The sequence below is a fragment of the Brucella oryzae genome (assembly GCF_041929965.1).
Classification (GTDB): Bacteria; Pseudomonadota; Alphaproteobacteria; order Rhizobiales; family Rhizobiaceae; genus Brucella; species Brucella oryzae.
This window is the reverse complement of the sequence record NZ_JBHEEO010000009.1, coordinates 115,343-173,013: the sequence shown is the minus strand read 5'-3', so window position 1 is coordinate 173,013 and position 57,671 is coordinate 115,343. Positions and strand designations below refer to the sequence as shown.

Here is a 57,671-nt window from a genome sequence, read left to right as displayed (position 1 = left end):
ATGGAATTATCAAAGCCTGTATCGGCCAGTCGGCCGAGGGCATAAGCGAGAATGCCCGCTTGCGGTAGCCAGAGAAGTGCGGCCAACGCCTGAAGATATGCCCCCCGCGTCAGCAAGGACGGAGCAGGACGACGTTGCCTGCGGCGCGAACTTTGTTGGCCGCCTGCCGCTTCGCCGTCTTCTGCCGTCAATCTTTCCGTTCGGGGGACAACGGATGTCACTCTCGCTTAGGCTCCTTTTTGGCCGATGTTCGCCCGCGTCCGAGCGCCACGATCCTGTCCGTGGTCTCTAGGAAGCGGGTCACCTTGGCGCCAAGCGCCAGAAGACTGGTCAAACGGTCGGTATCGAGGCGCTTGACGTCGTCGTACCAGTTGGTCAGCCGTTCGATCAGGCCGTACATGTCCTTCATGCGATCCTGCGCATAAAGATCGCTGTCGCCTTTCGGCTGCTCCATCAGGATTTCGCGCAAAACGGAGAGCGTCGGATCGATCTCGCGTTTCTTGCGCTCCTCAGCGAGCGTACGCAGAATCTGCCACACATCGTCGGGCGTCGTGAAGAAATCACGACGATCACCGGGAATGTGTTTCAGCAGCACCAGATTCCAGCCCTGCAATTCGCGGATGCCCATGGACACGTTCGAGCGTGACACACCAAGGGCATCGACAATCTGGTCAGCGCAAAGCGGCTCAGGCGATATGTAAAGCAGCGCGTATATCTGCCCCACGGTACGATTGATGCCCCAACGGCTGCCCATTTCTCCGAAGTGGAGCACGAACGACTGAACGATTGGCGACAATTCCAAAATTCTCTCTCCCGTAAATTCTGAATTTTCAGAAATTACTGAAATTCAGATAATTCAAATGGCCTCATCCTTCAATCCGCTTGTCCCCGGCAAAAGCCTGAACGGACAATTGGCCGCAGCCCCGGAGCACTCCTCCAAATGCCCGAAAACAAGATAGGCCGCTGCTTCCTTTCCGCAGTTGGTGGGCAGTCGGGCCTGGGATTCGGCAAATGGCAGATAATGTTTCCGGTCGGCAGGATAGCCGGTCTTGAAGCGAACTCCAAAACAGGTCTCCGGTTAACCCGGAAGCGACAGCCGCTGCTTCGATAGCCAAGCGGCAATTTTCCCCATTTGGTGCGACGGAAAACGCAAGTTTTCCGCCCTCTCCGCACCCTCAAGCATGATACCTACAGACCTATAGCGGGTCGGAAGATGAAGGCAGCTCCTTGCTGTCCTGCGTTCTGTCGCGATGGATCACGGCGCGGCTGAGCAGCATGAGCGTTACCGGCGTTGTGACGACCACAAAGACGGTAATAAGCACTTCATGCAGAATCGGCTTCGATTGCAAGATGGAGAAAAATATGATCGATGAGATCAAGATTCCACCGGCCCCGAATGAAGAGCCGAGTGTTGGAGCATGAACACGCTCGTAGAAGCTTTTAAAGCGAACCAGTCCAATGCATCCAACAAGTGTCAGCAAGGCACCGGCGACCAGAAAAAAAGAAATGACGATAGCGGCCCATACGGGAAGTTCGCCTGCGTTGATCATTCGATCACCTCTCCGCGCATAAGGAACTTCGATAGCGCCACGGTCGCGACGAAACCCAGAAGGGCGATGATCAGCGCCGCTTCGAAATAGATGAGGCTGCCCGTTCGTATACCGAACGTGATCAGGAGCAGAAGTGCATTGAGGTACAGCGCATCGGTCGCGAGAATGCGGTCCTGCGCGCGCGGACCGACCAGAAGCCTGTAAACCGCGCATCCCATGGCACCAAGAAGCATCAGCTGAGCAGCAAGCAGGGACCAGAAGATGATGACTGCGCTCATGCGGATTTCTCCTCTTCTACGATATCTGCCGCTCCGAATATCTTGATGAGCGGCTGCTCATATCTTCCCTTGATCGTGTCCCGCCACGCCTGTGCATCATCCAGATCAAGCACGTGGATGGTCAGTTCACGTCTGGCGGCATTATAATCCACCCAGGCCGTACCCGGCGTCGCAGTGATTATACAAGCGAGGACAGCAAGCGCCGTCCGGTTTTGCAGATCCAGCTGAATAACGACAAAGCCCGGACGTCGCTTACGCTTGCGTGACAGAATGATGCCTGCGACGGCGGTGTTCGACTGGAGTATGTCATAGCTTATGGTGCCCAACAGCCAGAGCATTGTCGGGATCGATCGAATATGATTCTTCTGCGGCTGCAAGGCTGTCATTATCAGACATGCAACAAGAGCAATAATTGCTCCAAGCAGAAGCTGTGCCCGCGTAAAACCGTTCAAAAGCAGCCAGAACAGGAGCAGCGAGACGAACAGAAGCGGGTAAGGCAGGATCTTCTTCACTGTGCCTCCTCCGTTCCAGTGCCTGCACGTGGCGCGTTGAGTACGCTGCTTATATAGGAAGCCGGATTGTGCAGCGAACGTGCTGTCTCATCCATGTAGCGCATTGCCGGGCCTGCTGCGATCGTAAGAGCCAGACAGATTGCCAGAAGCCCTGCAATCGGCACGACTTCCCGCACCAGAACGCGCGGCACATTGCCTTCGAGGGATGCCCAGAAAGTGCGAATGCCGGTACGTGTCATCGCGATCAGCGCTGAAAGGCCGGACAACAGAAGGAGCGCGACCAGTGCCCAGCTTGCCGGGCTGACAGGCATTGCGAGTTGCGGTGTCGGACTATCACCGTTGAAAACGGCTGCAAGGATCAGGAACTTGGCGATAAAGCCAGAGAACGGCGGCAGGCCGATCAGCAATATCGCACAAATGCCGAAGAATGTTCCCAGGACGGCAAGGGTCGCGGGCAGCACTGCCCCGATCTCGTCCTCGTCTTCTTCCTCCTCGTCGTCACCATAGGCTTCCATGGTAACGGCAAGAACGTTTGCAGCCGCATCCTGTCCGCGTTCGATCAATTCGATCAGCAGGAAAAACGCTGCAATGGTGAGCGTGGAACTCACCATATAGAACAGCGCTGCGCCGGTCATGGCCGTGTTTCCGCTGCCGATGGCAGCGAGCAGCGTGCCGGAGGAAACGAGGATGCTATAGCTGGCGAGCCTTCCCATCGCCTGCGATGCGACAACGCCGATCAGGCCGAAGGCAAGCGTGACCATTCCGCCGAAATAAAGCCAGTCATTGCCGAAACCGTAGGAGGAACCGGCACTGATGCCGAACATCAGCGGCGACAATCGCAGAAGGACATATATGCCAACCTTGCTCATGATGGCGAAGACCGCAGCCACTGGTGCCGCTGCTGCTGTATAGGTCGGCGCGAGCCAGAAATTGAGCGGCCACATGCCTGCCTTGACGAGAAATGCAACGCCCAGAACCGCGGCTCCTGCTTCCAGCAGCATACGATCTTCGGGCGCAACCTGCGAAATCTTCTGCGCGAGATCGGCCATGTTCAACGTGCCGGTCACGCCATAGATCAGGCTGACACCGATCAGGAACAGCGAGGAAGCAACAAGATTGACGGCGATATAGTGCATGCCAGCCTTCACGCGCGCCGGACCGGACCCGTGCAGTGCCAATCCGTAAGATGCCGCCAGCATGACTTCGAAGAAAACGAAGAGGTTGAACAGATCACCAGTCAGAAATGCACCGTTCAGCCCCATCAGCAAAAGCTGGAAGATCGTATGGAAATGCGGGCTGGCCTTGTGCCAATGCGCGAGCGCGAAGCTGAGAGAAGCCATGCCGAGCAGGCTGGTCAGCATAAGCATGAGAGCTGCGAGGCGATCCAGAACCAGCACGATGCCGAACGGTGCGGGCCAGTTACCAATCAGGTAAACCAGAGCGTCAGGCGCCTTGTCACTCGCCATGCCAGCAAGTGTGACAGCAATCGCGATCAACCCCAAAGTCGAGATGGAGTTGATGGCCATCTTGAGCTTGCGTTTGCGCTCATCGAAGAGCAGCAGGATAGCTGCCGTGACGAGCGGCAGGACGATTGGAGCAACGATGAGGTGAGTTTTCCAGTCCAACATCAGTTCTCCTTGCCGTCCACGTGGTCCGTACGTGTCAGCCCGCGCGAGGCGAGCAGCACGACAAGGAAAAGTGCGGTCATTGCGAAGCCGATGACGATGGCGGTGAGAACGAGCGCCTGTGGCACCGGATCGGTATATTGTGCGGCCTGAACGTCAACACCGCTGTCGAGCACCGGGGCAGCATTGGTGCGCAGACGCCCCATCGAGAAGATGAAGAGATTGACAGCGTAGGAAATCAACGACAGGCCGATAGCCACCTGAAAAGTACGCGGGCGAAGAATGAGCCATACACCGGATGCCATCAACACGCCGATTGCCAGAGCAAGAACAAGTTCCATCAGTTCTCCTCCTTCGTTGCGGCTAGCTTCTCGACACGATGTTTACGGAGCGATTGGTGCGCGAGAGCGATCAAAACGAGGACGGTGGCACCAACTACGAGGGTGAAGACGCCAAGATCGAACAGCAGAGCACTGGCTGTCGGCATTTTTCCGATATGCGGTATGTCTGTGTACTGGAAGAAGGTCGTGAGGAACGGATAGCCAAAGAACCACGATCCCGCACCCGTGGCCGCGGCGAATAGCAGGCCCAACCCGATCCAGCGCAACGGCAGGATGCGCAGGCGGTCCTCTACCACGCGCGCACCTGACGCCAGATATTGCAATAGGAATGCAATTGCGAGCGTGATACCGGCTGCAAAGCCGCCGCCCGGCAGATCGTGGCCGCGCAGGAACAGATGCACCGCCAGCACGATGATGACCGGAAACAGCCATTGCATGATGACGGACGGCACGGCCAGATAATCGGCCAGTGTCTCGCCTGCCTTGCGGTCGGGCGCTGCCTCGTCATACGCGTCCTGAATCTTCTGCTGCGCAGTCGATCCGGTCGTGTCGGGCGCGGGGCGGAAACGACGCAAGAGTGCAAAGACCGTAAGACCCACAATACCGAGGACGGCGATTTCGCCAAAAGTATCGAAAGCACGGAAGTCGACCAGAATGACATTCACGACATTCTTGCCACCGCCGCCAGAATAGGCGTTTTCGAGGAAATAATCACCAATGCTGCTGGGCGATATACGCGTCATTACAGCATAGGCGATGACGGCCACCCCCGCCCCGCTGCCGATAGCGATCAGCAAGTCGCGGTAGCGGCGGATACGTGGGCCGATTTGCACCGGAATCGGATCAGGATCTTCCCAACGCTTCGGCAGCCAGCGAAGCCCGAGAAGCAGCAGAACGGTTGTGACGATCTCGACCAGCAACTGTGTCACAGCAAGATCGGGTGCTGAGAGCCAGACGAAGGTGATACAGGTGATAAGCCCTGCCCCGCCGAGAAGGATCAGCGCTGCAAGCCTGTGATACTTGGCCTGATAAGCAGCACCTATGGCGCAGGCTCCACCGAGAATCCAAAGTCCGGCAAAGATCGGGTCTACAGGCTGAGCGCCGAGTGAACCTGTTTGTAAGCCGGAAGCGAAAATCGGCCAGGCAGCGGCGAGGACGGCAACCGCCACAACAATACGAAGCTGCGGTTGCAGACGGCGTGTGCTGAGGAAAGCTTCAGCCTTACGCGCCCAGTTCCACGACAAGGTCACCAGAACACGCTCGAAAATGCGCTGTCCCTGCAGATGCCGGAAGAATGGCGGGCCGTCTTCACTGGTCGCAAGATAGTTTTTCAGCATCCAGTGCAGAAGAATGCCGCCGATCATCGCAACGATACTCATCATCAGCGGCAGGTTGAAGCCGTGCCAGACCGAGAGGCTATATTCAGGCGTAGCCTTTCCAAGCACTGACAGAACAGCCGAATGCAGGAATGGTCCGATGGAGAGGCCCGGAATGATGCCGATCAACAGGCAAAGCAAAACCAGCATCTCGATAGGACGACGCATCCAGTGCGGCGGCTCGTGTGGTTCATGCGGCAAATCATGCGGTGGTGGCCCGAAGAACGTCGAATAGATGAAGCGCACCGAATAGGCGACCGTAAAGATACCGGCAATCGTGGCCACATAGGGCGTGATCGTATCGAGCCACGACGCCATGTGGGTTTCTACCGCTTCGGCAAAGAACATTTCCTTGGAAATGAAGCCATTAAGCAACGGCACACCCGCCATGGCCGCACTCGCCACCATGGCAAGCGTCGCGGTATAGGGCATGGGACGCAACAAGCCACTCAACTTGCGCATGTCACGTGTGCCGGTCTCGTGGTCGATGATACCGGCCGCCATAAACAGCGATGCCTTGAAAATCGCATGGTTGACCATGTGGAAGATCGCCGCGACGGCAGCCAGCGGACTGCCGAGACTGAGCAGAACGGTAATCAGACCAAGGTTGCTGATCGTCGAATAGGCAAGCAGACCTTTGAGGTCCTGCTGGAAAACCGCGAAGAAACTCGCAATCAGAAGCGTGATCAGACCGGCCGAACCGACGATCCAGAACCACTCTTCTGTTCCGCTAAGAACCGGCCACAGGCGCGCGAGCAGGAAAACGCCCGCCTTCACCATGGTTGCCGAATGGAGATAGGCCGATACAGGCGTCGGTGCCGCCATGGCATTGGGAAGCCAGAAGTGGAACGGAAACTGTGCACTTTTCGTGAAGGCGCCGAGCAGGATCAGAATAAGAGCCACGCTGTAAAGCGGATGTGTCCGAACGATGTTGCCCGCCGCCAGAACTTTGTCGAGATCGTAGCTTCCGACAATGTGGCCAAGGATCAGAACACCGGCCAACAAACAGAACCCACCGATACCCGTCACCGTCAGCGCCATGCGGGCACCGTCGCGGGCACTGGCATTATGATACCAATAACCGATCAGCAGGAACGAGAAGATGCTCGTCAGCTCCCAGAACACGGCAAGCAATATCAGATTGCCTGACAGAACCACGCCGAGCATTGATCCCATGAAGGACAAAAGGAACGAGAAGAACCTGGGGACAGGATCTTCGGGCGACATATAATAGCGCGCATAAATGACGACCAGCAGGCCGATGCCTGTGATGAGCATCGCAAAAAGCCAGGCAAAGCCGTCCATTCGAAAGGTGACATTGAGGCCATAAGCAGGGAGCCATTCCACCGTGCCATGAAGCACCTTGCCATCTGACACGATGGGATAAAGGCTGGCGGTGACGATAAAGGCGACAAGCGCAATCGCTGCCGTAAACCAGGCCGAACCGCTGCGATCCGCCCCCCTGAACAATCCGGTTATGGCGCTGCCGAGAAATGGTAGAAGGACAAGCAGGAAAAGCATTCTGCCGTCCATCGTCATGCGCCACAGGCCTCCTAGCCGAAATCAAGGTTGATCCGAAGCAGGCACCGCTCAAGAAAACAGCAACAGAATCGCTCCGGCAAGTTGTATAGAGGAATCATATATTCCGATGGCCTTATTATGACCGGCCACAGAACATTATGGCAATAGCTTTCAATGGCTTATCGCATAGATTTGAATCATTTTATCGCTCCTTGCGCCGAAAAATCTATAATTTATTGACTGCTGCGGACCGCGATATCTGTCTGTTGTTCATACTGACCTGAAAATCTTTCAGTCCGATGACACAAATCTGGTATTCTCGGGTGTCGCAAACGCGCTTCTAGCCTTCGAGCAGAATTGCCGACAACCGTTCGGCCTGAACGCGAATGTCTGGCACGGCCGTAACTTCCCAGAACGCGCCTTTGGTGATCGGCCCAATGGCGAAGAAAGGACCTGAAGGCTCTCCTCGTCGATTGAGCATCTGCAGATCGCGCGTGACATCAAAACCGAGATCGAGTGCATCCGGTCGAGCCAGCCCATGCTCCATGAGACCGATCAGTGCGGAATTGCGAGTTGTCGAGAAACGTGAATTGCCGCCACGGCAATCGATAACGGTCGATACGTGCAGTTTTTCGACCTGTCCGCTACGCCGTGGGCGATAGCGAACTTCAACCCTTTCGCCTTCGTCGCGCACCGAAATCAGATGACCAGCGAAGACTTTAAGCTGCCCACTGTTTGCGGCAGCTTCAATGCGATCGGCAACTGTGGGGGCCATGCGATGCCGATGCACATCCCACCATGGGCGCAGGTGACGGAGGAAACTACGCCGCTGCGACATCGGCAACCCTGCCCAGATATGTTGCGTATGCGGACGCAGACCATCCATCACGCCGCGCCAGCCGGTCCCGTTTTTTTCCGCTTCAACCGTCATGGCACGCACGCGCTGCATAAGCTTCGACAGGCCCAGTGAAATGGGCAGATCGTCAGCCTCTATTGAAAAGATTGGCGCAGGAGAATGACGTGCAGGGAGAAGGCCGCGCCGCGAAATCGCGTAGATTTCGGCACGGTGACCATTATCAAGCAGCGCCAATACGCTATCGATCATCGACAGACCGGTGCCGAATATTGCAACCGGAGCATCTGTCGGCACATCGAAATAGCCATTGCTCGACCAATATTCGGTAACGCGCTTGCCAGATTTTGCAATGGCTGCCTCGTTACCGGTCGCCACAATCACCGCATCGGCAGTGAACGTCTCTCCGGTCTCGGTAACGACGGTTGATCTGCCGTCCTTCAGCGCCACATCGATGATCCCGGTCTTTTCAACCGTCAAACGTGTATCGTCTTGGGAAAGATAAGGCGCGATCAAATGCTCCAGATATGAACGGTATAATTTACGTGGCGCAAAACTGTGCGGTTCCCACAAATGGTCGGGGGCGGCAATTGTGCTCGATCGCAGCCAGTTTACGAAATGATCCGGCTGGGCCGGAAATGCGCTCATATTACCGGCGCGGACATTGAGAAGATGGCTCGGGTTTTCCGTTACATAAGCAATCCCTGCCCCCAATTGGCCTGAACGCTCGAAAATTCGTACGATTGATTCTGATGAACGCCGAAGCAATTGTGCGGCCAGAATGATGCCGCTTGCACCGGCCCCAATGATGATAAATGACTTCAAACTATCGTGACCTCTTCCCGTTTCACGAAAACGATGCGAAAGCGCGTCGTTAAACTACCGATCCTAAATCCCACTGTTTTAGTTAGATTCCAATAAACAATTGCTCTTGTAAACCCCATAAAGTCGCGGAAGTTGCACTGTTTAGGTTCCTGCAGACCGCCAGTGGCCCATGGGCTCGACGGTCAAAATGTAAACAGTCAAACCCGGTTAACAACGGATCGTTGACAGTGTGTTTCAGAAACATGGGCTGGCTTCGGCAGCCAAAATAACAATATTTCCCTCAACATCATTCATGAGGTTGTCTTGAAAATCCCAAGCCAGACAGCCTGTTGGACCGCTGAAACACAGGACAGAGTAATGAACAATTCCCTGCTGAATTCCATCAAGAAGCGCCGCACGCAGTATGCTCTGGGCAAGTCTCTTCCACTGTCGAATGAAGACACCGCCGAGCTGATCCGTGAAGCGGTCAAGCACACGCCTTCCTCCTTCAACTCGCAGAGTTCGCGCGCTGTGATCCTGTTTGGTGACGAGAGCGACAAGCTTTGGGGCATCGTGAAGGAAACGCTGCGCCAGATCGTTCCTGCCGACGCCTTCGCACAGACCGAAGCTAAAATCGATAGCTTCGCTGCCGGTGCTGGTACAGTTCTGTTCTATGAAGATCAGAACGTTGTTAAGGGCCTCCAGGAAAACTTCCCGCTTTATGCCGACAATTTCCCCGTCTGGTCTGAACAGTCAGGCGGCATGGCGCAGCATTCGGTATGGAGCGCGCTTGCCAATGCAGGCATCGGCGCCAGCCTTCAGCACTACAATCCGCTGATCGATCAGGAAGTCGCCAAGGTCTGGGACGTTCCGGCTTCATGGAAACTCCGTGCCCAGATGCCGTTCGGCTCGAACGAACAGCCTTTCGCTGAAAAGACTTTCATGGATGATGCCGACCGCTTCAAAGTGTTCTTCTAATCGCTTGATTATATGGAAAGAACAAAGCCGGAGGAATTTTCCTCCGGCTTTTTCATAGGCAGGTTGCGCGATAACAAGTCTCGTTGAGTTTGGCTCATCGAGACTTGTTAAGCCCGTGCGGCGATTGAGTATTTTCAGGGCGTGATGCATTAGCATCTTAACGCCATGCTATAAGACGTTATTCTTCGTCGAAACTGAACGGCGGTAATTGCTCGAGCGCGGATTTCAGCGCTTCCGACCAGCTTTCCGACACAGTCAGATAATAAGGATCGGTGGCCTCAAACCGCTTGCGGGCACCCGTTTTGAAGCTGTCCGCTTCATAGATCTGCATATCGAGCGGCAATCCAACGGACAGATTGGCTTTCAGCGTGGAGTCGAATGAGACAAGCAACAGTTTCACCGCTTCCTCGAAACTCATCTGTTCCTGATACGCACGGACAAGAATGGGCTTGCCATATTTGTTTTCGCCAATCTGGAAGAAAGGCGTATCGGCTGAACTCTCGATGAAGTTGCCTTCTGGATAGATATAAAAAAGGCGTGGCTGTCCGCCCCTGATCTGTCCACCGAGAATAAACGACGCGCCGAAAGCATCGGCATTCTGCCCCCCAGTGGCGGAATTCTGGATCACTTCCTTAACGGTATCGCCGACGAGACGCGCAACCTGAAACATTGAAGGCGCATCGAAAACTGACGGATGTCTGTCAGCCGGAGCCTTCATGCGTTCTTCCAGAAGGCTTGCGACCGCCTGTGTCGTTGCGAGATTCCCCGCCGAGAGCAGGACGATCACGCGTTCGCCGGGCTCGGACCAGCACCGCATCTTCGAGAAGATGGAAATATTATCGAGACCTGCATTCGTCCGCGTATCGGACATGAATACAAGGCCCCGATCGATTTTCATTCCAACGCAATAGGTCATAGGCAATATCCGGCAGGCAATTCGCTATCGAAAAAGATCACTGCCCTACATTGATGTGAACCGCAAGGCTTTCCACCGTGCCACCCAGACGGACGCCGGAAATCGGTGCCGCATCGCGATAGTCGAGCCCGGTTGCAATCCGCACATAGCGATCATTCGGACAGACATTATTGGCTGCATCGAAACCGACCCATCCAAGACCATCGATATGGGCTTCGGCCCATGCGTGACTTGCGGTCTGTTCTTCGACGCCTTCCATCATCAGATAACCTGATACGTACCGCGCGGGAATACCGATCAACCGGGCAGTGGAAAGGAATATATGCGTTTGATCCTGACAAACGCCTTTCCCACTTTCCAGTGCGCTTTCGGCATCAGTGGAAACGCTCGTCGTTCCCGGCATATAGGCGACCGTCTTGTGGATGGTGCTCATCAGATCGTGCATCAAGGCAAGCCGTTCCTGCCCGGTCGCAAGATCTGCCGCCAGCGCCCTGATGCGTTCGCCCGGCGCTGTCAGCGGCGTCTCCCGCTCGAAGAGCCAGAGAGGCGCATAGCCATAGACAGGCCCCAATACGCCTACTCTGTCTTCCACATCGATACTGCCGCTGGCGGTTATGACGATCTCGCTGACATTGCGTGCATGCTGGACGAGATCGGTCTTGTTGCCGAAGCCGTCGACATAGGAAACCTCCGGCTCACCGCCTTCGATTTTCAACTCCCAGTGCTTGACCATCTGGCCCGGCACCGTTGGCGGGCGCAGCCGCAACCTCTGGACCGCATAGGGAACCGGATACTCATAGCGATAATGCGAAACGTGCCGGATATTGAGCAGCAAGCGAAGACCTCAATAGAAATTATAGGTTTCTGCGATCTCGTTACCGAGCCGGTTGTTACGAGTAATGAATTCGGTCAGGAATTCATGCAAGCCCATGTCGAAGATTGCAGATATGTCCTGATTTTGCAGGCTCGCATAGATTTTGTCCGCTGTCTCGTGGCAGGCAGCGCGATTGCCATAATCTTTCGACAGGTAATCCAGATGTTCGGCAATGCTGCGATAGCAGTAATGGAGCGAACGCGGCATACGACCGTTCAGGATCAGATAGTCCGCAACCTGCGCAGGACGGTAATCACCGTCATAAACCCAGCGGTAGGACCGGTGCGCAGAGACAGACCGCAAAATCGATTCCCATTGATAATTGTCCAGCGTCGTTCCGACATAAGATATGGCAGGCAGCAGAACATAGTATTTCACGTCGAGAATACGGGCTGTGTTGTCAGCACGCTCGATGAAAGTACCAAGGCTGGCAAAATCAAAGATTTCGTTGCGCAGCATCGTGCCGTGAAAAGAGCCGCGAATGAGCGCTGTCTCGCGCTTGATCTGATCGAGAAGCTGCGGGAGGTCGCTTTCCTTCAACGGCCTGCACAATGATTTTTTCAGCGACATCCATGCTTCATTGACGCTTTCCCACGCTTCGCGCGTCAGCGCTGTCCGCACCATACGGGCATTGGATCGCGCGGTTTCGAAACATGTCATCACGCTCGACGGGTTATCTGCGTCGCGCAGCAGGAAATCCGCGACATTGGCGGCGTTATAGACATCGTATTTTGCGGAAAAACCCTGATTTGCACCCGCTGAAACCGCCACGGAGGACCATTCCTCGGGCGCATCGGAGGTTTTCGTCAGTGCCATGCGAAGTCCCGCATCGACAAGGCGTGCCATGTTTTCGGCGCGCTCGATATAGCGGAACATCCAGTAAAGTCCGTTTGCCGTACGGCCAAGAAGCATAAATCATTCCCCTTTTCGCGCCTGATCTTGTCGCCAGTTGCAGCACGTTGATGCAGTTTCAGTCGTCGAGTACCCACGTATCCTTGGTTCCACCGCCCTGGCTGGAATTCACGACAAGCGATCCCTCCTTCAATGCCACACGCGTAAGCCCGCCAGGCGTTATGCGGATGCGATCCGAAACCAAAACGAAGGGGCGGAGATCGACGTGGCGCGGTGCCAGTCCGCTTTTTGTGAAGATGGGTGTCGTGGAAAGCGCAAGCGTGGGCTGCGCGATGTAATTGCGCGGCCTTGCCTTCAGTTTTTCGGCGAAAACATCGCGTTCGGCCTTTGTCGAAGCCGGCCCGACCAGCATTCCATAGCCGCCCGACCCGTGCACTTCCTTGACGACAAGCTCGGCGAGATTGTCCAGTACATAAGCAAGACTGTCCGGCTCGGAACAGCGCCAAGTCGGCACGTTTTCGAGAATTGCCTTGCGGCCGGTATAGAACTCCACGATTTCCGGCATGTAGGAATAGATCGCCTTGTCGTCGGCAATGCCAGTCCCCGGTGCATTGGCAATCGTGATATTGCCTGCCCGGTAGACATCCATGATGCCGGCAACGCCAAGCGTGGAATCCGGCCTGAATGTCAGTGGATCGAGAAACGCATCGTCCACGCGTCGGTAGAGCACATCGATAGCCCTGTATCCTTGCGTGGTCCGCATCGCCACACGTCCGTCGACGACGCGGAGATCGCTTCCCTCAACCAGTTCGATGCCCATCTGGTCGGCAAGGAATGCGTGTTCGAAATAGGCGGAATTGTAAATGCCGGGCGTCAGTACCGCTACAGTCGGCACATCCTGCGTACCGGGAGGCGCAACGCTTGCCAGCGACTGGCGCAACAATTGCGGGTAATTCTCGACCGGGCGAACCTTGACGTTCTGGAACAGCTCGGGAAAAAGCTGCATCATCGTCTCACGATTTTCCAGCATATAGGAAACGCCGGATGGCGTGCGGGCGTTATCCTCCAGCACATAGAACTGGTTTTCGGCAGTCCGTACGATATCGACACCAATAATATGGGTGTAGACGTTGCCCGGTGGACGAAAACCGATCATCTCCGGCAAGAAGGCTTCATTCTTGGAGATCAGCTCTTTGGGGATGCGCCCGGCCCGGACGATTTCCTGACGATGATAAATATCGTCAAGGAAAGCATTGAGCGCCATGACGCGTTGTTCGATGCCTTGCGACAGACGCCGCCATTCCTGCCCTGAAATGATGCGCGGGATGATATCGAAGGGGATGAGGCGCTCGCCTGCCGCCTGATCGCCATAGACGGCAAAGGTGATGCCTGTCTTGCGGAAGACACTTTCGGCATCGTCGCTTTTTTGCAGAAGTTTATGCGGATCCTGCTGGTCGAGCCACTGCTTGAGAAATTCGTAAGGCTGGCGAACATTCCCGCCATGGTTGAGCATCTCGTCAAATGGCTTCACTGAATTCCCCTTCTTTTCCCTAATATTCAGCCCGGACTCAGGGAAAAGCAAGCATGGAAATTATGCAAAAGCGCAAAGCTGAGTTGCGCAAGTTCGTCACGGCAGATGATCCCTGACGCGATCTACTACGCCCGCAAAGGCAGCTCTGGCGACATTTCAGCCGGGTCGATGGGCCTTCACGACTGCCGGATCGGTATCGATACGCCCTGCCCCAATCAGGTCAAGACAATATGGAACCGCCGGAAAAATCGCCTGCAAAGTCATGGCGATTGAAGCGGGTTTACCGGGAAGATTGAGAATGAAGCTTTTGCCGCGACTGCCTGCCGTCTGGCGGGACAGAATGGCGGTTGGGGTCTGTTCTAGGCTGACGCGGCGCATCAATTCGCCGAAACCGGGCAATTCCTTATGCAGGACAGCCCGCATGGCTTCCGGTGTTTCATCGCGCGGGCTCGGTCCCGTGCCACCCGTTGTCAGGATCAGATCGCAGGATTCGTTATCACAAAGATCGGTCAGCGTATCGCGTACCGATTCCATACCATCGGGGATAACGCGGCGGATCGTTTCATAAGGCGTGACGACGGCGCTTTTTATCCATGCTTCCATGGCCGGGCCGCTCAGATCTTCGTATTCCCCGCGGCTTGCGCGGTCGGAAACAGTCACGAAACCGATCTTTACCATCACATCCTCACAGTAAGTTTTTGGCTCTCAGCAAACGGCTGGCGATCTTATAGGCGCTCGCCGGTTTGATGTGAAGGTTTGCAGTTCCCAAATGAAAACGCCGCCCGAAGGCGGCGCCAGGCTGCTGCCAAACCTCCGGCAGGGTCAAAATGACCTCAGATTCAGGGAACGTCCCAGATTTAGAACGTGAACAAATCGGAATCAAAACCCCTCGTTTTTGACTGCTTCCAAAAATCGAGGGGTTTGTAATCAATCTGACGCCGCCCGAAGGCGGCGCTTTGCAGAATATGGAGATCGAAAATTACGGCGTAACGTCGAAGCCGAACCACTTTTCCGACAGGCGCTTGATCGTGCCGTCAGCCTTCGCACCTTCAATGGCTTCGTCGAACATCTTCTTCAGTTCGGCATCGTCCTTGCGCAGGCCAACCGCAACGCCGCGGCCCAGAATGCCGCCTTTGAAGAACGGTCCGGTCATGACGATGTCTTCATTGCCCGGCTTCTTGGCAGCGTCCGTGAGGTAGGCGAGCGAAGCCACGATGAGGTCGACACGGCCAGACTTCAGGTCGAGGTCATGCTGTTCCGTAGTCTTGTATTCACGGATGTCGATGCCATCCTTGAAGTACTTGTCGAGGAGAGTGAGGCCCAGCGAAGCCGTCTGGACGCCGACGGTGCGGCCCTTGATTTCAGCCGATACTTCGTCGATTGCCTTCTGGGCAGCCGCTTCATCCTTCGCGAGATAAAGGGTTTCGCCGGTGTGCGGCAGCTTGGCGAAAGGGCTGTCCTTCAGCGTTGCAAAGGTCTGCGGCGTCAGGCCGTAGGAAATCGAGAAGCTGATGGTTTCTTCGCGCTTTGGCGTAGCGGTAAGGCCAGCCATGATCGCATCGAATTTACCGGCATTGAGTGCCGGAATGATGCTATCGAATGGCTGCGCAACCATCGTGCACTCGACCTTCATGCGGGCGCAGAGGTCCTTGTAGAGTTCGACTTCATAGCCATCCAGCGAGCCATCGGGCTTGGTGAAGTTGTACGGGCGGAATGCGCCTTCCGTGGCGATGGTGATCTTCGTCCACTTCTTTTCCTCGGCATGGGCCGAGATGCTCGTCAGAGCAAGAGCGGAAATGAACACGGCTTTGAAAAGTCCGGTGGTCTTCATTGCAGTTATCCTGTTGCGGTTGTTTCTGTCCGGCTTTCGCCGGAACACAGAATTCTAAAAATCAGGCAGCGTTCTCGTGACTGATGAACTTACGGAAACGTTCCGACTTCGAGTTGCTGAACACATCTTCCGGCGCGCCGTCTTCTTCCACCAAACCCTGATGGAAAAATACGACGCGGTTGGAGACGTCACGTGCAAAGCCCATTTCATGGGTCACGACCAGCATGGTGCGGCCTTCTTCGGCCAGGCTGCGCATGACGCGCAGCACTTCGCCGACCAGTTCCGGATCGAGCGCCGACGTCGGCTCGTCAAAGAGCATGACCTTCGGCTTCATAGCCAGTCCGCGGGCAATCGCAGCGCGCTGCTGCTGTCCGCCCGAAAGATGAGCTGGATAGAAATCGCGCTTGTCGGCAATGCCGACCTTGGCCAGCAAAGCTTCTGCTTCCGCCACGCATTCCGCACGCGGGCGTCCCTGCACATAGATCGGCGCTTCTATGATGTTTTCCAGAATGGTCTTGTGCGACCACAGATTGAAGCTCTGGAACACCATGCCCAGTTCCGAACGTATGCGCGAAACCTGCTTCTTGTCGGTCGGGTAGGCTTCACCCTTCGAATTCTTCGCCATACGGATGGTTTCGCCCGAAACCGTCACAGTGCCTGACGTCGGTGTCTCCAGAAGGTTGATGCAGCGCAGGAAAGTCGACTTGCCGGAACCCGACGAACCGAGGATCGAAATGACCTCGCCTTCACGTGCTTCAAGCGAAATGCCTTTCAGCACTTCATTTGCGCCGAAGCTCTTGCGCAGGTTCTCGACTTTCAGCGCCACCGGTGCATTGGGGGAAACAATTTTGCTCACGATGTTTGTCCTTCGGAGGAAAGCTGTAGCATTTCCAGCAAAAGTGCGAAGCGGTTTTGCGTAGGATAATGCGTAAAAACAAAAAGATAGAGCGGTTCCATCGATTTCATTTTAATTGGAACCGCTTTTGACGACCGGCTGGCGCAGATAAGGGGTCAGCCTATATTCTGCGAACATCAGCGCACGTGTCAGAACGAAGTTGATGGCAAGATAGATCGCACCGGCGATCACGAAGATTTCTATGGCCCGGTAGCTCTCGGCAATCAGCTTTGCTGCGATACCAGTCACTTCCATGAGCGTGATGATCGATGCAAGCGAGGTTGCCTTGATCATCGATATCATCTCGTTGCCGTAGCCCGGCAGCGCCTGACGGATCGCAAGCGGCATGACAATGCGGCGGAAGCAGGTGAAGGACGACATACCACAGGCTTTTGCAGCTTCGATCTGGCCATGCGGCACCGACAGCAGGCCGCCGCGGATGATTTCGCTCGCATAGGCGGCGTTGTTCAACGTCAGCGCGATGATTGCACACCAGTAAGGCTCGCGCAAAACCGGCCACAAGAACGAATAGCGGATGGCAGGAAACTGGCTGAGACCGTAATAGATGATGAATATCTGCACCAGAAGCGGTGTTCCGCGGAACACAAAGACGTAAAGGCGGGCAATCCAGTCCAGCACCTTGACGCCCGACAGCCGCATCATGGCGAAAAGCAGGGCCAGAATCGCACCGAACACAATGGAAGTTGCCGCAAGCTTCAGTGTCAGTGGTACACCACTCAGCATCTGGAAAAATGCATCGGAATAGAATTCGAGATTCATTTTGCCCTCCGGACGCCGCGCGAGAAGTGGCGCTCGGCCATTTGCAGAAGCCCGCCGGAAACCGACGAAATCAGCAGGTAGAGCGCACCGGCAATAAGGAAGAAGTTGAAGGGCAGACCAGTCGAGCCAGCGCCAATCTGTGCCTGGCGCAGAAGCTCGACCACACCGGCAACAGACACCAGAGCGGATTCCTTCAGCGACACCTGCCAGACATTGCCAAGACCCGGCAATGCATGTCGCAGCGCGAGCGGCGCGATGATACGGCGGAATTTCAGCATCTGGCCCATGCCGCAAGCAGTAGCGGCTTCTAGTTCACCTTTGGAAACGGCCCGGAATGCACCACGAAACACTTCGGTGTGGTGCGCACCACAGGAAATGGCAATTGCCAGAACACCTGCCAGAAAACCCGGAAAGCCAATGAAACCTTCCGCACCGAAATATTTGCCGAGCGCCGTGACTGCCGCGCTGCCGCCGAAATAAAACAGGTAAATGACGAGAAGGTCCGGAATGCCGCGAATGACCGTGGTGTAGCCGTCGGCGACGGCGCGCAGCGTGCGCCCGCCGGAAATCTTCGCCCAGGCGGCGAACACGCCGATAGCAGCACCGAGAAGGAAGCCTAGAACAGCAAGCGCTACGCTCACCAGTGCACCCATCATCAGCACATAGCCCCAGCCGTCCGGCCCGAAGCTCAAAATATCGAGAAAGCCCATCTGCTTCATGATGCGTCGGGCCCTGTTGGAATTGGGGGATTGAATGTCATTTCTATTTTCAGAATCTGTCTGCTCGCCCGCATCATTTTGCGGTTACGGGCAGAGCGGGTTGAACGCTGTCTGGTATCGGATTGACGAACACGGTTCCGTCGAGCCGTTTTTCGTGGTCCTGCTTCGCTTTCTTGATCTGCTCCGGGTCACGGAACAATTCGATTGCCGTGCTGCCCATGATCTTTGCAGCATGGGCCATGCCCTTATGCGCCGCTGGCAGCTTGCCCTGTGCCACCATCTGCCACGAATGAAGCGGTGTACCGATTGCACAGGTCGCGCCGCGCATCTGCACGGTCGGGACGACCCAACTCACGCTGCCGACATCGGTCGAGCCGACGAGGGTGTTGTCACCTTTATAGGGCGTATAGATATCTTCGCAAAGCGCGAGGCCGTTCTTCGGCTCGACACCGAAGCGACGAAACGCATCGGAAATATCCTCTTTGGAAAGCGTCCTCTGGAAACGGCTTGCTGTTTCGCGGTCCTGCTCATCAAAATCCGGAGATCCAAGCCGCTCAAGCTGCAGCTGCATCAGCTGTTCCAGCGGCGTATTGCCGATCAGATCGGCATCGCCGCTGACGATCTCACTGCAAACCGTCGTTTCGGTCATCAGCGCAGCGCCTTCGGCGATCTTCCTGACACGCTCCACAAGGGACTGCATTTCCGGCAGGCTGCGAGCCCGCACGAGATAACGCACCGTAGCCTTGGCCTGAACGACATTCGGCGCAAACCCGCCGGTATCGGTCACGGCATAATGAATACGCGCCGTGGATGGCATATGCTCACGCATATAGTTCACGCCCACATTCATCAACTCGACAGCGTCCAGCGCGCTGCGCCCCAGATGCGGTGCCGACGAAGCATGGGCTGCGCGACCGCTGAAGTGGAAATTGATTTCGTTGCAGGCAAGCGAAACCGGATCGTTTACGCCTGCGAATGGCGCGGGATGCCAGCAGAAGGCAATATCCACATCATTGAACAGCCCTTCACGGACCATGAATCCCTTGGCCGAACCACCCTCTTCCGCCGGGCAACCATAATAACGCACGCGGCCCTTGATGCCATGCGCTGCGAGGTAATCCTTGACCGCAGCAGCAGCGAGCAGCGAGCCGGCACCGAGCAAATTGTGGCCGCAGCCATGGCCGTTGCCGCCTGCCTCGACAGGTTGTTCCTCAACCAATCCCGATATCTGACTTAGACCCGGCAAGGCATCGAACTCACCCAGAATTGCAATGACCGGTCCTTCGTCACCAGCCTCGCCCATCACAGCCGTTGGCAGGCCCGCAATGCCGCGCTCGACGCGAAACCCTTCGGCTTCCAGCATCGCGGCATGGGCATCGCTCGATTTGTATTCTTCGTAATTCGTTTCAGGATTGTCCCAAACCGTATCGCTCAGTTCGAAATATGCGGCGCTCTTGGCGTCGACGATATCCCAGATATCGTGATGGTTTTTCAACTTGGCTCCATCGCTTATTATACCACCGTCATACAGGATGAAGGCGGGCATCAGGACGTCCCGGCAACGAACCTGCCGAAACCTTCCTCAGACTGCAATTTTTGATGATGCTGATAGAACTCGGGCCCCGCTCCCGCAAGGGCAGATCGGAGAGTTGATGCAGAATTGCTTATTTTCAGGCAATTTTCTGCCCTCAATCCGCATTTAAATCCTGTTCTTCCGATTGAAGTTGGCTTCCGGCCTCCCACACGCCTCAATATTCCTCGCACCTGTACTGACCAGTACCGGAGACGAATGGCGGGGAGTAGCCGTGATATTGGTCAAAATTATCGGAAGTTTTCGCAATATGAGAAATTCCGCCTGACAAATTGCCAACAAGTTCGTGAAGCTGTGCGGTTACCACCTCCATTCCCCTTGAGCACCTCTGGGCTAAACGATAGTTCATTGAGTGAATTGAGTTTCTGGGACAAGGGTCATGGTACAGGCAGCAAAGCAGACAAATTTCATCATACGTTCACTCCAAAGAAGCGAACTGACTGACATCTGGCAGATCGATCGCAGCGAAATCATCGAGGAAATGTATCGTCTGGAAGGAGAAAAGCTTCTGCTGGAGCCACGTTTCTATGATGTGCAGGGCTGGCCGGACGGCGAAGCGGAAATCTACACGCCTATACTGCTCGACTGTTACGATCATGGCGGTGTGTTCCTCGGTGCCTATCTCGATGACACTCTGGTTGCCGTCGCCGTTACGGATGTGCGTCCTGTTGGCGCCTATCCAGAATTACACCAGCTCGGTTTCATGCATGTTGGCAATCCCGTCCGAGGATTGGGAGTTGCCGGCGAACTCTATCGGCGTAGCGTGGCGATAGCGAAGGAGGCCGGAACGGAAGGTTTCTATATTTCTGCGACGCCCACTCGGCGGACCATCGATTTTTATCTGAAGCAGGGTGCGAAAGTCACACCAATGCCCGATCCGCTGCTGTTCATGCGCGAGCCGGAAGATATTCACCTCATCCATCGGTTCAACGCCCAAGCTTCTTAACGCGGAACTAAAACCGTTATCATTGCCAGCCCTCGCGCCGAGTTCTCAACCGTCCAGAACGGCAGGGCGCACGAGGATAACGATTTCAACCAGCTTTCAACAAACTTACAGGAAGCATTCAAACCCAACGAATTGGGAACAAGAGATTATCGCTACGAAACAGAATTTCCAGAAATACCGCCATGATGCGTTTGATATCGCTGTCATAAAAGGATCAGTTGCTTTCCTCCTGAATTAGAGGTTCAATCAGTCAAACGGTGGAGGCAACCATGCCATTTCGCGGTAACAAGTATCAGGGAACATATGCACCAAACGATCTTCAGGTACTTCAGGCTGCCTATAATCGTTGCTGCGTGATGCTAGAACGTTGTGCAACCACACACGAAAGCAAAGACGCAGTCGCGCGCGCGGTCATAAGAGCATATGAAACCGGCGAACAAGACCCGGAAAAGATCGCCGAAATGGTTGCGAAGCTGGAGCTTGCTCGAGTCTAGACTATCTTCAGCAAGAGCATGAAGTGGTTTTGCGTTTGGTTAGAGCGGCTTCAATGGTTCAATTAAAACATGAGCCATCAAGGCAACTATATTGGCGAAAGGCAGTTCAACTACGCTGTCTGCTTCCGACGAAACCCTAGTAAAACCGATATGAAAGCCTCGTCCAATTTTACTGCAGACTGATTATTTTACATAAACTAAACAGTTCTCGGTTATAAGCTTTGCAATTAGCTGCCTTTTAGTATAGCGGATCGCACGAAATTACGGTTTTTCGGATGGAATGATCTATCCGTCAGCCATCTGCGGAATGCATAGAATGCCATTTTCGAGAGATTACTACTTCGGGCGCTTCAAACCCGCCGAGTTAGAAAAGCTGCAAGCGGCTTATGTGAAGTCATGCGAAGCATTGACTCGTTGCCCGATCACCTCTCCCCATAAAGACGAAATGGCGCGCGAAATTATTCAGATCTATGAATGCGGTGTCATTGATGCCGACAAGATTGCCGAACTCATGGTGCAGATTGAGGCGGTAAAACCGCGCCCTATGAGTGAACAGTTACTCGGCTTGACGACAATCGAGCCCAAAATCGCCTGAACAAAATCACTTCAAGAAGAATACCCGGATACGCACAGCATCCGGGTATATATCTATTCAGCGCTGAGCCACAGGACGCACAAGCGGGGTCACGCGACGAATAGTGACGCGACGATTTTCCTGCTCGGCGGCTTGCGTGCGAATTTTGAGGAAGCGTTCGCCATAGCCCTGCGTGACGAGATTTTCTGCTGGAATGTCATACACTTCCGTCAGAAGGCTCGCGACGGACTCAGCGCGTTTGTCGGATAGGACCAGGTTCGAGCGATCTGAACCGACAGCATCCGTATGCCCCTCGATAAAGAAAGTCTCACCGGGGTCCTTTGCCAGAACCTTCTGCATGGCGGTTGCAACCTTGCGCAGCGTCTTGGCCTGAGAAAGAGAAACCTCCGCACTTCCCGTCGCGAAGTGGATCGTATCCAGATCGATACGACGCACCTTGTCACGCAAACGGGCAGAATGACGAACCTCATCGATCGTATAGACACGCTCCACGCGCTCAACCGGCGGCATGGCAAGGAAGTCATAGAAATCACGATCCGGATCGTCCGCGACGTCGATGATATAATCCCTCACCGGAATGGTCAGGCGCATCGGTGGCAGTTCGTAGCCGACATCAATAATCGAAGCGCGGGGATTGTCGTCATATTCCGGTGCATAGATCATCAAATACTCGTTGCCGTCCCGGTCGATACGGGAACGCTGAAGAATGTCTCCATAACGATCATAAACCGTGACGATCTGGTTTCCGCCCGGGCGAACAATGGTTTCACGGGTGCGTCCGCGCGGCAATTTATCATAATAGGTTTCCTCCGCATCGCGGCGTAATCTCGGACGATCATCGCCACGTACGAAGATACGGTCACCCACGTCGAGAATGACCCGATTATCCACTTCCTCGATCACTTTGACGTTTGTGACATTATTGGCCACGTTATTGACCGTCGTATTGTTGATAACCGTATTGTTCACCACCGTGTTGTTGACGATGTTGGTGGTTTCCGGCACGGCAAAAACCGGCGCTTCCTTTATGCGAGTACCCTCTTCCTTGAGATTGGCTTCGATTTTCTGCGGCAGTGCGGCCTTCACTTCCTCCGGAATCGCAATCTGTGCCGCCGCATCATTTGCGGGTGGCAGTGCATTCTCCTCAGACGAACGTTGCTGCTCGCGCTGCTTGCGACGCTCTTCACGGGACTGGCTTCCACCGGAATTGTCGGCATCCTTATCGCTGTCGAGAATGGCCGCGCCATTTTCAACCGGCAACACGACTGTATCGTCCGTCTTGGCAGGGTCTTTCGCAATCTCCTGCTTTTCTTCGCTCGAGCGCTGATCGACTATCTCTGGTGCCGGCTCAGACGCTGGATTCGGCGCAGGCTGTTGCTGGCCTTCGGTAGATTGCGGCTGCTCAACCGGCTGCGCGGGCTGAGCGTCATTCTGCGGCTCCTCCGTTGTCTTCGGTTCTTGCGGTTGAGCTTCTTCGGGATGCTCAACAATCGATTCTTCCGCCGGTTCCTTCTGCGAAGGGGTTGCCTCTGCCGGTTGCTCGGCTGGCTTTTCCGCTTCCTGAGCTGGAGCCTCCTTGGCTGGCGTTTCGGCTGCAGGTTGCTCGGGCTTCGCTTCCGGCTCCTGTGCTGGAGCATCCTTCACAGGATTCTCGGCGGGCGCAGTTTGCTCTTGAGGCTCAGCGGCCTTGCGAGCTGTGTCCTCATCCGCTTTCTTCTGTTCTTCGGCTCGACGCTGGGCTTCTTCTTCAGCGGCCTTTTGCTGCTGTTCACTCTGGCGCCGTGCCTCTTCCTCGGCCTTTTTCTGCTCGGCAGCCTGTTTGGCTTGTTCTTCAGCCTGCTTCTGCGTTTCGCGCTCCGCTGCCTTCTGTTGCTCCTCAGCTTGCTTCTGTGCTTCGCGTTCGGCGGCCTTCTGCTGTTCTTCAGCCTGGCGCTGTGCCTCTGCTTCCGCAGCACGCTTCTGCTCTTCTTCCTGACGCTGGGCTTCCTCCTGAGCGGCCTTTTGCTGCTCTTCGGCTTGTCGACGGTTTTCTTCCTCGGCAGCGCGCTGCTGTTCTTCAGCTCGGCGTGCTTCTTCTTCCGCAGCTTTTTGCTGCTCTTCAACCTCGCGTTGTTGCTGCTGCAACTGCTCGTCGGAAGGCTGCTGGTCTCCGTTTTCCTGTGCCAGCTGGATTGGAGCCGTCAACGTATCCGCCAGTACGGGTTGCGCGAAAATGGAGGCCGAGAGAACCGGCACGGCAACCGTGGCTAGAAGCTTCGAACGAATAGACATAAATCCTTCTCCTTCTGGAAGGCAGAATTGATATGCGTCTCTCCCACAATTTCGCTGGAAAAGAGGCCGTAGAGCCGCTAGCGATATCCATCGAATTGGGAGAAATTCCGGCGACTTCACGAATCCGTTATCGCAATCCACATGAACGCAGGCTGAACCTAAACGTTCCGAAAACTACGAGATTTGCCGCAGTCGCCGGGCCAGAAGTTCGATACCTTCCGCGATACGATTGATTGGAATGGAAGAATAAGCGATGCGAAAATAGCGGCACGGCCGGTCATCGCCCCAGAAGAATGGCGATCCCGATTCGATCAGCACGCCGTCCTCGCGCAGATCGCGGGCGAGTTTGTCGGCATCCATACCTTCCGGCCCTTCGATCCAGAATGCAGTGCCACCAAAGGCCGACTTGCCAGCGATTTTCAATCCTTCGCGATTAAGGGCGTCGATCATGACGATATGACGCTTGTGATATTCAATCCGCATACGATGAATGACCGCGTCGTAATGACCAAGTGCCAGAAAGTATGCTGCTGTTCGCTGCAGATGACCGGGCGGATGGCGCAACATAAGTGCACGCAGTGCCCTCGCCTCGCGGATGACAGGCGCTGGCGCAACCAGATAGCCAAGCCGAAGTCCCGGAAACAGTGATTTGGAAAAGCTGCCCACATAGAGAACACGGCCATATTGATCGAGCGACTTCAGCGCTGGTGTCGGTGGCTGGAGGAAGCTCATTTCGAATTCGTAATCGTCCTCCACGATTAAGAAATCGCGTTCTGCGGCAGCTTCCAGAAGTGCGATTCGTCTTGCGCGCGGCATAGTAGCGGCTGTGGGAGACTGGTGGCTCGGTGTAACGAAGACCGCATCGATCCCATCAGGCAACAGTTCCGGCGGCAAGCCGCCTTCATCAACGTCGAGCGCCGTTACATGGGCTCCTGTCAGATGGAGCGTGGCGCTGATATCAGGATGCCCCGGATTTTCGCATACAACGTGCGAGCGCCGTGTCAAAAGCAGATGACTAATGATCCAAAGCGCATTCTGTGCACCAACCGTAACCAATATCTCATCCGGCTCGGCACGTATTCCCCGGCTTGGCAGCGTACGTGAACGGATATAATTGACGAGTTCCACATCGTCAGCAGCGGCGAAATCGCCTGCCATGAGGATAAAGTCTTCTCGTGACAGCGCGCGCCGGGCGCAATCGCGCCATGCGGCGAGATCGAACAAGGTCTGATCCATCTGGCCATAAAGAAACGGGTAGCGATACCGTCGCCAATCGAGCGGCTTACGAATGGTCTTGGCAATATTGAAGCCGGGCCGCATCTTGGAAGACCAATCGACGGCAGTGTCAGGTGTCTGTAAGAAGTCCCTGTCGGGCCGGCTGATGGGAGGTGTTGTCGCCACATGATAAGCACTACGCGAACGCACTTCCAGATAACCTTGAGATACGAGTTCCTGATAAGCCAGCGTTACAGTTAGCCTGGATATTTTCAGATAATCAGCCAGCCGCCGTGTCGAGGGCATGCGCGCACCCGGTAAAACACCGCCAGAGAGAATGGCCGATACAGTGGTTTCACGTATCTGCGACTGCAGCCCGGTATTTCGGCTACCATCTATGAAGAAGATTGTCGGAGAGACGGCATCCAAGGCTTTACTCCATCAGTATATCTGTAATTCAGCCCAACTTCGCGGCAGTTTTTCCGCTTCATGCCCTACTTAGCAATAGTGTTTCTTCTTTCTGTTTCTGCACGTGGAATAATTTCGACGCTAAGGGAGCGTGCATACCGATTATCGGGTGGCACCATCTCGATCACCAAACTGGACTTATTGACTATTCCAACTGGATATAAGGCAAACTCAATGAGATGGCTATCGTTTGTAACTGGAACTGCAGATTGGCGAAAAACGCCAACAGTCATGACGAAGTCAGGCATGGTTCTTAAATGGAAGGGGAACTCCATGAACTATTTCAATAGTATAAAACGGGTGGTGTTATTTTCGGCCGTAGCAGCGCTTTCTACATCTGCGGCTTATGCCGAAACTACGGTCGTGGTCGGTTATCAGCAGATCGTCGGACCGTTTCTGACCGCGATTGCCGATGGAAAGTTCGACGCGGCAGCCAAGGAAGCGGGATACAAGATCGACTGGCGCCAGTTTGCATCGGGTGGCGATATTTCGACAGCACTTGCTTCCGGCAACGTGCCGATTGGCGTGATTGGATCAACAGGCATCGCCGCAGCCGCCACACGCGGCGTCGACCTTCAACTCTTCTGGATCCTTGATAATATCGGCAAATCGGAAGCACTGGTAGCGCGCGAAGGCTCGGGCATCGAGAAGCCCGAAGACCTCAAGGGCAAGAAAATCGGCGTGCCGTTCGTGTCGACCTCTCACTTCCACCTTCTGGTCGGCATGGATGACATCTGGAAGATCAATCCGCGCGACGCGGAAATTCTCAACATGACGCCTCCGCAGATCGTTGCCGCCTGGCAGCGTGGCGATATCGATGCTGCCTATGTCTGGCCGCCGGCTCTTTCAGAAATCTTAAAAACAGGCAAGGAAATCGTCAATTCTGAAGAAATCGGCGCGAAAAGCGTTCCGACCTTCGACGGACTTGTAGTGGACAAGAGCTTCGCCAGCGAAAACCCCAAATTCATGACCGCCTTCACCACTGTGCTGAAGGATGCTTACGCCGACTACAAGGCCAATGGCAGCCAGTGGACAGCAGATTCCGAACAAGTCAAAGGCATGGTCAAACTGATCGGTGGCAATGCCGCTGATATACCGGGCGCACTGGCGCTGTTGTCCTTCCCCACAGCGGAAGAACAGTCCTCCCCGACATGGCTCGGCGGCGACAAGGACGGCGGAGCGCTCAAGTCCATCACCCAGAGCGCAAAATTCTTAGTCGACCAAAAGCAGCTCGACCAGGCTCTGGATGACTATAGCGGCAATGTAAATGGCAGTTTTGCCGAAGCCGCCGCGAAGTAATTAGTGCGGTAATTCAAACATCTCCGCCAGCGGCATACCTTCGGGCAAGCCGCTGAACCGAGACGGTTCCTGTAGTGTTTTGCCTTCTGGCCTGTGCCGGAACCGCTCCTTCGTTCCCGAAAGGTGACGTCATGGAAACTTTGAACGTATCGAATGTCAGTCTGACCTATCCCGGTCTTTATGTGGAAGAAGCCGTGATCGCGCTGAAGGGTGTCAATCTGCGCATCAACAGCGGGGATTTCGTGGTGGCGCTTGGTGCGTCAGGCTGCGGCAAGACCACGCTTCTCAATCTCATGGCGGGATTCATGATTCCATCATCCGGTGAAATCACGCTGGGCGGAAGGCAGGTGCGTGGTCCCGGCGCCGACAGAGGTGTCGTGTTCCAGAAACATGCTCTTCTTCCTTGGCTCAATGTGGTCGACAACACCGAATTCGGGCTCAAGCTTCAAGGTGTGCCGAAGGCCGAACGTCGTGCGCGTGCCACCAAGAATCTGGCTCTGGTCGGCCTGCAGGATTTCCACAATCACAAAATCTACCAGCTTTCCGGCGGTATGCAGCAACGTGTCGGGATCGCCCGCGCACTGACCTGCGATCCGGCGATGCTGCTTATGGACGAGCCCATGGCAGCGCTCGACGCCCTCACCCGCGAAACAATCCAGGAATTGCTTTTGCGGGTATGGCAAGTGACCAATAAAATGTTCTTCTTCATCACGCACAGCGTCGAAGAGGCCTTGTTTCTCGGTTCGCGGCTGATCGTCATGTCGCCGCGTCCCGGACGGATCACCCATACCTACGATCTGGATTTCAACCGACGCTTTCTGGAATGCGGTGACGCGCGCGCCGTCAAGTCCAGTCCCGATTTCATCAAGATGCGTGAGACAATTCTGGGGATTATCTATGGCGATGAACGTGCATCAGGAAACCCGGAACTGGTCCATGCTTGAGTTTCTAACTCGGGCACGACCAGTCAAACCCGGTAAAATCTATGGCGCCCCTGGCGACGGCAATAGCGGCTTCATCAGCCTTGTGACCGCACTGATTTTGCTGGGGCTCTGGTTTCTCGTGACGGGGATGGGCTGGGTCAAGCCGCTGTTTCTCCCCTCTCCCTTCGCGGTCTATGGCAAGTTCATGATCGCCATGACCGACGGCGTGGCAAATTCTACTCTTGCCGAACATACCCTTGCCAGCCTCGGTCGCGTATTGGGCGCCTTCGCGATTGCCTCTATCACGGCAATTCCCATCGGCATCATGATGGGCATGAGCAGTTTCGTTCGTGGCGTGCTGGACCCGATTATCGAGTTCTACCGACCGCTGCCGCCGCTTGCCTATCTGCCGTTGATCATCATCTGGCTGGGTATCGGTGAATTTCCGAAGGTGTTCCTCATCTTCCTCGCGATCTTCGCGCCAATGGCGATTGCAGCCAGAGCCGGCGTGCGCTCGGTATCTACCGAACAAATCCATGCGGCCTATGCAATGGGCGCATCCCGGTCGCAGGTGATAACGCAAGTCATCATGAAAGCGGCCATGCCGGAAATCTTCACCGGCATGCGCATCGGGATCGGCGTGGGCTGGACGACGCTGGTTGCGGCCGAAATGGTGGCGGCACATCGCGGCCTTGGCTTCATGGTGCTCAACGCGGCACAGTTTCTGGCCAGTGACACCGTCATCATGGGCATCATCGTGATCGGGGTCTTCGCCTTCGCCTTCGACCTTCTGATCCGTTACATGGAAAAAGTTCTCATCCCATGGAAGGGCAAGATCTGATGGTGACGCAACCGCTGTAACCAGCCCGACCGAAATCTCATTCGCAATATCGATCGCGCGGCAGTCCCTGCCGCGTCACGGAGAAAATTTGCCCAAAATCGGGCAAACATCAGACGCATCAAGGAGCAGCCGAATGTCCGCCGGACACCTCACAGAGAAGCATTTTTCCGACCTCTTCGACGCCTTCAACCGGCATGACATCGACGCGATCATGGCCTTTTTCGCCGATGATTGCGTGTTCTACACCATCGGCGGCGACGAAGCTTGCGGCACCCGCATCGAAGGCAAGGATGCCATTGCAAGGGCTTTCTCCGGCGTATGGGCTGCTATGCCCGACGTAAAATGGGACGAGCACAGGCATTTCGTGAGCGGCGACCGTGCCGCGTCCGAATGGACCTTTCGCGGAACAGATGCCAACGGCGCGCGCGTCGAGGCGGAAGGTTGCGATCTCTTCACACAGCGTGACGGCAGGATCGTCCGCAAGCAGGCATTCCGCAAGAACCGGCCTTTGCTGAAGGCGTAAGCCCCAACAATGTCCGTCGGTGATCTGGAGGACCGACATATGGATACCCACACTCTCAACAGTTTCTCTGCCACTCAACCATTCGACCCCGCCTATGATCCGGTGGTTTCGAAGACGCCAGGGCAAGGCCGCGACTATGCCCCGACCTACTGGATCGGAACAGCTGGACCGGCGCCGGAAGACGATGGCCCTATTCGCGGCGACGTCGATGCCGATGTCGTTATCGTCGGCTCAGGCTATACTGGTCTTTCGGCAGCGATCCACCTAGCCCGGGATCATGGTGTCAAGGCCACGGTACTGGAAGCAAATGGGGTCGCCTGGGGTTGCAGCACTCGTAATGGCGGTCAGGCGCAGATCTCAGCCGGTCGGCTCAAGCGTTCGCAATGGATCGAGCGCTGGGGCGTGGATGTCGCGCGCAAGCTGCACAGGGAAATTGCCGAAGGGTTCGACCTTTTTCGCGCACTCATCGCCGAACCGGAAATCGATTGCGATCCGCAGGATGGCGGTCACCTGTACATCGCCCATCGCGATAAGGTCCTTCCCGCGCTGGAGAAGGAATCCCGCCTGCTGAATGACGTGTTTGGCTATCGGACGCGCATGGTCGCCCGCGACGAAATTCACCGCGACTTCATCCGTGATCAGGAAGCGCGCGGAGCGATGTATGAACCTGACGGCATTGGCATTCACGCCGCAAAACTGGCTTTCGGCTATCTTCGGCTTGCCCGCAGGCTCGGCGCGAAGGTGCACACGGCAAGCCCGGTGCTGAGTTGCCGCAAGAACGGCAATGTCTATCATCTCAACACGCCGAACGGGACGGTCAAGGCACGGCAGGTCTGTTTTGCAACGGCGGGCTATACCTCGCCCGGCCTGCATCCTCTCACCCGTTACCGGCTGATGCCGGTCTTGTCGAATTCGGTCGTGACACGCCTGCTGACGGCGGATGAAATTGAAGCGTGTGGCCCGAAGACCGGCATTCCTCTGACCGACACACGCACGCTTCGCCATTATTACCGCTTTCTGCCCGATGGGCGAATGCAGATAGGCAGTCGCAGCGCCATTACGGGGGCAGATGCACCGAACCCGAAACATTACGATCTGCTGCTTTCCGGACTTTACCGGAAATTTCCGGCGCTCACCGGCATCGAGATCGAATATTCATGGTGGGGGTGGGTCGATGTCAGCCACGACATGATGCCCCGCATCTATCGGCCCGACCCATCGCAGGAAATCTATTATGCCATGGGTTATGGCGGCAATGGCGTGATGTATTCCGCGCAGGCTGGACGCCGGGTCGCCCAATTGATGACCGGTCACGGACAGGAATTGGACTTGCCGATCTTCACCTCCGAACTGCCGAGTTACGGCATGTTGACGCCATTTAGGCGCATAGGCCAGCGCGCCATGTACCGCTGGTATGCGCTGAAAGACGAAGTTCTCTGAATTGCAAGGAAAGGTATGCGCCATGAAAATGACGACGGAAGAAGCCTTCGTGAAGGTTTTGCAGATGCATGGGATAGAACATGCATTCGGGATTATCGGATCGGCTATGATGCCGGTTTCCGATCTGTTTCCAAAGGCGGGTATAGCTTTTTGGGATTGCGCCCATGAAACCAACGCAGCGCTTATTTGTGACGGCTATACCCGTGTGACCGGTAAGATGGGCATGGCAATCGCCCAGAATGGTCCGGGCGTGACCGGCTTCGTCACCGCCATCAAGACGGCCTACTGGAACCACACGCCCATGCTGCTGGTGACGCCGCAGGCTGCCAACAAGACCATCGGTCAAGGCGGCTTTCAGGAAGTGGACCAGATGGCGCTGTTCGAGGAAATGGTCTGCTATCAGGAAGAGGTGCGTGATGCCTCGCGCATTCCTGAAGTGCTGAACCGCGTGATCGAGAAGGCATGGCGCGGCTGTGCACCGGCACAAATCAACGTTCCGCGCGATTTCTGGACGCAGGTGATCGATGTCGACCTGCCACAGATCGTGCGTCTGGAGCGCCCGAGCGGCGGGCGCGAGGCCATTGCGGAAGCAGCGAGAATACTGACGGAAGCAAAATTCCCGGTCATTCTCAACGGTGCGGGTGTCGTCATTGGCGGTGCAATCCCGGAATCCATCGCACTTGCCGAAAGGCTCGATGCACCGGTCTGCTGCGGCTATCAGCACAATGATGCCTTTCCCGGCACCCATCCGCTGTCCGCAGGTCCGCTGGGTTATAACGGCTCCAAGGCTGCGATGGAACTGATCGCCAAGGCCGATGTGGTGCTGGCGCTCGGCACCCGCCTCAATCCGTTCTCGACACTGCCCGGCTATGGCATCGACTACTGGCCGAAGGATGCAAAGATCATTCAGGTCGACATCAATCCCGATCGCATCGGTCTCACCAAGAAAATCTCGGTTGGTATTTGCGGCGACGCCAAACAGGTTGCGCAGCAGATCCTCGACCAGCTGGGAGCCGATGCGGGCAATGCCGGGCGCGACGAGCGCAAGCAGCTCATCCACCAGCGCAAGTCCGCCTGGCTGCAGCAGCTTTCCTCGATGGATCACGAGGATGACGATCCGGGTACACAATGGAACGCGGATGCACGCGAACGCGAGAAGGATCGCATGTCGCCGCGACAGGCATGGCGCGCCATTCAGGCGGGTATGCCGAAAAACGCCATCATGTCCACCGACATCGGCAATAATTGCGCCATCGGCAACGCCTATCCAACGTTCGAACATGGCCGTAAATATCTGGCGCCGGGCATGTTCGGCCCGTGCGGCTATGGATTTCCATCCATTGTCGGCGCGAAGATCGGGCAACCCGACACTCCGGTGGTCGGCTTTGCCGGAGATGGTGCTTTCGGCATTTCGATGAACGAAATGACCTCCATCGGACGCAAGGGCTGGCCTGCCATCACCATGGTCATTTTCCGCAACTATCAATGGGGGGCCGAAAAGCGCAATACGACGCTGTGGTACGACAACAACTTCGTCGGCACCGAGCTCAATCCGAACCTGAGCTACGCCAAGGTGGCAGATGGCTGCGGACTGAAAGGCGTAACCGTCGATAGCCAACAGGCGCTGACCGAAGCCTTGCAGACAGCAATCGACGAACAGGCCAAGGGCGTGACGACCTTCATCGAAGTCGTGCTCAATCAGGAGTTGGGCGAACCTTTCCGCCGCGATGCGATGAAAAAGCCGGTTGTGGTGGCCGGTATCAGCAAAGCCGACATGCGTGAGCAGGCGCCGGTTTAAGCATCCTGTTTGGAAAACAGGCCGGGAGGACGACTCCCGGTCTTTTGAAGAGATTATGCCATGCTGCCACTGGAAAAGATTTTCGAGAAAGCTCGTTCCAACCCGCGCCATATCGTGCTGGCCGAAGGCGAAGACCCGCGTATCATCGATGCGGCGCTGCGTGCCGAACTCGAAGGCGTCGCCCGCATCACGCTGCTCGGTTCGCGGGATGTTATTGGCAGACAGATCGGCGGATCAAACATCGAGATCGTCGATCCCAAGACATCAGCCAGAAGTGCTGATTATGCGCAGGCTCTTTACGAACTGCGTAAGGCCAAGGGCATGACCGAAGAGCAGGCAGCAGCAATGGCAAGAACGCCGCTGGGCTTCGCCGCCTTAATGGTGCGCGCAGGCCATGCGGATGGAACGGTGGCGGGCGCGGTTTCAACCACCGCCGATGTGGTGCGCCATGCCCTGCAGATTATCGGTAAGGCCGAAGGGGCTTCGCTCGTTTCGAGCTTTTTCCTGATGCTGCTTTGCCAGTCACACCACCAGAAGAAGGGGGCATTCATCTTTGCCGATTGCGGACTGGTGGTAGAGCCGGATGCAAGCCAGCTTGCCGATATCGCCATGCAGTCGGCGGAATCCTACCGCCAACTGACTGAAAAAGACGCAGCCGTTGCCATGCTGTCCTTTTCGACGGGCGGAAGCGCGGCGCATGAGCGCGTGTCGAAAGTAGTCGAGGCGACCCGGAAAGTGCGGGCGACGCGGCCCGACCTTTGCATCGACGGCGAATTGCAGTTCGACACCGCCTTCGTGGAGGCAATCAGCCATGCGAAGTCGCCCGATTCACCGCTAAAGGGCAATGCGAATGTCTTCGTCTTTCCCAATCTGGAAGCGGCGAATATCGGCTACAAGATTGCCCAGCGCATCGGCGGTGCACAGGCCATCGGCCCTGTTCTGCAAGGCCTCGCAAAACCGGCCAACGACCTCTCACGCGGATGCAGCGCAGACGACGTCCTCCACATGATCGCAATCACGGTCAATCAGGTAATGTGAACGACATCAAACCGTTCGCGAACCGCTAAGGTTTCAGGAGCCGCACGGCGATGCCGTAAAGAAACTGTGGCAACACTGTAAATGCATAGGGCGCATAAACCCGCTCCAGCCTCTGATGATACTCGCGCCCCCATGGACCAATATTCACCACCGGATAGGAAAGCGCGTTTGGATTGGCACGGTCGATAAATTGAGCAGCCGGTGTGTTGGCCGCAATGACTTCGCTATCCATCGCATCTGGAATGTGACCAAAGAAGCTCATATCCGAAATTCCGGCAAAGATTTCGCGATACCGGATTGTTGTATCGAACTGACGTTCTGCGTCCACGCGTGCAGTTTCCAAGGCTTCTGCAAAACGCTGTTCTTCTGCTGTTTCGACCCCCATACGAACATGCGGATAAACAAGGCTCCCGAAGCCGATAATGACCGTCGGGCCTGTAATGCGCGCCTCGGCAACCATGCAATTGACGAGTTCCCGCGTAATGAGAAGCGGGTTGTCGCTGCTTGAAAGCTCAGCTTCCAATGCGGCAATCCGTTCCAGTGCCGCATCCCCCGCAATACTCCGAACTTGCTCGCGCAGCTCAGCCATGGTCAGAATTCGGCCCTTGTGATTGGCATCCGCTTCGCTGCCGACGAGCTTTGCAAAACGGTCCGCCTCGACATTGAAGTGCTTGATTGCGCGATCCAGCGCCTCCCCGACAACCGCCTTGAACCGCTGGAACAAAGCGTCGGGCGAAACGGAATGGGTCAGCCAGTTGAAGGCAATCCATGTCCGTTCCGGCGTGGTCACCTCATAGCCTCCACGGAAATCCCGTGCCTCAAGGCAGATCGGAGGCGGTGAAACTTCGCCATCGCCCGTATCGCAAAGCATTGCATTGGCTTCCACCGCCCGCATGATTTCCGATGCGATGAGGTGCGCACTGACACCTTCGAACGGATAGCTCGCATGAGAAGGTTGCCCCACCACGAAAGCAAAGGGAAGCTGCTTTCCGATGGTGCCGCGATAGATGGCGCGGCCTTCCGCACCATCACCCTGATCGCTCGTTGCATCCAGATTGATACCGGCAACGATGTCGAGGCCCCAGCGTTCGGCAAGTTCAGGCAAGGCATCGCGCAGGCTGCGCATTCCCCGCGATCCGCGCTCTTCATCAGGTGTCGCGAACAGGATCAGGTTGCCTTCGCGATCCGCCTGCTGCGAGAAATATTCGAGTGTGGCTATGCCAGCGGCAACGCCACTCTTCATGTCCAGCATGCCACGTCCGGGAATGTAGTTTCCGCTCTGGAAGTCGGCGAGCGCCTTCTCTTCGTTGGGAGCAAGCGGACGACTGGTGAGATCGGCCAGAAGCGCTTCCAGCAACGCATCCGGTTCAAAGGCCAGATGTTTCAAATCGCGGTAGTTTGCAGTTTCCACCACATCAAAGTGACCGGCCAACGCCAGTGTTCGCCGCCCGGTACCGCGGACGACCGCGATGACATTCTTGGTCATCGGTGAGCCGTGGCTATCGATGACAGCGATGTCGTCTGGATTTTTCTGGAAATAGGGAATCTCGCGCAAAAGCTCGGCAAGCTTCGGACCGAATGATGCCTCGTCCGGTGTTCCGGTCTCGCTTGGCCATTTCACCATGCGATAGGAGAGTTCTCGCACCCGTTCTGTCGGGTTCCATTGATTTGGGGATGCCACGGTCTTTCCTCGCTCAATAGTTCCCCGTCTCCGTACCTTGGGAAAGGCACAGACGGGTTCACAATCTGATCTAAACGTCGATTTACTGGTTGAGATGCTTTCGCAGGAACGCTCTCGTTCTTTCATTTTCCGGATTGGTGAAGATCACATCCGGCTTGCCTTCCTCGACGACAACGCCCTTGTCCATGAACAGAACCTTGTCTGAAACTTCGGCGGCAAAACGCATTTCGTGGGTCACGATCAACATGGTCATGTGTTCCTGTGCGAGTTGTTTCATGACCTGATTGACCTCCTCGACCAGTTCCGGATCGAGCGCGGAGGTCGCTTCGTCGAACAGCATGACTTTCGGCTGCATTGCAAGCGCACGGGCGATGGCCACACGCTGCTTCTGTCCGCCCGACAGACGCGACGGGTACATTGATGCCTTGTCGGCAAGGCCGACCTTCTTCAAAAGCGAAACTGCCAGCTCCTGCGCTTCATGTTTGCTCTTGCCCTTCAGTTTGATGGGACCAAGTGTGATATTTTCCATTACATTGAGATGCGGAAACAGATTGAAGTGCTGAAAAACCATGCCCATCTGCTGACGCACTGCGTTGATGTGCCGTTCGAAGGCTCGTCCGCTCAAAGACTGGTTGACCTGCACGCCATCCAGCAGAATCTGGCCTGAATTGACCGTTTCCAGATGGTTGATGGAGCGCAGCAACGTACTTTTACCGGAACCGGATGGGCCGATAATGGCGATGATCTGTCCACGTTCAACCGACAGATTGATACCCTTGAGAACTTCAAGCGCGCCGTAAGCCTTGTGGACATCGCGCACTTCCACCATGGGTTTGCTGTTGCTCATCGGTAAGCCTCGACTTTCTTTTCCATCCAGTGCAATCCGGCTTCCAGGATGAGATTGAGTACGTAGAAGATCACTGCGGCAGTGATGTAGAATTCAAACGGGCTATAGGTTTCACTGATTGCCTGCTGTGACGCATGCACCAGCTCTGTGATGCCGATCACCGACACGAGTGCTGTGTCCTTCAAGAGAGCAATCAGATTATTGCCCACCTGCGGCAGCGCGTTGCGGACAGCTTGCGGCACGATGATGTAGCGCAGCGTCTGGCCACTGCCGAAGCCCAACGAACGGGCGCCCTCATTCTGCCCCGGATCGACAGTCAGGATCGCGGTGCGGAAGATATCCGAATTATAGACCGCAAAATGCAAGCCAAGTCCGATGATACCAGTCCATACGGCAGGAATGTTGATGCCGATCTGCGAAAGGCCGTAATAGAGCAGGAACAGCTGTAGAAGCAGCGGCGTGCCCATGAACAGCCAAATGAAGAAACGGACGGGATAGCGCACCAGCCAGTTGCCGTAGAGAACAAGCAGGGCGAATGCGATGCCACCGAAGAAACTGACGATGGATGAGGACACAGCGATGATGAGCGTCCACCAGATGCCGGTCATCAGGAGTTCGGTATAGGGCGGGACGATGGAGAAATCGAGTTGCATGATATCACCGCCTATTTGAGTGCGTAGCGGGCTTCGAGAAAATCGACGAAGCGTGCAACGATATAGATGAGGACCATGTAGATGGCCGCGGCGATGCCGAAAATTTCAAACGGACGATAGGTCGAGCCGATGAAACGCTGGGCTGTGTAGGTCAGTTCGACTACGGAGATCGCGGAAACAAGAGCAGAGCCCTTGATCAGCATGACAGTGTTGACACCGAGCGAGCGGATCATGAGCCGGGCTGCCTGCGGCAACACCACAAAGCGCATCGACTGTCCACTGCTGAAGCCTATGGAGCGGGCGGCTTCGTTCTGACCGGCGTCAACCGTTAGAATGGCACCTCGCATAGCTTCGGCGTAATAAGCACCGATGTTGAGTCCGAGACCGATGGCACCGGCTGCAAAGGGCTCAAGATTGATGCCGATCTGCGGTCCGCCGAAATAGAGAACGAAAAGCTGCAATAGGCAGGGCGTACCGCGAAAAACACTGACATATGCTGTTCCGACAAAACGCAGCAGCCAGAAGCGCGACAGTTTTGCGGATGTTGCAAGCGCACCGACGCTCAACCCGATCAGAATGGCAAGTGCCGAGATTTCGACGGTAACCAGGGCGGCCTCCAGAAAGTATGGAAAGACCTCCGCCATCAAAGAGAAATTCATTATCTCCCCTTTCCTGTCTGCAAAACCAAGCCGGAAAGACATGCTGCCGGGACGTTCGTTTTAACTGCCGTCCCGGCATGGGGTTTCATACGGCTAGCGGATGTCGCGGCCGATCCACTTGGTGGAGATCTTCTCGTAGGTGCCGTCGGCTTTCATATCGTTCAGAGCCTTGTTGATCGCGTCCTTCAGCTCAGGATTACCCTTGCGCAGTGCAATGCCGACATTGTCGGTTCCCTGAAGTTCGGGCGTGTCGAGCTGACGAACCTTTTCGCCGCTTTCCTTGATAGCGATCAGGATTGGAATGTCATCCGATGCAATGGCATCTACACGGCCCGAACGAAGCTCAAGCAGCAGCTCGGGAATGCCCTTATAGGTACGAACGGTCCAGCCGCCCTGCTCGCGCGCCCACTTGTCGCTGGTTTCGCCAAGCGTAACGGCAATGGTCTTGCCCTGCTTCAGCTCGTCCATGGACTTGATCGCCGATGCCTCCGTCACGAAGATGCCACGGCCACCGCGGTAGTAAGGGCCTGCGAAGTCAACAGCTTTTTCACGCTCTGGCGTGATGCTCATGCTACCGACGACCACATCGAACTTGCCTGCGCGCAGCCCAGCAATGATGCCGTCGAAAGCCGTGGTTACGACAACGGGCTTCACATCAAGGCGCTTGGCGATTTCAGTGCCGATATCGACGTCGAACCCGACAACCTGGTTCTGACCGTCAACAAAACTGAATGGCGGGAAAACACCGCTCATACCGATGCGCAATTCGCCACTCTGCTTGACCTTTTCTAGATCGTTAGCATGGGCGGGAGCGAGCATCATCAGCGCGCCGACGCTAGCAGCAACGAGTGAAGACAGAAGGGTTTTCATTTCATTTTCTCCTAAGTGACCGTGACGCGATCACGGGCGATGCCCGTTCCGAGCGCCAAGTAGGCGCATCTTTCCAGATCGTCGACGCCCAACGGGCGGCGGCAAATTTCTCGGGAAAACCTATTCGAAACAGACAAGATCGTCGCGTCCCGGTTACCCAGGAGCGGGAGAAAGAAAACTCCATCGATCCACCTCCGATTTCCCCTTGCCGGTTGCATTACTGCTTATCCGGCTTGTTTGTTTTGACGCACGCTAATGGAGCAAAGGATCAACGAAAACGCCAATTCTGTATAGAAATATCCAGTAATCTGCGATAAACGCAATCAAACTGACGAAATCGTCAAATGGCGGAATTTGATGGATGATCTGGATCAACGATTAATATCGGAGCTGCGCATCAATGCCCGTGCGTCCATCCCGACACTCGCCAGTATTTTAGGCGTGGCGCGAGGCACGATTCAAAGCCGAATGGAACGCCTGATCGCATCGGGCGTCATTGCTGGCTTTACGGTTCGGTTGAAAGATCATGGTTCTACCGACATGATCCGAGGCATCATGATGATCGAGTTGACCGGGCGAAATATCAAAAGCGTGATCGCTACTTTACGCAAGAACCCCGGCTTTTCCGCCGTGAACACCACGAATGGTACATGGGATCTGATCGCCGAGATCGAAGTCCCCAACATGAATGAATTTCATCGGCTGGTAACAGGCATTCGTGCGATGGATGGGATTGCGAAGTCCGAGACACATATCTTTCTCGGACCCGCCTGAACCATTGTTGGCCTATTCCGCCGCTTCCGCCACATAACCGAACTGCATGATGGCGTCCGGCGTAGCCACGCCCGGCAGAATACGCCCGTCATCCACTGGCGTACCCATCTGGGTAGTCATCGGAATGACGCCTGCCCAGATCGGCAGAGCATAATCGGCATCGTCATCCTTCGGCGGACCGGAACGAACCTTTGCCGAGGCTTCATTCAGTTCCAATTCCAGAAGCAAGGTGGCCTTCAGCTCCTTTGCCATCATCGGGCGCAGTTCCTCCCAGCGACCAGGGAAAAGCCCGTTTACGAAACTGCGCAAGTGATGTTCCTTCGCTGCAACGTCCAACACTTTACGCGCTGTTCCAAAAGCCATGACCGAACGATAATTGCAGGAATGATGAAATGCGGATCGAGCGAGAACCAGCCCATCGAGCAGCGTGAAGCTCACACATACTTCCGCTTCGTCGCAGCTTTCCAGCATGCGGCTGGCGGATGATCCGTGCCAGTAAATGAAATTGCCTTCACGCCAGACCAGCGTTGGTGTGACATAGGGCACTCCATTGAATATATAAGCCACATGCGCCAAGGGTTGAGCATCGATGATTGCGTGCACCGTAGTTGCATCGTAGGCACCGCGCTCATGCATGCGTTTTACGCGGCTGCGTTCGGAAGGGGCTTTGGACATGGCCGATATTTCTCCTTTATATTCGGCCAAACTGGCGCCATAGTGGCTTTGAGAGAATAGCCACTTTTAACGAATATAATAATGCCAATTTCCAACACACTTCCCGAGTTCGGAATTGATCGCGCCAGCGATGTTTCGCTTACCGCACAGCTGGTTGAACAGATCAGGCAGGCGGTTTTGACTGGACGCCTGAAGCCCGATGCGAGATTGCCGTCCACTCGTGCCTTGTCACTGGAGCTGGGTCTATCCCGTACTACCGTTCTCGCAGCGTTCGACCAGCTGATTTCCGAAGGTTATCTGGAGGGACGGCAAGGTTCCGGCACCCATATCGCGGCAGAGCTTCCCGACACCAGCCTGACCGTCGGCCAGCCGCCCCTCCATGCGATAACCCAGTCACAGTCAAATCGAAAGGAAACCAAACCTTTTCGGCTCGGTGTGTTTGATAGTGATAATTTTCCACACAACCAGTGGGGTAAACTGCTCGGGCGCATCTGGCGCGTTCCATCCTATGCTCTATTGAACAATGAGGACGCGTTCGGCTTTCATCCGTTGCGGATATCATTGGCCCGTCATCTGCATGAGTGGCGCGGCATGATGGTATCGCCGGAACAGATCATCATTACCGGGGGTAGCGCCGACGCTTTATCCCTCATCCGAGAAGCCCTGTTTGCACCGGGTGACAGGCTGTGGATGGAAGAACCTGGATATCCCCCCGCACGCAAAATCCTTGGCACCAACGGCCTCGACATAGTAGCCGTTCCCGTCGATTCTGGGGGACTCGATGTTTCGGTCGGGCGAGATAAAGCCATTGATGCGCGTGGTGCGTTCGTCACACCGGCGCGACATCACCCGACAGGCGTAACCATGACTTTGGGGCGTCGTTTGGAGTTGATTGCCTGGGCAAAAGAGCACGATGCATTCATCGTCGAGGACGATTATGACAGCGAGCACCGTTATATCGGCCAGCCTCTGCCAGCACTCATGTCCCTTGATCCAGAACGTATTCTTTATATTGGAAGCTTCTCCAAGGTCTTCTCGCCACTCTTGCGACTAGGTTTTCTGATTGTACCGTCGCATATGGTCGATCAGTTCAGAGCACTACGACAAACTCTGTTCCCAGCGCCATCGCCCTTGGCCCAGCCAGCATTGGCCAGTTTTATCGAAACGGGAGCCTTTGCACAGCACATCCGGCGTATGCGCCGTATACATGCATCACGCCGCCGCAGGTTAATTACAGCGCTCGCGCCCGGAGAGCCGAAACTATTCCGCATTGAAGCTCCTCCTGCCGGGCTATCACTGCTTTTGGCTTTGCCAGACGGACAGGCCGATACACGCCTTGCAACTATTCTCGCGGAGACCGGGATTGAAGTTCAATCGCTATCCTCGCTCTATACGAAACTCGCTCCACGTCAGGGGCTTATCCTCGGTTTTTCAGGATTTGATGAAACCGCATTGGAGAATTCTGCAACAGCACTGATAAAAACTCTCGAACAATCGAATTAGAGAATGTGCATTAGCAATTTCGTAAACTTTGGATTCAGCATTTCCCGGTAAGCTTTGATTAGCAATTAGCTCGGGAGGAGCGTTGCAGCCCATTTGTTTTGCGTTACGGGTGCTCATGCGTTCTTCGATTGTATCAGTCATTGCTCTTGCCTGCGCCGCTTTGACGGGCTGTACGTCAAGTTCCGGCATCGACAGCATTATGCTTCAGTCAAATACCTCAGCTGAGACAACGAGTTCGGTCGCTCGACCGGTTCCACCCGCTCCCTTGAGCGAAATGGCGAGCGCACCGCAGCCGATGCCCGTAGCCGAGCGGGAAGAAGTCTTGGCTTGGGCAGGCCCCATACCTGATGCAGGTCCGTTCAAGGCTGAGCCGCCAGCCCCCATTACGCCGCAACCGCAGCCACAAGAGCGCCCACAGGCGCGCATCTCGGTTCCGAAGCCGGAGGTTGCAGCCTATCCACCGGTACGCCTTACACCTCAAAAACGCTCGAAGATCTATAGCCACCGTTTCCGCGATGCAAAACCGATCAATTTTGGGCGTACTTCGCCACGCAAGCTGGCCGTACATGGCGTGGACGTATCTCGCTGGCAAGGCGATATTGACTGGGTGAAACTGCGCACGCAAGGCGCAAACTTCGCCTATATCAAGGCAACCGATGGCGGTGACCATCTCGACCCGATGTTCCGCAAGAACTGGCGCGAGGCGAAAGCCGCAGGCATAAAACGCGGCGCATACCATTTCTTCTACTGGTGTCGCGTAGCGAGCCAGCAGGCCGACTGGTTTATCCGTAACGTTCCCAAGGATGCCGATGCGCTTCCACCTGTCATCGATGTTGAATGGAACGGCGATTCTTCTTGCAAGCGGCGGCCTTCTCCGGCGCAGGTTAGGGAAAAGATGCAGGTCTTCATGGACAAGCTCGAGCAGCATTACGGCAAGCGGCCAATCATCTATACCGCGCCGGATTTCTACGACGACAATCTGAAAGGCGCCTTCGCCAACTATCCATTCTGGCTGCGTGCCGTCGCCCAGCATCCGTCAAAGGTCTATCCAGGGCGCCCGTGGACTTTCTGGCAGTATTCAGGCTCAGGATTATCGCAGGGCGTGAACGGAAAAATCGATCTGAACGTCTTTCACGGTTCAGAAGACGATTGGCACAGATGGCTGGCGCGCGCGGCTAGCTAGAGCGCATTAAAAAAATCGATAGAGCATTTCCAACAATTCAAATTAAACCGGAAATGCTCTAATCGCCGCAAAACTGGCCAGAGGCCAGTACGGATGTTATGAGATCATATCAGGGATAACCGAAGCTTTGCCTCGAAACCCGGCATGCAACATCGCCGTGCCGGGCCATTTGCTGTCCGCATGGCGTTACCATGAAAGGGAATGGCAAATATGGACACCCGGTTATTTGTGCTGGCGTTGGCAACCTTCGTCACTGGCACTGCTGAGAATATTATCGTCGGAATTCTTCCGGGCGTTGCACCCAGCTTGAATGTCTCTGTCAGCATCGCCGGACAGCTGACGTCAATCTTCTCGATTACTTTCGCTTTAACCGCACCATTGGCGCTCATCATCACGACGCGGTTTGAGCGCAAAGTCATTCTGGTCTTCGCCTTGGGTGTTTTCATTGCAAGCAATATCATCGCAAGCATCAGCCCCAACTATCTCATCCTGTTTGCAGCTCGCATGTGCATGGCTGCTGCAAGCGCGGTCGTTTGTCTGATTGCTACGATGCTGGCCACGGAACTGGTCGTCCCCACAATGCGTGGACGCGCCATCGGGATCATATTCATGGGGATCAGCGGGTCGATGGTGGCCGGTGTCCCCACAGGAATGATCATCAGCCAATGGCTCGGATGGCGTGCGGTTTTTCTGTGCCTGGCATTAACGGCGGCCGTGGTTCTCCTCCTGGCATCACGTTCACTACCACAGACTGGACGTAACCTGGGCGGCTTGCCGCCTTACATGCCGCATCTGAAATCCAACCGATTGTTGTCAGCACAACTCGTTTCCATCCTGATGATCGGTGGACATTTCGTATTGTTTGCCTATCTTTCACCCTACCTCCTGGAAGTGATCCACATCTCCTCACACAAGGTTATCTGGGCAATGGCCGCTTTCGGCATAGCTGGAATGACAGGCGGATATCTCGGCGGCTTGCTCGTCGACAAACTATCGCCGCGGCTAGCTATTGTGCTGACGCCACTCTTCTATCTGACGTCGTTGGCGGCAGTATCACTTGTAATTGAATCAAGCACCATTTTCGGCGCGGTGCTGATGGTATGGGCCTGCGTCAGCTGGATGATTTCACCTGTCGTTCAGAGTTTTCTCATCGCGACTGATCCCGCAACGGCAGATGCCGGTGTCGGGATCAATCTATCCGCCATGCATATAGGCGCAGCGCTTGGCACAGCTACGGGTGGGCTTGCATTGCAATACTTTTCCTTGCAGGCCTTGCCATGGTTCGGATGTATTCTGGCGGCGCTGTCCTTGCTTTTCGCTCTTAACGCTTCCCGATATTTTCCAGATCGTAGGGCGTCGATTGATACATTTCGTTGATCCAGTTTCCGAACAGAAGATGCGCGTGGCTACGCCAGCGGTTTTCCGGCTGGCGCGTTGCGTCGTCTCCGGGGAAATAATTCGCCGGGATCTTTGTTTCAGGCCGGGCCTGAATGTCCCGGAAATATTCATCCGCAAGCGAGGTGGTGTCGTATTCAACGTGATTGAACATGTGCAATGAGCGGTGGCGCGGATCATCAAGCAGGCAAAGCCCTGTCTCGGGACTATCGACCAGCACTTTCAGATCGCTGCTGGCCGGAATATCGCTCTTGCGCACTTCGGTCCAGCGCGAAACCGGAATTTTGAAATCATCGGAAAAGCCGCGGAGATAAGGTGATGATGGCGCGAGGTTGCGCTGGCTATAGACACCCGACGCCTTGCCCGGCAGTTCGTACTTGCCCATGCCATGGAAGTGATGAACAGCAGCTTGCGCAGCCCAGCAGATGTTTAGCGTCCGGTGCACATGGGTCTGTGTCCAGTCGAACACTCGCTGCATTTCGTCCCAATAGGTGACTTCCTCAAACTCAAGTCGTTCGACCGGAGCACCGGTGATGACAAAACCGTCAAAGCGTTGGTCCTGCACATCTTCCCACGGCTGGTAAAAGGACAGCATGTGATCGGCAGGCGTGTGGCGCGCCACATGGTTGGTGATACGAACAAGGGTCAGTTCCACCTGCAACGGCGTTGCTCCAAGAAGTCGCGCAATCTGCGTCTCGGTCGTGACCTTGTTCGGCATCAGGTTGAGCAGGCCAATCTTCAGCGGGCGAATATCCTGACGAACGGCATCTGCTTCGCGCATGACCATAACGCCCTCGGCCTCGAGAACACTGGTTGCTGGCAAATCGTCAGGAATTTTAATCGGCATGTCGCGTCGGTCCCTAGTTTATGTTAGAGCGAACGCGAGTGGCTTTGTCCGTATATTTGCCGGCTAGGCCACATCCTCTCTTTACGGAGAGTACCACCTTGCCCGGAGAGGCAGGTTGGCGTTGGGCGTCGCCCCAACTCTTGATGTGATGTCACTTCTACTCAAACTCTTTCGGAGTGGCAATAGGGTTTGAGTGTCACCTTAAAGTGTATGAGAAATTTCCGTTTCACGGAACTAGGCGGTTCGCGGATTTTCCGCTCCCAAACGCACCGAATTTGGAATGAACGCCCTTTAAATGCGTTCGATTACAGCTTTCAAGGCACTTACATGCTCAGCCGATGTCCGAAATGACTGTTCTGCGGCAAAACCGAAGGCGATAGCACGTAAATCCTTCTCTTCGACCGCGACGCGGCATGAAGCATGAACTTCTGTCACGCCAGTTGCCTTGACTATTCGCCCCACATTCTCAGCCTTGACGCCGCTACCGGGCATGATGCTTATGCGCCCGTCGGCCATTTCAGCCAGCAGCTGCAGCTTATCCAGCCCTTCTTCCGCAGTTTGAGACAAGCCAGACGTCAAGATGCGTTCGAATCCGAGCCCGATTGCCTGCTGCAATGCTGTCTGTATGTTGGGAACCAGATCGAAGGCACGATGCAGCGTCGTTCCAAGACCTCTTGCCTCTGCAACCAGTCTTTTCAACATAACGATATTGAGTGAACCATCGTCCAGGGAAGCGCCAATAACGACGCCAGCCAAACCAGCACTTCTGGCGTTGCCTATGTCGGACACCATTATCGCTTCATCTTCAGTCGAAAAGGAGAAGTTGCCCGCGCGCGGTCTGATCATTGCGTAAATCGGGATTGGCGCTTTCGAGGCAAGTTCCATCAATCCCTGCGAGGGCGTCAAGCCACCCAGTTCAAGCGCAGAACAGAGCTCAATACGATCAGCACCGCCCTCAATTGCCAACCGTAACCCTTCGGCGCTATCCACGCAGACTTCGAGTAACACACTCACGTTTGATGCCCCGATATTGCTGCCCCGACCAAACCGCCGTCGCTGCCGAATATACCGGGAACGACTAAAGGCAAGTCTGTTTTCCGCAGGATTCGTGCCCTGACCGCCTCATCAAGTGCCGAGATCAGCTCGGACGCGGTGGCAAGCCCGCCGCCTACCGGTATGATCGACGCACCGGTTATGTTGACGACGGCAGCAAGAGGATCGGCAACCAGCTGGAGATAGGCGGTAATTGTCCGTCTCGCATCCGGTTTGCCTTCCAGCCATCCCTGCAGGACCGTGTGGCTACTTGCATCGATACTATTCAGGAACTGATGCAGCTTTTCGATCCCGCGCGCACCGCCAATCGTATCGACACAACCGCTTTGGCCGCAGCCGCAATCGAAGCGAGGGACCGTCACTGTTTGTCCGTCTATTTCTACACAAGTGCTGAGGATTGGGCCATGCCCCCATTCGCCGGTCAAGCCGCCCTTACCTCGAACCAATCGACCATCGACAACAAGCCCACCGCCGACACCTGTGCCCAGGACTGCGCAGAAGACGATCTCATGCCCCTTACCAGCACCTTCGATAGCCTCGGCAAGCGCCAGACAATCGGCGTCATTGACGGCGACCACCTGTCGCCGCAATCGGCCGCCGAGTTCAAGGCTTAATCTGTGACCAATAATGCATGGGATGTTCGCAGAGAAAGCGGTACTTGTATCCGGATCAACCAATCCAGCGATGGAAAGTGCAAGTGGTCCCGCCTCGTTCGATGCATGCGTTCGCAATGCTGTTTCCAACGCATCGCTAAATTCTTCCCAATTATTCGCCGGGGTAGGTAGCTTTTCAAGAAGTTCGATATGTCCAGGATATGTCGAGCGCGCCAGCCGAATGAAGGATCCCCCAACATCAGCGGCGAAAACTGTTCCAGCCGGTTGAGACTGACGCGTCCTTCTATCATGCATAATCGATCTTCCACCGATACGTTTCGATGTTCCATCCAATCATCGCAAATGTACCGGCAGTCAATCGGAAGACATAATCTATCCTAAGGTTTCGGCGCAACAAGCGAGATGTTCACGCCTTGCGGGTCTTTGCACTGAACAACCCATTCGCCGTTTGGCACTTCCATAGGCTCTTGCAGAATGGTTCCGCCGAGAGACTTGACCCTGCCGGCAGCATCATTCACGCCATCCACCATGAAATAGAAGCCCCAGCCGACGCGAGTACCGGGCGGTGCAGTCATGATACCGCCGTGATCGGCGCCGTCGACACTGAACACCTTGTAGTTTCCCATCGGCCCCATGTCGAAGTTGCGCGAGAGCTTCCAGCCGAAGACTTTCTCGTAGAAGGGAAATACCGTCTCGCAGTTTTGGGCGTAGAGTTCGTGCCAGCCCGGATGTCCCGGTTTGCGCGAACCGAAGTCAGCCGGAAGCGGCATATCGTCTTTCGGCTCAAAGAGTGCAAAGACACCACCTTGTGGGTCCGATACAATCGCGAACCGTCCGATGTCGGGGATATCCTGCGCGGCCCTTAGAATTTTGCCGCCTTCGGCCTCGACTTTCCGGGCATAATCATCAGCATTTGCCACACCGACATAACCAATCCACCCGGGTTCACCTCCACAGTCCTCCGTTGGCATGTCCGCCATCGATATCATGCCTGCAATCATGCAGCCCGGCACTTCAAACAGCGTATACTTCATGCCGGGAACACCAGCGTCTTTCGCCGTCCAACCGACGACTTTCGTATAAAAGTCCTCCGCATTGTCGGCATCTGTTGTCATAAGTTCGTACCAGACGAACGGAGAAGAGCCGTTTTTCATTGAAAGTACTCCCTTGGATCTATTTTTGTGATCGGGTGATCAGCCACAACAACTGTGCTTGGAAACCTGTGCCTCATATTCGTCATGCCGCTTGACGAAATGCATCGTACCATTTTCATTACGCCCCTTCGGCGCTCGATCGAGGATCATCAACGTACCGATCCATTCTTCGATGCCACGGGCATAGCTGGAATAGGTGTGATAAATCGCACCACTTTCATCCTTGTAGAAAGCACTCATGCCGGGCAGTTCATCGAAAGCATCTTCTGCAGCCAGTTTGTCGAAATTATAGAAAACGCGATCGTTCTCGAGCTCATCCTTCGTAAAGGAGACGTGGTAATCAAAATTGAAATCACTGCCTTCTGACGAAACCCACGGGAAATGCCAACCCATCCGCTTCTTGTAAGCTTGCAGCTTTGCCAGCGGTCCGCGCGAAACGGCAACAAGCGTGACATCGTGATTGTTGAGATGCGCCACCGCGCCATCAAAATTATCGGCGAGGAACGAACATCCTGTGCAACCTTGATCCCAGTCGGGTCCGAACATGAAATGATAAATAAGTAACTGGCTGCGCCCATCGAACAGATCGGAAAGCGTTTTCCGTCCCGAAGGCGTATCGAATGTATAATTCTCATCGACCTTCACCCACGGTAGAGCCTGCCGCTCACGATTGACCTTATCGCGCAGATGGGTGGATTCTTTCTCACTTGCCAGAAGCGCGCGCCGCGCCTCAAGCCAAACTTCTCGGGATACGACCTCATTCATGGTGCAAGTCCTCCTCCGGCTTATGCTCCCTGTCCATGCCCAGATATCAATGTTCCCGCTTGACGATTTACATTGATATCAATATTAATAAATCATGTCAAATAGCCTCGATGTACCTTTTGAAACAACACTTCTGGTTCGGGATACCTGCCTTTGTTTGCATGTTCAGCGCGCCGCACGTGCCCTCGCCCGCCGCTTTGACGACGCTCTGCGTCCAACCGGACTGACCAACGGCCAATTCTCGCTGATGATGTCGCTGAATCGCCCAGCACCACCGCCAATGAAGCCTGTGGCAGAACTGCTGGCGATGGATCAGACCACTTTGACAGCGGCCTTGAAGCCGTTGCAGCGGCAAGGTTGGATTGAGATCGTCGTCAACCCGAATGACAGACGTGAGCGATTATTGCAGCTCACACAGGAGGGAAAAGCAGCTCTTGCTGCAGCTGTGCCTATATGGAAGGCTACCCATGCGGAAATCGAGAAGCAACTCATAAGCGGCAATGGCGATGAAATACGCCACAACTTGTTGGTTCTGTCCTCTGTCTGATGGTAAAAGTCGACCTAATTGCGGCCTTGCATAACCACTTGTTTTTTCTTCTTTTTAACTTTGCACTTAGAAAGTTGTAACTGGTCTATCCCAAACCCTGGCAATCCCTTCACGATGATCTGTGATAAAAATTTGAAAGTCATAAATATCGGAACGGATGGCATGGATACACGAGATGCAGGCATAAACTATGTCAAAAGCCCTGTTCACGACGAGCCAGCTGGCTACATACTAAAAAAAGCAGGCGGAAGATAATGAGCGAAATGCGTGAACCCCATATCGTTGTTGTTGGTGCCGGTTTTGGTGGATTGCAACTGATTCACGACCTTAGAAACGTCAATGTGCAGATCACATTGATAGATCAACGCAATCATCACTTGTTCCAGCCCCTTTTATATCAGGTTGCAACAACCATCCTTGCCACATCAGAGATTGCCTGGCCGATCCGGCATCTGTTCAGGGATCGCAAGGAGGTGACAACGCTGCTCGGTACAGTTACCGATGTCGATACCGAACGCCGTCAGGTGCAACTCGAAGACGGCACTGAAATTTCATACGACACGCTGGTACTCGCCACAGGAGCGCGTCACGCCTATTTCGGCAACGATCAATGGGAAGCGCTAGCGCCCGGACTGAAAGCCCTCGAAGACGCCACCACTATTCGCCGCCGTCTGCTTCTCGCCTTCGAGCGAGCCGAACGCGAAACAGATGAAGCGAGACAGCAGGCGCTGCTGACATTTGCCATAGTAGGTGGAGGGCCAACCGGTGTGGAACTTGCTGGCATTATTGCAGAGCTTGCCAAACAGACTATATGGCCCGAGTTCCGTAATATAGACACGCGGCAAACACGCGTGATGCTACTCGAAGCAGGTCCACGCATTCTGGCGGCCTTTCCAGAGGATCTGTCCGATTACGCATTGAAGGCGCTCGAGAAACTGGGCGTGGAAGTGCGGCTCGGGATACCGGTCAAGGACATCACAGCCGAGGGCGTAACCGTCGGTGAGGAGTTTATTCCCTGCCGAACGGCAATCTGGGCGGCGGGCGTTGCCGCCTCGCCTGCCGCGACCTGGCTGAACGCAGAAAGCGACCGCGCCGGGCGTGTAAAGGTGCTGTCCAATCTCAACATACCCGGTCATGACGATATTTTCGTCATCGGCGACACGGCATGGGTGGAAGGACCGGACGGTAAACCAGTTCCGGGCATAGCGCCTGCTGCCAAACAGCAAGGCGCCTATGTTGCCAAGGTCATTAAAAGCCGAATTGATGGAAAGACACCGCCGATGCCATTCCGTTATAAACACCAGGGCAATCTCGCGACTATCGGCAGAGGCGCTGCTGTCGTTGATATGGGACGCTTCAAGCTCAAGGGGATCATCGCTTGGTGGTTTTGGGGTATCGCGCACATCTTCTTCCTCATTGGAACGAGAAGTCGTGCAGCTGTCGCCTGGAGTTGGCTGTGGACATATATCTCCGGGCAGCACAGCGCCCGACTGATAACGCAGGGCAAACCTGTCGAGCGCTAAATGCAAGATGGCCCGCCGGAGCGGGCCGTCTTTCTTTCAATCCAGAGGTGAATTATTCGGCAGGTTCCAGCTGTGGAACAATATCCGTAATAAGAGGCGCTCCATTCATTGCTGCAGCGAGCTTGTCAGTATCGAGTTCGTTTTCCCAACGAGCCACGACGATGGTTGCCACCGCATTGCCAACGAGATTGGTCAGAGCCCGGCATTCCGACATGAAACGGTCGATACCAAGGATCAAGGCCATACCCGCTACTGGAACGGCTGGCACGACAGACAATGTGGCGGCCAGCGTGATGAAACCTGCACCCGTGATGCCGGCAGCACCCTTGGAACTGAGCATCGCCACCAGCAAAAGCAGAATCTGATCACTCAGTGACAGTGGAATATCCGTCGCCTGCGCTATGAAAAGTGCGGCCAGCGTCATGTAAATATTGGTGCCGTCGAGATTGAACGAGTAACCGGTTGGAATGACGAGGCCGACAACTGAACGCTTGCAGCCCGCCTTCTCCATCTTATCCATAAGCGCGGGAAGCGCCGCTTCTGAAGATGACGTCCCCAGAACCAGAAGCAACTCTTCCTTGATATAACGAATAAGCGCAATGATCGAGAAACCATTGTAACGAGCGACCGCTCCCAGAACAACAAGCACAAATAACAGCGAGGTGAAATAAAATGTGCCGATCAGGAGCGCAAGATTGGCAATCGAACCAATGCCATACTTACCGATGGTGAATGCCATGGCACCAAACGCACCGATCGGAGCAGCTTTCATGAGGATCGCAACCAGTTTGAAAACAGGTGCGGTCAGAACATGAAGAAAATCGGTGACAGGCTTGCCCTTGTCGCCGACCAGAGCCAGCGCGATACCGAACAGGACCGAGAAAAACAGCACCTGTAGAATGTCGCCGTCCGCGAATGCACCGACAATCGTCGTCGGGATGATGTTGCTGAGAAAGCCAGTGATGCTCTGCTCATGTGCCTTGGCGGCGTAGTTCGCAACCGCTTTCGGATCGAGCGAAGCCGGATCGATATGCATTCCAGCCCCCGGTTGCACAACATTCGCAACGATTAGCCCGATGATCAGGGCAAGCGTCGAGAATGTCAGGAAGTAGATCATTGCCTTGCCAGCAACGCGACCGACCTTCTTCATATCGGTCATTCCGGCAATACCGGTAGCGACGGTCAGGAAAATAACAGGCGCGATAATCATCTTCACGAGTTTGATGAACGCATCGCCAAGCGGCTTCAGCTGCGTGCCTAGTTCTGGATAAAAATGGCCAAGCAGAATACCGGCAGCAATGGCCACCAATACCTGCACATAAAGATGCTTGTAAAAAGGGATTGGGCTGCGCGGCTCGGCGGCCGCACCTGTCGACACTGCAATCATGATGTCCTCCGTGTGGCCCAGCATGGAACTTCGTCCAACCTCCCGAGCCTTTCAGTCTCAAACTCCAGCGGATCGAGCCGCTGTTGACGGTATTGATTGCAATGTCCGTGCCAGTTCGCTGAAATTTACATAACATATTGTTTTTATTATATTTATTACTGGATACGGTAATTAAATCTGAAAAAATGTGCGGTTATCCGCACAATCCTGTTCCTAATGTGTGTGAATTAATGCACAATAGGATGATGAGTTTAGACCCTTCAACCGCGGACATCCACGCCCACTCCACACACTCCAACCGCCGGACCTGGGCGTTGTTTGGATTGTTTTGGGCTGTAGCTTTCGCGCTTGCTTTCTGGGTTGTCGGCGATATAGCGCGAGACAAAGCCGTCCTCGCACTGAGCGAACAGGCAAGGATCGATGCGAACCTCAACACTGCTTTGTTGCGCGCCGTTCTCGACAAGCAGCGTGCGCTGCCTCTGGTGCTATCCAAGGATGAGGCGCTGGAAACGGCGCTACAGGACAAAACATCCGCAACGATCAATCCGTTGAACGAAAAACTCGAAACGCTGGCTGAAGGCACGCAGGCAGCTGTCATCTACCTTGTGGGCATGGATGGCATTGCTATTGCTGCCAGCAACTGGCGCGGACCAGTCAGCTTTGTCGGCAACGATTATAAGTTTCGTCCCTATTTTCACGATGCATTGAAGAATGGTGCTGCTGAATATTTCGCGCTCGGCAATGTCAGCAATCGCCCCGGTCTATATATATCCCGTCGCATCGATGGCCCGACCGGTCCGCTCGGCGTGATCGTCGTCAAACTGGAATTTGACCGCCTAGAGAGTGACTGGAACAATGCCGGGCGACCGACCTTCGTAACGGATGAGCGCAATATCGTACTGATCACAAGCCTGCCTTCGTGGCGCTTCATGACCATTGGTTCAATCGGCCAGGAACAGCTTCAATCCATCCATGACAGCCTCCAGTTCGGTGATGCTTCCTTGGGTCCTTTACCACTGTCGGTGAAATCGATTGATGGCGACGATGTTCTGCTCATTGATGCGTTGTTGCCCGGTAATGCCCGTAATACCGATTTTCTTGCTATCCGTTCGGCTGTACCGTCCACCCCTTGGCAGATGTACAGTCTTGCGCCAATTCGCCCGCAAATTCCTGCGGCCATACGGGAAGCCCGTTTGTTCGCTTTCATCGCCCTGGCAGCTGCTGCGATGGTCGGCGGACTGCTTTTGAGGCGCAGACAAAAGATCGTGGCACGCATTGCCGATGCCCGTCGTACGCAGGCAGAACTGGAAGAACGCGTTGAAGAACGCACCCGCGATCTCAGTTTGGCACGCGACAGACTGCAAGCCGAGATCAGCGATCACCGCCGCACCGAAACAATGCTGCAAGGTGTGCAACAAGATCTCGTTCATGCCAACCGGCTTGCCATTATGGGACAAGTGGCGGCGGGGGTAGCTCATGAAATCAACCAGCCGGTTGCAACCATTCGTGCCTATGCAGACAACGCAAAAACTTTCATCGAAAGGAAACGCCTTTCAGACGCAGCTGAAAACCTCAACGAAATCGCCTTGCTGACAGATCGTATCGGCACAATCACAGGTGATCTGAAAGCACTCGCGAGAAAAGGCCGCTCTCCCTCCGAACCGATTTCGCTCCGTCAAGTCATTTCAGGCGCACTCGTATTGTTACGAAGCCGTTTTTCCGGACGTATGGACCAACTCGACATCGAGTTACCACCGTCTGACATTCGGGTAGTCGGCCACTCGATCAGGTTGGAGCAGGTTTTCATAAATTTGTTCCAGAATGCGCTGGAAGCGCTTGATTCAAAAAAGAGTAATGGGCGTATAGAAGTTCGCACTCACGAAAGCGACAGCAAGGTCATCATAACAGTCTCCGATAACGGACCGGGTATGCCACAACATATTCGCGACAATCTGTTTTCTCCCTTCAACACATCAAAGGAAAAAGGGCTCGGCCTCGGCCTTGTGATTGTCAAGGAGATCGTCACCGACTATGGCGGAACCATATCCGCGGAAAGCAGCACCATGGGCACGTCGTTCCGCATTGAACTGAGAAAAGCATGATGGATAAGTCACCGTCGGTCATTCTTGTCGATGACGACAAGGCGCTTCGCCGAGCCACCCGCCAGACCCTTGAACTTGCGGGTTTCGACGTTGCTGATTTTTCAAACGCCCAAGATGCTTTGAATAGTGTTACGTCCGAGTATGAGGGCATCATCGTTACCGATGTGCGGATGCCACAGATCGATGGTCTCCAGTTTTTTGTTCGGATCAAAGCGATTGACCCAGACCTGCCTGTAATCCTGATTACTGGTCACGGTGATATTCCAATGGCCGTGCAGGCCATTCAGAACGGCGCATATGATTTCATTGCCAAGCCGTTCGCAGCCGACAGGCTCGTCCACAGCATCCGCCGCGCTTGGGAAAAGCGACAGCTGATCCTTGAAAACCGCGCGCTGCGTGAAGCCGCCGATAATGTAGAAGGCGAGCTGCCGCTGATTGGACAGACACCTGCGATGGAAAATCTGCGCAGAACTTTGCGCGATATAGCTGACACGGATGTCGATGTTCTGGTGGCAGGCGAAACTGGGAGTGGCAAGGAAGTCGTGGCGCAGTTGCTGCATGATTGGAGCCGTCGCCGCAAAGGCAATTTTGTGGCGCTAAATTGTGGAGCATTGCCCGAAACGGTGATTGAAAGCGAATTATTCGGCCACGAAGCAGGCGCGTTCACCGGAGCCCAGAAAAAACGGCTAGGGCGTATCGAACATGCAAGTGGTGGCACGCTGTTTCTGGATGAAATTGAAAGCATGCCTGCAGCTACACAGGTGAAACTGCTGCGCGTCCTCGAAATGCGAGAAATCACTCCACTCGGTACGAATGAGGTTCGCCCGATTGATCTGCGCGTCGTGGCGGCCGCGAAGATCGATCTTGGCGATCGCGTCCAGAGAGGTGACTTCCGTGAAGATCTATATTACCGGCTGAATGTGGTCACTCTTTCCATCCCCCCGCTTAGAGAAAGGCGGGACGACATTCCATTGCTTTTCGCACATTTTCTGACGCGGGCTTCAAGGCGCTTCAGCCGCGATATGCCGGTAATCGATGCCGCCACACACCGCCATCTAATGAACCACAACTGGCCAGGGAATGTTCGCGAACTGGCGCATTTCGCCGACCGCGTGGCGCTTGGCGTTGCCAAGCCGGCACATTCGTCACAGCCAATGGCTAGCGATCTAGAACCCCTCCCCAAACGGCTCGAGCGCTATGAAGAAAGCCTTATCCGCGAAACGCTTGCTGCCCACAATGGCAATGTTCAGGAAACAATCGAGGCGCTCGGCATTCCGCGAAAGACCTTTTACGATAAGATGCAGCGCCATGGCATTAATCGTGCCGACTATCGCGCCAATAGTGATTGAAGTTCATATGCCATCTGTCTGGGAGGACGATGATGACCTTGAAACTCTACCTTCATCCCTTCTCATCGTACTGCCAGAAAGCGATAACAGCCTTCTATGAAAAGGATATAGCCTTCGAAGCAAAAATACTCGACGGTACTGAACCGATAGCGAGCGAGTTCGCTGCACTTTGGCCTTTCGGTAAATTTCCAGTTCTAACGGACAGCGGAAAACTGATATTTGAAGCGACAGGTATCATCGAGTATCTCGAAGCCGCCTACCCCCAGACCAAGCAATTGATCCCGTCGGATCCTATTGTCGGTGCGGATGTGCGAATGTGGGATCGGTTCTTCGATAACTACATAAATTATCCGCAACAACGTCTTGTTTATATTGCGCTTGGTCGTGAACATGACGACGGCGGCAATCGCTGGCGAGCGGCGTTCGATACAGCCTACACATTTCTGGACCGGCATATGGATGGACGCGAGTGGGTCTCTGGCGATGATTTCAGCCTTGCCGATTGCGCTGCTGCACCATCCCTGCTCTATGCAGATTGGACCTATGCCATACCAAAAAAATTCACCAACGTTTGGGCCTACCGCAAACGTCTGCTTGCGCGACCGAGTTATGCCCGTGCGCTCGACGAGGCACGACCGTTTCGTCAGCTATTTCCATTGGGAGCACCTGAAGAAGGTAGAGACTGACACCCACCTCGATCTGACTCACGATGAGTGCCAGCAGTAGCTCTTGTCGATCTGAAGCTCGATTACAAGGAAGACAATTAGGATGTCGTCCTCAACGTCACCAATCTGTTCGACAAGAACCATGTCGCAGATGTCAGGATATTTATATTTGCAGCTCTGGTGAAGGGCGCAAAGCGCTCTTGAAAATTACACTGGCTGATCTTAATGCAAAATATCGCAGGATGCCGCAGCCCCAGTACTATTTCGAAGTTGCCTACAGAGTTTGCATGAACTCATGCAAGACGACGGCCTGATTATGCTCTACGTCCTTCGCGCCGTATAGCAGCGTCAGTCGGCCACCCCTTGCCTTGGCAGTGGCGATCAAATCCTTCAGCGCTTGCTTGTTTCCCTCCAGTTCCTCGCGATACTTTTTTTGAAAATCATTCCATTTTTCGGGATCATGGCCGAACCATTTACGAAGATCGGTCGATGGTGCAATATCTTTGGCCCAAAGATCTACATCCGCTTTTTCCTTCGTCATACCGCGCGGCCAAACACGGTCTACAAGCACACGGTAACCATCGTCTGGTGAAGGAGCCTCATAAATGCGCTTCAAGTCGATTGTTGTCATAGGAACCGCTTCTCAATGCTTACTGACACATATGGCGGCAGGAAAGGGTTCGGCAAGGTCATTTCCAAGCTTTGCAAACGAAGAAAAAGGCCGCTGCAAATCCGACGCCTTATGTCTGAGAGGCAACGGACAGACAGATCCGGAAATCGGGACTCCATCGACTCCGGCCTCCGATTGACTACCGCCCGCAAGGTGACACATACCAACGCAAGTGAAATCTTGTGATGAACGATCCATCAGGCGGATTGGTCACCTAGTTGCATCTGTCACCCTGACGGAAATAGTCCCCGGAAGACACGCCCCGGGGACAGTGGCTCAAGCAAAAACGGTATCGATCGCCTTTTTCGTAGCCGCAACAACCTTGTCTGCCTCCTCAAGCGTAAGGCAAAGTGGCGGCGCAAATCCCAGAATATCGCCTTCCGGCATGGCGCGTCCGATCACACCATTGGCCAGGAGCGCCGTTGAAATCTGCGCACCGATTTTCAGCGATGGGTCGAAGAACTTGCGGTCGTCTCGATCTTCCACGAATTCGATTGCCGCCATCAGCCCTTCACCACGAATTTCGCCGACATGTTTGTGATCGCCAAGGACATCCTGCAGCGCCTTGCGGAAATAAGCACCTGTGGAACCAGCATTCTCAACCAGCTTCAGTTCATCGATAAGCTGGAGATTGGCGACGCCTGCTGCTGCGCAGATCGGATGGGCGGAATAGGTCCAGCCGTGGCCGATTGGCCCCATCTTGTCCGATCCCTGAACCAGCACCTGCCACATACGGTCCGATACAATAGACCCGGAAAGCGGTGCATAGGCCGAAGTCAAGCCCTTGGCAATGGTAATCAGGTCCGGTTTCATACCATAGTGATCGGAACCGAACATGCTGCCAAGACGACCGAAACCTGTAACGACCTCATCGGCAACAAGCAGAATATCATAGCGATCAAGAACGGCCTGAATCTTCTGCCAATAGCCGGTCGGCGGCGGCACAATACCGCCTGTGCCCAGAACAGGCTCCCCAATGAAGGCTGCAATTGTATCCGGACCTTCTGCAAGGATCATTTCCTCAAGCTTGTCAGCGCAATGTTGCGAGAACTGCTCTTCACTCATCGAGCGATCCGC

55 protein-coding genes and 1 riboswitch (2 of these 56 running past the window's edge) are annotated in these 57,671 nt (G+C 55.0%); of the genes, 20 read left to right on the top strand and 35 right to left on the bottom strand.

Annotation, left to right across the window (positions count from 1 at the left end):
* The 9 genes from cydD to JNC70_RS12225 form a co-directional block, all read right to left on the bottom strand.
* A protein-coding gene (cydD, locus tag JNC70_RS12265; protein ID WP_104754523.1) for a thiol reductant ABC exporter subunit CydD crosses the window boundary here: on the bottom strand, nt 1-221 show its start. Its footprint begins 1,528 nt before the window's first position; 221 of the gene's 1,749 nt are visible here — the first part of the coding sequence; it begins with the start codon at nt 219-221; its stop codon lies beyond the left edge, outside the window.
* A complete protein-coding gene (locus JNC70_RS12260; RefSeq protein WP_176036156.1) occupies nt 218-802 on the bottom strand; it encodes a GbsR/MarR family transcriptional regulator in 585 nt (194 codons plus the stop codon). Before JNC70_RS12260 ends, cydD begins: the two co-directional genes overlap by 4 nt.
* 394 nt (nt 803-1,196) lie before the next feature.
* Nucleotides 1,197-1,550 (bottom strand): monovalent cation/H(+) antiporter subunit G, encoded by a 354-nt coding sequence (gene mnhG, locus JNC70_RS12255; RefSeq protein ID WP_104754522.1) that lies wholly within the window; start codon nt 1,548-1,550, stop codon nt 1,197-1,199.
* Nucleotides 1,547-1,828: a K+/H+ antiporter subunit F gene (locus JNC70_RS12250; RefSeq protein ID WP_104754521.1), complete on the bottom strand. Its 282-nt coding sequence runs from the start codon at nt 1,826-1,828 to the stop codon at nt 1,547-1,549. The genes mnhG and JNC70_RS12250 overlap by 4 nt, the downstream gene beginning before the upstream one ends.
* Complete coding sequence (locus JNC70_RS12245; RefSeq protein ID WP_104754520.1) at nt 1,825-2,340, bottom strand: Na+/H+ antiporter subunit E; 516 nt, start codon at nt 2,338-2,340, stop codon at nt 1,825-1,827. The genes JNC70_RS12250 and JNC70_RS12245 overlap by 4 nt, the downstream gene beginning before the upstream one ends.
* The gene (locus JNC70_RS12240; protein ID WP_104754605.1) at nt 2,337-3,965 is read right to left on the bottom strand and encodes a monovalent cation/H+ antiporter subunit D; all 1,629 of its coding nucleotides are present in this window, start codon (nt 3,963-3,965) and stop codon (nt 2,337-2,339) included. The genes JNC70_RS12245 and JNC70_RS12240 overlap by 4 nt, the downstream gene beginning before the upstream one ends.
* Nucleotides 3,966-3,967: 2 nt before the next feature.
* The gene (locus tag JNC70_RS12235; protein ID WP_010658730.1) at nt 3,968-4,306 is read right to left on the bottom strand and encodes a Na+/H+ antiporter subunit C; all 339 of its coding nucleotides are present in this window, start codon (nt 4,304-4,306) and stop codon (nt 3,968-3,970) included.
* Nucleotides 4,306-7,221: a monovalent cation/H+ antiporter subunit A gene (locus JNC70_RS12230; protein WP_104754519.1), complete on the bottom strand. Its 2,916-nt coding sequence runs from the start codon at nt 7,219-7,221 to the stop codon at nt 4,306-4,308. Before JNC70_RS12230 ends, JNC70_RS12235 begins: the two co-directional genes overlap by 1 nt.
* A 322-nt stretch (nt 7,222-7,543) precedes the next feature.
* A complete protein-coding gene (locus tag JNC70_RS12225; RefSeq protein ID WP_104754518.1) occupies nt 7,544-8,881 on the bottom strand; it encodes an FAD/NAD(P)-binding protein in 1,338 nt (445 codons plus the stop codon).
* Nucleotides 8,882-9,238: 357 nt separating this feature from the next.
* Here JNC70_RS12225 and JNC70_RS12220 point away from each other — a divergent pair, with 357 nt between their 5' ends.
* Entirely contained in the window at nt 9,239-9,838 is a 600-nt protein-coding gene (locus JNC70_RS12220; RefSeq protein ID WP_104754517.1) for a nitroreductase family protein, read from the top strand.
* A gap of 178 nt (nt 9,839-10,016) precedes the next feature.
* On the opposite strand, the gene JNC70_RS12215 is transcribed toward JNC70_RS12220, so the two are convergent.
* The 10 genes from JNC70_RS12215 to JNC70_RS12170 all read right to left on the bottom strand — a co-directional run bounded on the left by JNC70_RS12215 (nt 10,017) and on the right by JNC70_RS12170 (nt 19,782).
* Nucleotides 10,017-10,754: a proteasome-type protease gene (locus JNC70_RS12215; RefSeq protein ID WP_104754516.1), complete on the bottom strand. Its 738-nt coding sequence runs from the start codon at nt 10,752-10,754 to the stop codon at nt 10,017-10,019.
* 37 nt (nt 10,755-10,791) lie between these two features.
* Entirely contained in the window at nt 10,792-11,589 is a 798-nt protein-coding gene (locus tag JNC70_RS12210) for a transglutaminase family protein (protein WP_104754515.1), read from the bottom strand.
* Nucleotides 11,590-11,598: 9 nt separating this feature from the next.
* Nucleotides 11,599-12,540, bottom strand: a complete 942-nt coding sequence (locus tag JNC70_RS12205) for an alpha-E domain-containing protein (RefSeq protein ID WP_104754514.1) — start codon at nt 12,538-12,540, stop codon at nt 11,599-11,601.
* A 58-nt stretch (nt 12,541-12,598) separates the two neighbouring features.
* The gene (locus tag JNC70_RS12200; protein ID WP_104754513.1) at nt 12,599-14,011 is read right to left on the bottom strand and encodes a circularly permuted type 2 ATP-grasp protein; all 1,413 of its coding nucleotides are present in this window, start codon (nt 14,009-14,011) and stop codon (nt 12,599-12,601) included.
* Nucleotides 14,012-14,167: 156 nt separating this feature from the next.
* Nucleotides 14,168-14,689, bottom strand: a complete 522-nt coding sequence (mog, locus tag JNC70_RS12195) for a molybdopterin adenylyltransferase (protein WP_104754512.1) — start codon at nt 14,687-14,689, stop codon at nt 14,168-14,170.
* Between the two features lie 301 nt (nt 14,690-14,990).
* Nucleotides 14,991-15,842 (bottom strand): transporter substrate-binding domain-containing protein, encoded by an 852-nt coding sequence (locus tag JNC70_RS12190; protein WP_104754511.1) that lies wholly within the window; start codon nt 15,840-15,842, stop codon nt 14,991-14,993.
* Between the two features lie 61 nt (nt 15,843-15,903).
* Nucleotides 15,904-16,698: an ABC transporter ATP-binding protein gene (locus tag JNC70_RS12185; RefSeq protein WP_104754510.1), complete on the bottom strand. Its 795-nt coding sequence runs from the start codon at nt 16,696-16,698 to the stop codon at nt 15,904-15,906.
* Nucleotides 16,699-16,809: 111 nt separating this feature from the next.
* Entirely contained in the window at nt 16,810-17,517 is a 708-nt protein-coding gene (locus JNC70_RS12180) for an ABC transporter permease (protein WP_104754509.1), read from the bottom strand.
* On the bottom strand, nt 17,514-18,236 hold the full coding sequence (locus tag JNC70_RS12175; RefSeq protein ID WP_104754508.1) for an ABC transporter permease: 723 nt from the start codon (nt 18,234-18,236) through the stop codon (nt 17,514-17,516). The genes JNC70_RS12180 and JNC70_RS12175 overlap by 4 nt, the downstream gene beginning before the upstream one ends.
* 73 nt (nt 18,237-18,309) lie before the next feature.
* Nucleotides 18,310-19,782, bottom strand: a complete 1,473-nt coding sequence (locus JNC70_RS12170; RefSeq protein ID WP_104754507.1) for a M20 family metallopeptidase — start codon at nt 19,780-19,782, stop codon at nt 18,310-18,312.
* Nucleotides 19,783-20,206: 424 nt separating this feature from the next.
* Between JNC70_RS12170 and JNC70_RS12165 the strand changes: the two genes are divergently transcribed.
* From JNC70_RS12165 to JNC70_RS12155, 3 genes are all read left to right on the top strand, one after another.
* Nucleotides 20,207-20,773, top strand: a complete 567-nt coding sequence (locus JNC70_RS12165) for a GNAT family N-acetyltransferase (RefSeq protein ID WP_104754506.1) — start codon at nt 20,207-20,209, stop codon at nt 20,771-20,773.
* Nucleotides 20,774-21,042: 269 nt separating this feature from the next.
* Entirely contained in the window at nt 21,043-21,267 is a 225-nt protein-coding gene (locus JNC70_RS12160; RefSeq protein WP_104754505.1) for a hypothetical protein, read from the top strand.
* Between the two features lie 316 nt (nt 21,268-21,583).
* Nucleotides 21,584-21,862, top strand: a complete 279-nt coding sequence (locus JNC70_RS12155; protein ID WP_104754504.1) for a hypothetical protein — start codon at nt 21,584-21,586, stop codon at nt 21,860-21,862.
* Nucleotides 21,863-21,919: 57 nt separating this feature from the next.
* Here the strand turns inward: JNC70_RS12155 and JNC70_RS12150 are convergent, their stop codons facing one another.
* Nucleotides 21,920-24,133, bottom strand: a complete 2,214-nt coding sequence (locus JNC70_RS12150) for an OmpA family protein (protein WP_104754503.1) — start codon at nt 24,131-24,133, stop codon at nt 21,920-21,922.
* 174 nt (nt 24,134-24,307) lie between these two features.
* The gene (gene pdxR / locus JNC70_RS12145) at nt 24,308-25,777 is read right to left on the bottom strand and encodes a MocR-like pyridoxine biosynthesis transcription factor PdxR (protein WP_104754502.1); all 1,470 of its coding nucleotides are present in this window, start codon (nt 25,775-25,777) and stop codon (nt 24,308-24,310) included.
* A gap of 312 nt (nt 25,778-26,089) precedes the next feature.
* Here pdxR (JNC70_RS12145) and tauA point away from each other — a divergent pair, with 312 nt between their 5' ends.
* From tauA to pta, 7 genes are all read left to right on the top strand, one after another.
* A complete protein-coding gene (tauA, locus tag JNC70_RS12140; protein ID WP_104754500.1) occupies nt 26,090-27,115 on the top strand; it encodes a taurine ABC transporter substrate-binding protein in 1,026 nt (341 codons plus the stop codon).
* A gap of 131 nt (nt 27,116-27,246) precedes the next feature.
* Nucleotides 27,247-28,059, top strand: a complete 813-nt coding sequence (locus JNC70_RS12135; RefSeq protein ID WP_104754499.1) for a taurine ABC transporter ATP-binding protein — start codon at nt 27,247-27,249, stop codon at nt 28,057-28,059.
* On the top strand, nt 28,052-28,879 hold the full coding sequence (locus JNC70_RS12130; protein WP_104754498.1) for an ABC transporter permease subunit: 828 nt from the start codon (nt 28,052-28,054) through the stop codon (nt 28,877-28,879). Before JNC70_RS12135 ends, JNC70_RS12130 begins: the two co-directional genes overlap by 8 nt.
* Before the next feature lie 133 nt (nt 28,880-29,012).
* Nucleotides 29,013-29,402 (top strand): nuclear transport factor 2 family protein, encoded by a 390-nt coding sequence (locus JNC70_RS12125; protein WP_104754497.1) that lies wholly within the window; start codon nt 29,013-29,015, stop codon nt 29,400-29,402.
* Between the two features lie 39 nt (nt 29,403-29,441).
* Nucleotides 29,442-30,842 carry an NAD(P)/FAD-dependent oxidoreductase gene (locus JNC70_RS12120; RefSeq protein WP_104754496.1) on the top strand — a complete coding sequence of 467 codons (1,401 nt, stop codon included), beginning with the start codon at nt 29,442-29,444 and terminating at the stop codon, nt 30,840-30,842.
* Between the two features lie 22 nt (nt 30,843-30,864).
* Nucleotides 30,865-32,640 carry a sulfoacetaldehyde acetyltransferase gene (gene xsc / locus JNC70_RS12115; RefSeq protein ID WP_104754495.1) on the top strand — a complete coding sequence of 592 codons (1,776 nt, stop codon included), beginning with the start codon at nt 30,865-30,867 and terminating at the stop codon, nt 32,638-32,640.
* A gap of 60 nt (nt 32,641-32,700) precedes the next feature.
* Nucleotides 32,701-33,678 carry a phosphate acetyltransferase gene (pta, locus tag JNC70_RS12110; protein ID WP_104754494.1) on the top strand — a complete coding sequence of 326 codons (978 nt, stop codon included), beginning with the start codon at nt 32,701-32,703 and terminating at the stop codon, nt 33,676-33,678.
* A gap of 25 nt (nt 33,679-33,703) precedes the next feature.
* On the opposite strand, the gene JNC70_RS12105 is transcribed toward pta, so the two are convergent.
* The 5 genes from JNC70_RS12105 to JNC70_RS12085 form a co-directional block, all read right to left on the bottom strand.
* Nucleotides 33,704-35,302: a M20/M25/M40 family metallo-hydrolase gene (locus JNC70_RS12105; protein WP_104754493.1), complete on the bottom strand. Its 1,599-nt coding sequence runs from the start codon at nt 35,300-35,302 to the stop codon at nt 33,704-33,706.
* Between the two features lie 139 nt (nt 35,303-35,441).
* Nucleotides 35,442-36,206, bottom strand: a complete 765-nt coding sequence (locus tag JNC70_RS12100) for an amino acid ABC transporter ATP-binding protein (RefSeq protein WP_104754492.1) — start codon at nt 36,204-36,206, stop codon at nt 35,442-35,444.
* Complete coding sequence (locus JNC70_RS12095; RefSeq protein ID WP_010658696.1) at nt 36,203-36,859, bottom strand: amino acid ABC transporter permease; 657 nt, start codon at nt 36,857-36,859, stop codon at nt 36,203-36,205. The genes JNC70_RS12100 and JNC70_RS12095 overlap by 4 nt, the downstream gene beginning before the upstream one ends.
* Nucleotides 36,860-36,870: 11 nt before the next feature.
* Nucleotides 36,871-37,518, bottom strand: coding sequence for an amino acid ABC transporter permease (locus tag JNC70_RS12090; protein WP_061347902.1), 648 nt, complete (start codon nt 37,516-37,518; stop codon nt 36,871-36,873).
* A 93-nt stretch (nt 37,519-37,611) separates the two neighbouring features.
* Nucleotides 37,612-38,388 carry an ABC transporter substrate-binding protein gene (locus JNC70_RS12085; protein ID WP_104754491.1) on the bottom strand — a complete coding sequence of 259 codons (777 nt, stop codon included), beginning with the start codon at nt 38,386-38,388 and terminating at the stop codon, nt 37,612-37,614.
* Between the two features lie 357 nt (nt 38,389-38,745).
* Between JNC70_RS12085 and JNC70_RS12080 the strand changes: the two genes are divergently transcribed.
* Nucleotides 38,746-39,162 (top strand): Lrp/AsnC family transcriptional regulator, encoded by a 417-nt coding sequence (locus JNC70_RS12080; protein ID WP_006471741.1) that lies wholly within the window; start codon nt 38,746-38,748, stop codon nt 39,160-39,162.
* A gap of 12 nt (nt 39,163-39,174) precedes the next feature.
* Here the strand turns inward: JNC70_RS12080 and JNC70_RS12075 are convergent, their stop codons facing one another.
* Nucleotides 39,175-39,837, bottom strand: a complete 663-nt coding sequence (locus JNC70_RS12075) for a pyridoxamine 5'-phosphate oxidase family protein (protein ID WP_104754490.1) — start codon at nt 39,835-39,837, stop codon at nt 39,175-39,177.
* 81 nt (nt 39,838-39,918) lie between these two features.
* Between JNC70_RS12075 and pdxR (JNC70_RS12070) the strand changes: the two genes are divergently transcribed.
* From pdxR (JNC70_RS12070) to JNC70_RS12060, 3 genes are all read left to right on the top strand, one after another.
* On the top strand, nt 39,919-41,340 hold the full coding sequence (gene pdxR / locus JNC70_RS12070) for a MocR-like pyridoxine biosynthesis transcription factor PdxR (RefSeq protein WP_104754489.1): 1,422 nt from the start codon (nt 39,919-39,921) through the stop codon (nt 41,338-41,340).
* Nucleotides 41,341-41,455: 115 nt separating this feature from the next.
* Nucleotides 41,456-42,523 (top strand): glycoside hydrolase family 25 protein, encoded by a 1,068-nt coding sequence (locus JNC70_RS12065; protein WP_104754488.1) that lies wholly within the window; start codon nt 41,456-41,458, stop codon nt 42,521-42,523.
* Nucleotides 42,524-42,724: 201 nt separating this feature from the next.
* Nucleotides 42,725-43,900 (top strand): MFS transporter, encoded by a 1,176-nt coding sequence (locus JNC70_RS12060; RefSeq protein WP_245414721.1) that lies wholly within the window; start codon nt 42,725-42,727, stop codon nt 43,898-43,900.
* Here the strand turns inward: JNC70_RS12060 and metA are convergent.
* From metA to JNC70_RS12035, 5 genes are all read right to left on the bottom strand, one after another.
* Entirely contained in the window at nt 43,845-44,765 is a 921-nt protein-coding gene (metA, locus tag JNC70_RS12055) for a homoserine O-acetyltransferase MetA (RefSeq protein ID WP_104754487.1), read from the bottom strand. The genes JNC70_RS12060 and metA overlap by 56 nt on opposite strands.
* 42 nt (nt 44,766-44,807) lie before the next feature.
* A riboswitch (SAM-I-IV-variant riboswitch) is annotated at nt 44,808-44,917 on the bottom strand.
* 139 nt (nt 44,918-45,056) lie between these two features.
* Nucleotides 45,057-45,779 (bottom strand): copper homeostasis protein CutC, encoded by a 723-nt coding sequence (locus tag JNC70_RS12050; protein ID WP_104754486.1) that lies wholly within the window; start codon nt 45,777-45,779, stop codon nt 45,057-45,059.
* On the bottom strand, nt 45,776-46,726 hold the full coding sequence (locus JNC70_RS12045) for an ROK family protein (protein WP_104754485.1): 951 nt from the start codon (nt 46,724-46,726) through the stop codon (nt 45,776-45,778). The genes JNC70_RS12050 and JNC70_RS12045 overlap by 4 nt, the downstream gene beginning before the upstream one ends.
* A gap of 83 nt (nt 46,727-46,809) precedes the next feature.
* Nucleotides 46,810-47,586, bottom strand: a complete 777-nt coding sequence (locus tag JNC70_RS12040; protein ID WP_104754484.1) for a VOC family protein — start codon at nt 47,584-47,586, stop codon at nt 46,810-46,812.
* A gap of 39 nt (nt 47,587-47,625) precedes the next feature.
* Nucleotides 47,626-48,351 carry a DUF899 domain-containing protein gene (locus JNC70_RS12035; protein WP_104754483.1) on the bottom strand — a complete coding sequence of 242 codons (726 nt, stop codon included), beginning with the start codon at nt 48,349-48,351 and terminating at the stop codon, nt 47,626-47,628.
* Between the two features lie 94 nt (nt 48,352-48,445).
* Here JNC70_RS12035 and JNC70_RS12030 point away from each other — a divergent pair, with 94 nt between their 5' ends.
* Entirely contained in the window at nt 48,446-48,898 is a 453-nt protein-coding gene (locus JNC70_RS12030) for a MarR family winged helix-turn-helix transcriptional regulator (RefSeq protein WP_104754482.1), read from the top strand.
* Nucleotides 48,899-49,161: 263 nt separating this feature from the next.
* Complete coding sequence (locus JNC70_RS12025; protein WP_167394023.1) at nt 49,162-50,421, top strand: NAD(P)/FAD-dependent oxidoreductase; 1,260 nt, start codon at nt 49,162-49,164, stop codon at nt 50,419-50,421.
* Nucleotides 50,422-50,473: 52 nt separating this feature from the next.
* On the opposite strand, the gene JNC70_RS12020 is transcribed toward JNC70_RS12025, so the two are convergent.
* Nucleotides 50,474-51,808, bottom strand: a complete 1,335-nt coding sequence (locus JNC70_RS12020) for a dicarboxylate/amino acid:cation symporter (protein WP_104754602.1) — start codon at nt 51,806-51,808, stop codon at nt 50,474-50,476.
* A gap of 230 nt (nt 51,809-52,038) precedes the next feature.
* Here JNC70_RS12020 and JNC70_RS12015 point away from each other — a divergent pair, with 230 nt between their 5' ends.
* The 3 genes from JNC70_RS12015 to JNC70_RS12005 are packed head-to-tail and all read left to right on the top strand — an operon-like array spanning nt 52,039 to nt 55,945.
* Nucleotides 52,039-53,910 (top strand): sensor histidine kinase, encoded by a 1,872-nt coding sequence (locus JNC70_RS12015; RefSeq protein ID WP_374788595.1) that lies wholly within the window; start codon nt 52,039-52,041, stop codon nt 53,908-53,910.
* The gene (locus JNC70_RS12010; RefSeq protein WP_208623431.1) at nt 53,910-55,259 is read left to right on the top strand and encodes a sigma-54-dependent transcriptional regulator; all 1,350 of its coding nucleotides are present in this window, start codon (nt 53,910-53,912) and stop codon (nt 55,257-55,259) included. The genes JNC70_RS12015 and JNC70_RS12010 overlap by 1 nt, the downstream gene beginning before the upstream one ends.
* A gap of 32 nt (nt 55,260-55,291) precedes the next feature.
* A complete protein-coding gene (locus JNC70_RS12005) occupies nt 55,292-55,945 on the top strand; it encodes a glutathione S-transferase family protein (RefSeq protein ID WP_104754479.1) in 654 nt (217 codons plus the stop codon).
* A 253-nt stretch (nt 55,946-56,198) separates the two neighbouring features.
* Here JNC70_RS12005 and JNC70_RS12000 read toward each other — a convergent pair whose 3' ends face one another.
* Nucleotides 56,199-56,555 carry a DUF488 domain-containing protein gene (locus JNC70_RS12000; RefSeq protein WP_104754478.1) on the bottom strand — a complete coding sequence of 119 codons (357 nt, stop codon included), beginning with the start codon at nt 56,553-56,555 and terminating at the stop codon, nt 56,199-56,201.
* Nucleotides 56,556-56,870: 315 nt separating this feature from the next.
* Nucleotides 56,871-57,671: the 3' portion of an aspartate aminotransferase family protein gene (locus JNC70_RS11995; RefSeq protein ID WP_104754477.1), read on the bottom strand. 573 nt of this gene lie beyond the right edge of the window; the window shows 801 of its 1,374 coding nt (coding positions 574-1,374); the start codon falls outside the window, past its right edge; the stop codon is at nt 56,871-56,873.

Coding starts and splice junctions, on each gene's coding strand:
- JNC70_RS12040 (WP_104754484.1), bottom strand. CDS start 47,586: ATGAAAAACGGCTCTTCTCCGTTCGTCTGGTACGAACTTATGACAACA.
- JNC70_RS12060 (WP_245414721.1), top strand. CDS start 42,725: ATGGCAAATATGGACACCCGGTTATTTGTGCTGGCGTTGGCAACCTTC.
- JNC70_RS12230 (WP_104754519.1), bottom strand. CDS start 7,221: ATGACGATGGACGGCAGAATGCTTTTCCTGCTTGTCCTTCTACCATTT.
- JNC70_RS12020 (WP_104754602.1), bottom strand. CDS start 51,808: ATGATTGCAGTGTCGACAGGTGCGGCCGCCGAGCCGCGCAGCCCAATC.
- mnhG (WP_104754522.1), bottom strand. CDS start 1,550: ATGATCAACGCAGGCGAACTTCCCGTATGGGCCGCTATCGTCATTTCT.
- JNC70_RS12175 (WP_104754508.1), bottom strand. CDS start 18,236: ATGAAGCAGATGGGCTTTCTCGATATTTTGAGCTTCGGGCCGGACGGC.
- JNC70_RS12035 (WP_104754483.1), bottom strand. CDS start 48,351: ATGAATGAGGTCGTATCCCGAGAAGTTTGGCTTGAGGCGCGGCGCGCG.
- JNC70_RS12250 (WP_104754521.1), bottom strand. CDS start 1,828: ATGAGCGCAGTCATCATCTTCTGGTCCCTGCTTGCTGCTCAGCTGATG.
- JNC70_RS12080 (WP_006471741.1), top strand. CDS start 38,746: ATGGATGATCTGGATCAACGATTAATATCGGAGCTGCGCATCAATGCC.
- JNC70_RS12235 (WP_010658730.1), bottom strand. CDS start 4,306: ATGGAACTTGTTCTTGCTCTGGCAATCGGCGTGTTGATGGCATCCGGT.
- JNC70_RS12065 (WP_104754488.1), top strand. CDS start 41,456: ATGCGTTCTTCGATTGTATCAGTCATTGCTCTTGCCTGCGCCGCTTTG.
- JNC70_RS12085 (WP_104754491.1), bottom strand. CDS start 38,388: ATGAAAACCCTTCTGTCTTCACTCGTTGCTGCTAGCGTCGGCGCGCTG.
- JNC70_RS12190 (WP_104754511.1), bottom strand. CDS start 15,842: ATGAAGACCACCGGACTTTTCAAAGCCGTGTTCATTTCCGCTCTTGCT.
- pta (WP_104754494.1), top strand. CDS start 32,701: ATGCTGCCACTGGAAAAGATTTTCGAGAAAGCTCGTTCCAACCCGCGC.
- JNC70_RS12075 (WP_104754490.1), bottom strand. CDS start 39,837: ATGTCCAAAGCCCCTTCCGAACGCAGCCGCGTAAAACGCATGCATGAG.
- mog (WP_104754512.1), bottom strand. CDS start 14,689: ATGGTAAAGATCGGTTTCGTGACTGTTTCCGACCGCGCAAGCCGCGGG.
- xsc (WP_104754495.1), top strand. CDS start 30,865: ATGAAAATGACGACGGAAGAAGCCTTCGTGAAGGTTTTGCAGATGCAT.
- JNC70_RS12030 (WP_104754482.1), top strand. CDS start 48,446: ATGTCAAATAGCCTCGATGTACCTTTTGAAACAACACTTCTGGTTCGG.
- JNC70_RS12010 (WP_208623431.1), top strand. CDS start 53,910: ATGGATAAGTCACCGTCGGTCATTCTTGTCGATGACGACAAGGCGCTT.
- JNC70_RS12130 (WP_104754498.1), top strand. CDS start 28,052: ATGCTTGAGTTTCTAACTCGGGCACGACCAGTCAAACCCGGTAAAATC.
- JNC70_RS12215 (WP_104754516.1), bottom strand. CDS start 10,754: ATGACCTATTGCGTTGGAATGAAAATCGATCGGGGCCTTGTATTCATG.
- JNC70_RS12000 (WP_104754478.1), bottom strand. CDS start 56,555: ATGACAACAATCGACTTGAAGCGCATTTATGAGGCTCCTTCACCAGAC.
- JNC70_RS12095 (WP_010658696.1), bottom strand. CDS start 36,859: ATGCAACTCGATTTCTCCATCGTCCCGCCCTATACCGAACTCCTGATG.
- tauA (WP_104754500.1), top strand. CDS start 26,090: ATGAACTATTTCAATAGTATAAAACGGGTGGTGTTATTTTCGGCCGTA.
- JNC70_RS12015 (WP_374788595.1), top strand. CDS start 52,039: ATGCACAATAGGATGATGAGTTTAGACCCTTCAACCGCGGACATCCAC.
- pdxR (WP_104754489.1), top strand. CDS start 39,919: ATGCCAATTTCCAACACACTTCCCGAGTTCGGAATTGATCGCGCCAGC.
- JNC70_RS12105 (WP_104754493.1), bottom strand. CDS start 35,302: ATGGTGAAATGGCCAAGCGAGACCGGAACACCGGACGAGGCATCATTC.
- JNC70_RS12180 (WP_104754509.1), bottom strand. CDS start 17,517: ATGAATCTCGAATTCTATTCCGATGCATTTTTCCAGATGCTGAGTGGT.
- JNC70_RS12220 (WP_104754517.1), top strand. CDS start 9,239: ATGAACAATTCCCTGCTGAATTCCATCAAGAAGCGCCGCACGCAGTAT.
- JNC70_RS12090 (WP_061347902.1), bottom strand. CDS start 37,518: ATGAATTTCTCTTTGATGGCGGAGGTCTTTCCATACTTTCTGGAGGCC.
- JNC70_RS12170 (WP_104754507.1), bottom strand. CDS start 19,782: ATGCCCGCCTTCATCCTGTATGACGGTGGTATAATAAGCGATGGAGCC.
- JNC70_RS12005 (WP_104754479.1), top strand. CDS start 55,292: ATGACCTTGAAACTCTACCTTCATCCCTTCTCATCGTACTGCCAGAAA.
- JNC70_RS12025 (WP_167394023.1), top strand. CDS start 49,162: ATGCGTGAACCCCATATCGTTGTTGTTGGTGCCGGTTTTGGTGGATTG.
- JNC70_RS12150 (WP_104754503.1), bottom strand. CDS start 24,133: ATGTCTATTCGTTCGAAGCTTCTAGCCACGGTTGCCGTGCCGGTTCTC.
- JNC70_RS12160 (WP_104754505.1), top strand. CDS start 21,043: ATGCCATTTCGCGGTAACAAGTATCAGGGAACATATGCACCAAACGAT.
- JNC70_RS12045 (WP_104754485.1), bottom strand. CDS start 46,726: ATGCATGATAGAAGGACGCGTCAGTCTCAACCGGCTGGAACAGTTTTC.
- JNC70_RS12205 (WP_104754514.1), bottom strand. CDS start 12,540: ATGCTTCTTGGCCGTACGGCAAACGGACTTTACTGGATGTTCCGCTAT.
- JNC70_RS12155 (WP_104754504.1), top strand. CDS start 21,584: ATGCCATTTTCGAGAGATTACTACTTCGGGCGCTTCAAACCCGCCGAG.
- JNC70_RS12100 (WP_104754492.1), bottom strand. CDS start 36,206: ATGAGCAACAGCAAACCCATGGTGGAAGTGCGCGATGTCCACAAGGCT.
- metA (WP_104754487.1), bottom strand. CDS start 44,765: ATGCCGATTAAAATTCCTGACGATTTGCCAGCAACCAGTGTTCTCGAG.
- JNC70_RS12125 (WP_104754497.1), top strand. CDS start 29,013: ATGTCCGCCGGACACCTCACAGAGAAGCATTTTTCCGACCTCTTCGAC.
- JNC70_RS12120 (WP_104754496.1), top strand. CDS start 29,442: ATGGATACCCACACTCTCAACAGTTTCTCTGCCACTCAACCATTCGAC.
- JNC70_RS12135 (WP_104754499.1), top strand. CDS start 27,247: ATGGAAACTTTGAACGTATCGAATGTCAGTCTGACCTATCCCGGTCTT.
- JNC70_RS12165 (WP_104754506.1), top strand. CDS start 20,207: ATGGTACAGGCAGCAAAGCAGACAAATTTCATCATACGTTCACTCCAA.